Origin of the sequence: Exiguobacterium sp. s78, from assembly GCF_018618985.1 — a bacterium.
GTDB lineage: Bacteria > Bacillota > Bacilli > Exiguobacteriales > Exiguobacteriaceae > Exiguobacterium_A > Exiguobacterium_A abrahamii.
Genome location: NZ_JACSNB010000008.1, coordinates 1 through 41,565 on the forward strand (window position 1 = coordinate 1; position 41,565 = coordinate 41,565).

Consider the following 41,565-nt stretch of genomic DNA (forward strand, 5'->3'; position numbering starts at 1 on the left):
CGAAAGTAGTTGGGGGCTTCCCCCTGTGAGGATAGGACGTTGCCAGGCACTTGACCGATCTGCAGATTGCAGGTCGGTCTTTTTGTGTAATCATTTTAGAGGAAAAGGAGTTTTTTCATGAAACACGAACTTCCTATTGTACATGCACTTCAACGCCATTTAGATCGAACGCCCATCTCATGGCATGTTCCTGGTCATAAGAATGGAACATTGACACCTCTTCCTGACTTCTTTAAATGGGACGTCACAGAATTACCTGGTCTAGATGATTTTCATCATCCGGAAGAGGCCATTGCAGACGCGATAGCTTTGCTGCAAAAAGTCTACGGTGCAAAAGCGAGTCATTTCCTTGTGAATGGTTCGACCGTTGGGAACTGGGCGATGCTTGCCGCTACAGCAACAAGAGGAGAGCGTGTTTATGTACAGCGTAATTCCCATAAATCGGTGTTCAATGCGTTAGAATGGCTGGGGATCGAACCGATCTTTCTTGAACCAGACATCCATGAGGAAACGGGAATCAGTGGACATGTTTCACGTGAAACATTAAAGGAAGCGTTTACGAAATACCCAGGAGGAGTCGGCGTGTTTATCACTTCACCGACCTATTACGGGGAAGCAGCTGATATCACGTCACTCGTTCAGCTCACAGCGTCGCACGGGCTCTCTTTATTAGTGGATGAAGCACATGGCGCACACTTCGGTGAAGCATTTGGTGTACGCTCTGCATTTGAATTAGGAGCAACTGCTGTTGTCCAGTCTGCCCATAAAACACTTCCAGCACTGACGATGGGAGCATGGATGCATGAGCGATTTTCAGAAAAGATGAGAAGGAAATTACAGCGAGCACTTCAAGCGTTTCAGACTTCGAGTCCTTCATATTTACTGCTAGCTTCATTAGACTACGCCCGTTCCTATCGTGAACAATGGACAGTTAAGGGTATGTCAGAGGTTCAAGCTAGTCATAATGCATTCATCGAAGCACTTCAACGGTTCGATCATATGACGGTTCTGCGATTCGATGATTGGTCACGGATGACATTAACGTATGAGGGATATTCAGGAGATGCGTTGCTGCACGCGTTACGAGCTGTTCAACTCGATGCAGAATTTGCTTTAGGAGATCACGTCGTCTGTATTTTGCCACTTCGTCCGCTCACAAAGTCTGAGCAGAATGACTGGGTCCACCGTGTCGAACGAGCCATTCAAATGATGAAATCAGAAGGAATTCCTTTGAAAAGGTATATCGAGCAACCAATTATGGGTAAAATACAGGTATCTGCTTTAGCTTGTTCTTATGAACAGTTAGAACAAGCAACAGGTACGTTCCGTCAGCTGGATGAGTGTATCGGTCATGTTTCACTCGAAACGATTATTCCGTACCCGCCAGGCATTCCGTTGATTGTCAGAGGCGAACGCATTACGGCGGAACAGGTACTACGTTTACGACATTATCAAACCGTAGCCGTTCATTTGCAAGGGGGCGAACAATTGCAACGAGGAGCGTTACGCGTCATAGAGGAAGGGTTTGAAGGATGAAAGGTACGTTCATTACTGTCGAAGGACCAGATGGTGCCGGTAAAACGACACAACTACAATTGCTTAGTGATGTGTTAAAAGAAAAAGGCTATAACGTCATGACGACCCGTGAGCCAGGTGGCACACGCGTTGGGAACGAAATTCGTTCGTTGATTTTGAATCCTGATTTTGAAGAGATGAAAGAGATGACAGAAATTCTGTTGTATGCAGCGTCTCGTGCCCAGCATGTCGAGGAATTGATTCGACCGGCGTTAGAGGCAGGCACAATTGTTTTATGTGACCGATTCGTTGATGCGTCACTTGCGTATCAAGGGTATGGTCTTGGACATCCGATTGATCTCGTGCGTCAAATCAATGATTCTGCAACAGGTGGGTTAGCGCCAGACCGAACGTATTTATTTGATTTAACGGTAACGGATTCTAAAAAACGAATGATGGACCGGGGAGCACTTGATCGAATCGAGCAACGAGATGATGCGTTTCGTGCCCGCGTCTATGATGGTTTTCAGCAGATTGCGGCGTCGGATCCGGAACGGGTGCAGATCGTACAAGCCAATCGATCGATTGAAGCGATTCATCAGGACTTAGTGGAAGATGTCATTACGTATTTAGAAGAAAAGGAGAGATTCTCATGAAAATGGTCATTACGATCGTTCAAGATAAAGATAGCTTACGTTTGGCGGAAGCACTTGTCGAGCATGATTTCCGAGCAACGAAACTAGCAACGACAGGTGGTTTTCTTAAAGAAGGGAACACGACGTTCATGATTGGTGTACAGAGTGAGCGTCTCGATGATTTGTTGCGATTGATCAAAAAGAACTGTTCAAGCCGCGAACAGATGGTTTCTCCAATCTCACCAATGGGTGGTCATGCCGATTCTTATATCCCGTACCCTGTTGAAGTCCAGGTAGGCGGGGCGACGGTCTTCGTCTTACCAATCGAAGGGTTTCATCAATTCTGATGCAGACGTTTCATGAATTGGAACAGACACAATCGGTCATTTCGACGATTCTTCAAAATTCGTTACGAAACGATCGAATCAATCACGCTTATATCTTCACCGGAGACTATGAGCCGCTTCTACTTGAAGCGGCTCACTTGTTCGCGAAAAGCCTTTTTTGTGAGGCCCCGGTTGATGTAGAGCCATGTGGTGTCTGTCGTAGCTGTCGGCGAATGGAAAGTGGCAATTTGGTCGATTATTATGAAATCGAACCAGATGGCGCGACCATCAAAAAAGAACAGATTCAACAATTGATGCATGATCTCTCACTCCGAGGACTCGAAGGCGATCGTCAGATTTATGTCATTACCCAGTCCCATAAGATGACTCCTCAGGCAGCAAACAGTTTACTGAAGTTCTTTGAGGAACCAGGAGAAGGAAAAGTGGCCTTATTGTTGACGAATCAACCCCAGCTCCTTTTACCGACGATTCGATCGCGGGGACAGTTATTAAGTTTTCGTCCGGCGGATCGTCAAATGATTGGCGAGGTTTTATCTGAAAAAACGGGACGGGACCACGAGTTGACGCAATTGGCAGCGCGTGTCTATCCAAAAGTCGAGGATGCAGAAGAAGCATTACTCGAAGACTGGTTTGTAAATGCGCGAGCGTCAGTGTTACAATTGATGGAGGAATTAGCGAATCGTCCGGCTGATTTACCACTGTTCGTACAAGAGAAATGGATGGGACAATTCAAGAACCGTCAGGATGTCCGAATCGGTCTTGAACTCGTCACCTGTTTCTTTGAGGATGTCTTACGTCTGAAACTGAATCCGGCGTGGGAAGGTATGACCTATACGAATAGTAAACCCCAACTTGAACAGATGGGGTCCAAGAGCCAGACGACGATCACCCGCTGGTTGCAAGCTGTGCTTGCCGCAGTAAGACGGGTCGAAGCGAATGTTAATCCCCAATTAACAGTTGAGCGTCTCATGTTTGACTTACAGAAAGGGTAGAGCGACATGCTAGAAGTAGTAGGCGTTCGCTTTAAAGAAGCGGGCAAAATTTATTATTTTGCACCTGGACAAGAGTCATTATCACGAGGACAAGCAGTCATCGTTGAGACGGTACGGGGCATTGAATATGGCGAAGTGGTCATCGCCGATAAACAAATGGACGAAGAAGATGTGGTGTTGCCACTGAAATCCATTCTTCGGATTGCTGACGATAAGGATGCAATGATCGTCCGCGAAAATAAAGTCGCAGCGCTTGATGCGCATGCGGTATGTGTCGAAAAAATCCGTGAACATAAACTCGATATGAAATTGGTCGATGTCGAGTACACGTTTGATCGCAATAAGGTCATCTTCTACTTCACGGCAGAAGGACGTGTTGATTTCCGTGAGCTCGTCAAAGATTTAGCGGCGGTCTTCCGGACGCGTATCGAACTCCGTCAAATCGGTGTTCGGGATGAAGCGAAGTTACTGGGAGGCATCGGTCCGTGTGGTCGTGTCTTATGTTGTTCATCTTTCCTCGGTGAGTTCGAACCGGTTTCGATCAAGATGGCAAAAGATCAAAACCTGTCGTTGAATCCGACGAAGATTTCAGGAGTATGTGGTCGTTTGATGTGCTGCCTGAAATACGAGAACGATACGTATGAAGAAATGCGCCGTGATTTGCCGGACTACGGAAAACGTTTGACAGTACCTGAAGGCGAAGGACGCGTCGTTGGTTTGAACATCCTCGATCAAGTCGTTCAAATCGAACTGAAGGATCGTTCCCGCGTCTTGACGTATTCAATGGAAGAACTATTATCCGTTGGTGCCGTAAAACCAAAACGACCAAAAGAATAACGGGGTGCATACGCGTGGAGAGAGTCGATAAAAAAGAAATCATTACGCGTGTCGATGCGATTGAGCAACAGATTCATTTGCTGACTGAGCATCTGAGCGTGTTAAAGGATCAGCTGGCTTACATGATGGAAGAGAACCAACATCTGTATCTGGAGAATCATCATCTTCGGGAAAAAGTCGAACGCGATGAACAACAGCCGGTCACGGAAGCGGAAGAAGCGGAAGCGGGCGTCGGTGCGGGCTACGATAATCTCGGACGATTGTACCAGGAAGGGTTCCACATCTGTAACTTGCATTATGGACAAGTAAGAAAAGACGGCGATTGTCTCTTTTGCTTATCCATGTTAACGAAACATTGAGAGGCTGACTTCTACATGAGTCAGTCTTTTTTTCGGAAAGGAAGGCACGACATGTTTGAACTATTACCAGACGAACGACTTGATTATCTCTTAGGACAGGAAGGGAAAATCATTCAAAGTCCATCCGTCTTCTCGTATTCACTCGACGCGGCACTGCTCGCACGATTTGCGTGGGTCCCGATTCAACAAGGACGGATTGCCGATCTCTGTTCAGGAAACGGTGCAATTCCACTCTTTTTATCTTACCGGACGAAAGGGCAGATCACGGGTCTTGAAATCCAGCCGCGACTAGCGGAGATGGCACGACGGAGCGTCACCTTGAATGAACTGAACGACCGGATTGAGATGATTGAAGGGGACGTCAAAGAGGCGGGTACGCGTCTTGGATACGGCATCTATGATGCTGTCACCTGTAATCCCCCTTATTTTTTAGCAAACGAGACATCGAACCAAAACCAAAGTGAACATTATACGATTGCAAGACATGAAGTCCTCTGTACACTCGAAGACTGTATTCGTGGTGCATCTGATTTGTTGAAACAAGGCGGGAAAGCAGCGTTCGTCCATCGACCGGAACGACTGCTTGATATCGTTACCTTGATGCGGGCGTATCGCTTGGAACCGAAACGGATGCAGCTGATTTATCCGAAAGCAGGGAAGGAAGCGAACATGCTGTTGATCGAGGGGATCAAGGATGCAAAACCTGGACTGAAGGTGCTCCCCCCATTCATCGTCTATGAGGCGGACAACTCGTATGCGGCTCAGATGAAGGAACTGTTCGATGTCTGAGCATGCAGTCTATATCGTTCGTTGCCAAGATGATACGTATTATACGGGTTACGCGGTAGACGTCACGCAACGCATCGCGACACATAACGCAGGTAAGGGTGCGAAGTATACACGTGCCCGTCTACCGGTCGTCCTCGTTCATCAGGAAGTTTTTGCGACGAAGTCAGAGGCAATGAAGCGGGAATATGCGATTAAACAATTAACCCGTTCACAAAAAGAACGGTTGATTCAAGGAGGAACCTCATGAAAGCGACGAGTAGCTATCAACAGCAAGGAGCCGGTCTCTATATCGTCCCGACACCAATCGGCAATTTAGAAGACATGACATATCGGGCAGTACGGATCTTACAGGAATCCGATATCGTCGCAGCAGAAGATACCCGGCAGACGATGAAACTGTTTCGGCACTTTTCGATTGAGACGAAGCTTGTCAGTTACCACGAACACAATAAACAAACGAGCGGAGAACGACTCCTCGCTGATTTAGAGGCAGGAAAACAAATCGCTCTCGTCTCCGATGCCGGCATGCCAGGTGTCTCGGACCCGGGAAGTGATTTGATTCGTCAAGTGATTGCAGCAGACATTCCTGTCATCGTTCTTCCGGGTGCAAACGCTGCGTTAACAGCTCTTGTCGCGTCTGGTCTTTCGACAGAACGCTTTTTGTATTACGGCTTTTTGCCACGGAAGAAAAAAGAGCGTCGCGAAGCGTTAGAGCAATTGAAATACGAAACAGGAACGCTCGTCTTTTATGAAGCACCGCATCGTTTGAAAGAGATGTTACAAGGGGTCGAGGAAGTACTTGGTGATCGTCACGTGACGTTAGCTCGGGAACTAACGAAACGGTATGAAGAATACATTCGGGGGAGCGTGAGTGAATTACGCGCTTGGGCAGCAGAAGACGTTCGGGGCGAGTTCGTCGTTCTTGTCGAAGGATCAAACGAAGAACGACCGGATGCTGTCATCCAAGACAGTGATCCGCTCGAGCAAATCCGCCGGTACATCGAAGAAGGCGAAAAGCCGAATGCGGCGTTGAAGCGTGTCGCAAAGGAACGGGGACTGGACCGTCAGGAACTGTACCTCGCGTTTCACGAAGCAGATTAAAAAAAGGAAGCCCCATCAGGAGCTTCCTTTTGTGTTTATTCGTTGCTTGCGTAGTGACGATCGAGGAAATCTTTTAATTCAACGAGAACGCGTTGTGCGCCATCTGGTGAAAGAATCAATTTACCATCAGCCAATTTGAAGTTATCTTCTGAAACTTCTCCTGTGACTTGGCAAGTCATGTTTGGTTTATATTTTTTAAGGATGATCTGTTCGTTATCGACATAGATCTCGAGGGCATCCTTTTCTGCGATTTGAAGTGTACGGCGTAATTCGATTGGAATTACGACACGACCGAGCTCGTCTACTTTACGTACAATACCTGTTGATTTCATTTTGTTGTTCCTCCTTTGATGTCATGGATCTCTTTTTCTTTTGAAAAATCGTCAAAATTCGACATCGTTTCTATAGAATGTAGAATACTAGACTTTCCAAAAGTAGTCAACCAATCTGAATAGCTTGAAATCAAAATGTCATTTATTTCTCAAAAAAACCATATTTGAAACGATTTATTAATGCATTTTCCCTTTTTAAAGGAAATGAAACTATAGAGTGTGTTTTTTTGTAATTTGATGTCTGATGTCAAAAAATGTTTCGATTCGACAAAAAGTGAGTTTCGACATCAGTCCCGTAACAGCGTATAATAGCCTATAATGAAGATGGAAATCAGAGAACGGAGGAATAACATGGCAAAGACATTTTATATCACGACCCCGATTTATTATCCAAGTGCAAAACTACATATCGGTCACGCGTACACGACGGTGGCTGGAGATGCGATGGCACGATACAAACGACTTCAAGGATTCGACGTCCGGTATTTGACAGGTAGCGATGAGCACGGTCAAAAGATCCAGGAAAAAGCAGCAGAAGCAGGGATCTCGGAACAGGCATTCGTCGACGGTGTCGTCGAGCAGATTAAAGTCTTATGGGATCGTCTCGACATCTCGTACGATGATTATATCCGGACGACAGAACCACGTCACAAGAAAGTCGTCGAAAAAGTGTTCGAAACACTTCTTGAATCAGGCGATATCTATTTAGGTGAATACGAAGGTTGGTATTCGATTCCGGATGAGACGTACTATACGGAATCACAACTCGTCGACGGGAAGAGCCCTGACAGTGGACACCCGGTCGAACTCGTACGTGAAGAATGTTACTTCTTCCGGATCAGCAAGTACGCGGACCGTTTACTTGAGTACTTTGAAGCGAATCCGTCATTCATCTTGCCAGAATCACGTAAACACGAAATGATCAATAACTTCATTAAACCAGGTCTTCAAGACTTAGCGGTCTCACGGACGACATTCAACTGGGGTGTACAAGTCCCGTCGAATCCGAAGCACGTCGTCTACGTCTGGATCGATGCGTTGACGAACTATATCTCGTCACTCGGTTATGGTACGGATGATCATGGTAACTTCGATAAGTACTGGCCAGCAGATGTTCATCTCGTCGGAAAAGAAATCGTTCGTTTCCACACGATTATCTGGCCGGCACTCTTGATGGCGCTTGACCTCCCATTACCGAAAAAAGTCTTCGCACATGGTTGGTTATTGATGAAAGACGGAAAAATGTCGAAATCAAAAGGAAACGTCGTCGATCCGATTCCGTTGACGGATCGTTACGGTCTCGATGCCCTTCGTTACTACCTCTTACGGGAAGTGCCATTCGGTTCGGACGGTATGTTCACACCTGAAGCATTCGTTGAGCGGATGAACTACGATTTAGCGAACGACCTCGGGAACTTACTCAACCGGACGATCGCGATGGTCACGAAATACTTTGACGGTGAGATCCCAGCCTATACAGGTAATGTGACACCGTTTGATGCGACACTGTCGGATCTTGCAAAAGAAACGGTCACGAAAGTCGAAGCATCGATGGAACACATGGAATTCTCTGTCGTGCTATCGAACATTTGGCAATTGATCAGCCGTGCCAATAAATACATTGATGAGACACAACCATGGGTGCTTGCAAAAGACGAATCCAAAACGGCGGAACTCGGTTCAGTCATGGTGCATCTCGTCGGTGTCTTACGTCACGTGGCGATCATGTTGCAACCGTTCATGACGCGTTCACCAAAAGAGATCTTCGCGCAACTTGGTCTCTCTGGACAAGCGATGGACTGGGCGGCGCTCGAGAAGTTCGCAGACATCACACCAGGAACAAAAGTTGGAACAGCGACACCGATTTTCCCACGTCTCGACGTCAAAGAAGAAGTCGAAGCAATCGTCGACATGATGCGTCAAGCTTCTGCAGCACGTGTTGAGGAAGAGGAAGTCGAAGAGGCGGATGAAGACGTCCGTCCGGAAACGACGATCGATGTTTTTGACCAAATCGAATTACGTGTCGGTGAAGTCGTGACGGCTGAGAAGATCAAGAAGGCGAAAAAACTATTGAAGCTACAAGTCGATATGGGGAATGAAACACGCCAAATCGTCTCAGGTATCGCTCAGTGGTATGAGCCGGAAGATTTAGTCGGACGCAAAGTCATCGTCGTGGCGAACTTAAAACCGGTCACGTTACGTGGCGAACTCTCACAAGGAATGGTCCTTGCTGCTGAGAAAGCAGGAAAACTTGAACTGGCGACGGTCCCGTCAACGATGGCGAACGGCGCAAGCGTAAAATAAAACCGATGCCTGTGGACTTCATGTCACAGGCATTTTTTTAAAGAAGGAGTCGAACAGCTATGTTAATCGATACACACACTCACTTGAATGCAGACCAATTTGCGGACGACGTCCACGAGACGATCGAGCGGGCACGCGCGAACGGCGTCTCACCGATGATCGTCGTCGGATTTGATCATAAGACGATTGATCGTGCGATGGAACTCGTCGAAGCGTACGATGATCTTTATGCGGTCATCGGGTGGCATCCCGTCGACTCGATCGATTTTGATGAGGAAGCCTATCAAAAGGTTGAACGATTGATGGATCACGAAAAAGTCGTTGCGCTTGGAGAAATTGGGCTCGACTATCACTGGGACACGTCACCGAAAGACGTGCAGCAAGAAGCCTTCCGCAAACAGATCCGGCTCGCGAAGCAGAAGAAGAAGCCGATCGTCATCCATAACCGGGAAGCGACAGAAGATACGTTGCGGATTCTTGAAGAAGAAGATGCAAAAGAAGTCGGGGGAATCTTGCATAGCTATAGCATGAGTGCTGAATTATTACCGCGTTGTCTAGCGATGAACTTCTACATTTCACTCGGAGGTCCCGTTACGTTCAAGAATGCGAAGATGCCGAAACGTGTTGCGCAGGAAGTCCCACTCGATCGTCTACTCGTTGAGACGGATTGTCCGTATCTGACACCGACACCGCACCGCGGAAAACGCAACGAACCGGCTTACGTCCGGTTCGTCGCTGAAGAGATTGCGCAGCTCCGTGGCATGATGTACGCTGACGTCGAAGCAGCGACGACTGAAAATGCAAAACGGGTCTTCCGCTTGCCATGATGCGTTCGTTGACGTTTATTACGATCGGGTGCAGCCTGCTACTTGCGGCTGCACTCGTCTATGGGATGATGGATCATCCACAAACCGTGACTGTCTTGATTGATGGCCAAGAACAGCAAATTGAAACGACAGCTGACTCTGTCTATGGAGCACTCGAAGAAGCTGGTATTACGGCGCGTGACAATGATGTGATTGAACCAGCACTCAGTGCCGACCTGCCGAAAAAACGACTAATCGTCATTCAGCGGGCAAAAGAAATCACGCTGATCATGGGATATGGTGAGTCTCGTCGTGTTCGAACGCAAGCACGCCAAGTGAAGGACTTACTTGCAGAACGTGGTATCAAAAAAGCGGATACGGATGATATTTATCCGTCCTCTGACGCTGTGTTGACGAACGGAATGACAGTTCGGTATCGGGAAGCTTTTCCCGTTGATCTTGTCGTCGGTGGAAAAGCCCGACAACTCTACACATATGAGACGTCAGTTCGGGAATTGTTAGCGCGAGAAGGGATCCGCTTGCAAAAAGAAGACCGGGTCGCTCCGGATCCCGACACCCGCGTGACGGAAGGTACGTTGATTACCGTCAACACGACACGTCGTGCGACGTTGACGCAAGAACAGCTCGTTCCGTTTGAAATTGAAGAAGTCGAGGATCCGACCTTACCGGAAGGCGAGCAACTCGTGACGGCATCTGGTCGTCCAGGTGTCCGAACGAAAAAGTATCAATTGACATTAGCTGACGGTCTTAGCAAAGAGAAGAAACTGATTGATGACCAAGTGACACGGACACCGATCAAACAAGTCGTCAAGGTCGGAACAAAACCAATCGAGACGCCTACTGAAGCACCCGTCTTTAACGAAGAGCAGGCGACGAATCCACTAACGGAAACACCGAAAGCCGATGCGGACCTTGATTTTTCGAGTGCGAAGAGTTTGATGGTCGAAGCGACGGCGTATACGAACGACCCAGCTTCGAACGGCAGTCGTTTGTACAACGGACGTGCCTTGACAGCGACCGGGTATGACGTGACGGATACGATCACTTATCAAGGGATGCCGATCATCGCGGTTGATCCGAAAGTCATTCCGCTTGGAACGAAGGTCTACGTCGAAGGAGTGGGTCTTGCGATCGCCCTCGATACAGGTGGAGCCATCAAAGGAAATAAGATCGATGTCTTGGTCGACGGAGAACAAAAAGCGAAGACGTTCGGTCGAAAACAACTGCAAGTCTGGGTCATTCCTAGTGCAACGGAAGCGGACACGTGACGCTTCCTTGTTTTTTTCGTGGAAACAGGTACAATTACGAGAGTGTTTGAAGAAGGTGGAGAGATCATGCGGAAACGCTTAAAAGAAGTCATCGTCGTCGAAGGACGGGATGATACGACACGATTACAAGAAGTCTTTGATGTCGATACAATTGAAACGAACGGTTCAGCCGTTAATGAACAAACGATGCAACGCATCGAGAAGGCACTGGAACGACGCGGTGTCATCATCTTCACGGACCCTGATTTTCCAGGAGATCGTATCCGTGCCCGAATCAATGAACGCGTACCAGGCTGTAAACACGCCTATCTTCCTCGTGCCCAAGCAAAAGATAAGCGAGGGAAAATTGGTGTGGAGCATGCCTCACCTGCCGCAATCGAAGAGGCGCTCGCTGCTGTCTATGAGACGGAAGAAGCACCGGTTGCCGAAGTGACACGTGAGATGATTCTAGCAGCCGATTTGATTGGTGGACCAGCAGCCTCGATCCGTCGTCGTCGTCTCGGTCAGATTCTTGCGATTGGTGAACCGAATGCAAAACAACTCGTCAAACGCGTCGCATCGATCCGAATCACGCGGGCGGAATGGGAAGCGGCATTGAAACAATTAGAGGAGGAAGAAGTTTGAAAGACATTGCTACATTGCACCGGACGAAAGAAATTTTAGCGAAACATGGCTTTTCGTTTAAAAAATCGTTGGGACAAAACTTTTTAATCGATTTAAACGTATTAGGAAACATCGTCGGGGCAGCTGGATTAACGCCTGAAAGCGGCGTACTCGAGATCGGACCAGGAATCGGCTCATTGACGGAACAATCGGCGAAACAGGCGAAAAAAGTCGTCGCTCTTGAAATCGATCAGCGGTTGCTACCGATTCTTGACGATACACTTTCACCGTATCCTCATACGAAGGTCATTCACGGCGATGCTCTTGAACTTGATCTTTCGACGATCGTCGCAGAAGAGTTCACGCAAGAAGGCATCACTGACATTGCCGTCGTCGCGAACCTCCCGTATTACGTCACGACACCGATCATCATGCGGATTCTCGAAGCGAAAGCACCGTTTCGGACGCTCGTCATGATGATTCAAAAGGAAGTCGCTGAACGAATCGGTGCAAAACCGGGCACGAAAGCATACGGTTCTCTATCGATCGCGATTCAGTATTATGCGGAAGCTGAAGTCTGCTTCACGGTTCCAAAACAAGTCTTCATTCCGGCACCAAATGTCGATTCAGCAGTCATCCGTTTGAACATTCGAAAAGAGCCGGCGGTACAGACACAGGATGAGGCATTATTCTTCGAAATCGTCCGAGCAAGTTTTGCACAACGCCGGAAAACGATTTTGAACAACTTGACGACACACTTCGGGAAGACGGAAAAGGCGGCGGTCGAAGCGGCATTGTTGGAAGCTGGAATCGAACCACGTCGTCGCGGAGAAACGCTCAGCCTGCAGGAATTCGCACAGTTAGCGGATGCACTTTTGCCAATTAAAAAACGTTGACGGATACGATTAGAACAGATATAATATTTCCCCTTTCTAATATTTATTTAATATGCTATAATAAATATTAGTGAGGTGAAGCGTATGCCAAAGACGTTGAACGAAATCAGACATGTTTTCGAAACACATGTTGGTGAAAGACTGACGCTAAAAGCAAGCGGCGGTCGTAAAAAGGTCGTAACCCGAATCGGAACGCTCGTTGAGACGTATCCTTCGGTGTTTGTAGTCAAGCTAGACGCAGAGCGCCACAATGTCGAGCGAGTTTCTTATAGCTACGCCGACGTGCTAACAGACTCCGTACAAATCGAATTTGCGAATTCGTAAACTTACCTTCCGAAGCGGACAAAATGTTCGCTTCTTTTTTTGTGGAAAGGTTGATACAATTCCTACAGGAAACGAACTAGAGGAGGAACGGCACGATGACGATTATTGTAAAGGCTCCGGCCAAGATCAACCTAGTCCTGGATGCGACGGCAAAGCGCCCGGACGGCTATCACGATGTACATATGGTGATGACGACAGTCGATTTGGCAGACCGTCTAGAATTGACGGAGCTGCCGTCAGGAGAAATTCGAATGAATGCCCAGCATGCTTACGTTCCGAACGACGAACGTAATCTTGCGTATAAAGCAGCAGCGATCTTAAAAGAAAAATACGACGTCAAGACAGGGGTCGAAATCTTCTTAGAAAAACACATCCCGGTCGCAGCGGGACTTGCAGGTGGTTCTAGTGACGCAGCAGCGACATTACGTGGTTTGAACGAGTTATGGCAACTTGGCTTGACGCTGGAAGAGTTGGCGGAAGTCGGGGCAGCGGTTGGCTCTGACGTCCCATTTTGTGTCATGGGAGGAACGGCGATTGCAACGGGTCGCGGAGAGAAGCTAGAAAAACTTGTCTCACCACCCCCATGCTGGGTCGTTCTTGCTAAACCGACGATTGGTGTCTCGACGGCTGACGTCTATGGTGCTCTTGACTTGAACACGGCAAAACGTCCGAACGTCGAAGCGATGATCGATGCGGTGAAGGCGCAAGATTTCCAAGGCATTTGCCAGTCACTCGGTAATGTTCTCGAATCGGTCACGTTGCCGATGCACCCGGAAGTCGAGCAGATCAAGGAATTCATGGCGAGTTGTGGCGCAGAAGGCGTCTTGATGAGCGGAAGTGGTCCGACGGTCTTTGCGTTGACGGAACACGAGAATCGGGCACAACGTCTCTATAATGGATTACGCGGCTTTTGTAACGAAGTCTACGTCGTTCGTCTTTTAGGCGAAAACCATTGATAATATCCGTATGAAAATGATATATTCACTATTGAATATTCGGAATTACGGAGAGGTGGAACAAAACAAATGAAAATTCGGAGAAGTGGTCGATTGGTCGACATGACGCGGTACTTGCTTGACCATCCCCATCATCTCGTCTCATTGACGATTTTTGCAGAACGCTATAAATCGGCGAAATCGTCGATCAGTGAGGATTTAGATATCGTCAGCGAGATGTTAGAGCATGAGGGAACGGGTCGTCTCGTCACGGTACCAGGTGCTGCGGGTGGCGTCATGTTCATCCCAACGTGGAGCAGTAAGAAGGCGTTACCGTTCATCGACGATCTATGTGAACGTGTCGCACGTCCAGATCGACTGTTGCCAGGGGGATACCTTTATTTGACGGACTTACTCGGGGATCCGAAGATGGTCAAACAAATGGGGCAAGTGTTTGCATCTGTCTTTAGCCAAAAGAAAGTCGATGTCGTCATGACAATCGCGACGAAAGGGATTCCACTTGCTTATGCGGTCGCTGAGCAACTTGGTGTGCCGTTCGTCATCGTGCGTTCGGATAGTCGCGTGACAGAAGGTTCAACGGTCAGTATCAACTATGTCTCAGGGTCTTCAAAAGCGATTCGGACGATGGCACTTGCGCGTCGGAGTTTACCACGCGGGGCGAACGTCTTATTGATCGATGACTTCATGAAAGCCGGCGGAACGATTCGCGGAATGATGAGTCTCTTGAGCGAGTTCGAAGCAAAGGTCGCAGGTGTGGGTGTCTTGATCGAGGCAGAGGGTGCCGAGAAGAAGATGGTCAACGAATACGTCAGCTTAATGAAATTAGCGGACGTCGACGTCGATCTTGGTCAAATTCAAGTCAAGCGTGGAAACGTCGATCACTATTTCTCGGAAGCAGAGACTACCTGAAATTGACAGCTGCATGGATTGTAACTATACTGTAATTATCAAACTTTTGGAAATTATGCGTAAAAAGATTGGGAAAGACTAAACCTTTGTTTGTTTTAAGCCGTAAGTAGAAGTAGACAACGAAGAGTTGTGACAACGGTTAAAGGGGTGCGGACAAAATGAACGTTACGGACGTTAAAATTCGTCGCGTCGTGGCAGAGGGTCGAATGAAAGCACTTGCCTCTATTACGCTCGACCACGAATTCGTGGTACATGATTTGCGTGTGATCGAAGGGAACAGTGGTCTCTTCGTCGCCATGCCAAGCAAACGAACGCAAGAAGGTATCTTCCGGGATGTCGCTCATCCAATCAATGCATTAATGCGAAAAAAGGTCGAAGATTCAGTACTCGAAGCCTATGCGGCACGTGAGGATCAAGAAGAAGGCCTCGGTTACGAAGTCTCTTCTGCCCAAACGACAGATCAAGCATAAGAAAAAGACAGGTTTTCTCTTCTTGGGAAAACCTGTCTTTTTTCTCGTTTTTTCCTCGATTCCGCTTCGTCCCATCATTGAATAACGATGCCATTTTCGTTATAGTTGGAACGAGTGTACTATTTCAGAACGAAATCAACACTAATTTACGTGGAGGAGCGACAAGGATGAATCATTTCGCGGTAATTCTAGCAGCGGGTAAAGGAACTCGGATGAAATCGAAGCTTTACAAAGTACTTCACCCAGTCGCTGGGAAACCTATGGTACAGCACGTCGTCGATCAATTAGCGACGCTCGGCGTCAAGCGACAGGTCGTCATCGTCGGTCACGGTGCGGAATCCGTCAAAGAAGTGCTTGGCACATCGGTGGAATACGCACTTCAAAGTGAGCAGCTTGGCACAGGTCATGCTGTTCAAATGGCAGAACCCGTACTCGGGAACGAACAGGGAGCAACACTCGTCGTCTGTGGCGATACACCACTCTTGACGAGCGAGACACTGTCTTCATTGTTACAACATCATACGGATACGAACGCAAAAGTGACTGTCTTGACGGCACTCGCTGACGATCCGACAGGTTACGGACGAATCGTGCGTGGCGAAGATGGAAACGTCTCGAAAATCGTCGAGCACAAGGATGCGAATGCAGAAGAGCTTGCACTTCGGGAAATCAATACCGGTACGTATGTATTTGATAACGAGATGTTGTTCGCAACGCTGAAGCAGGTCAAGAACGATAACGCGCAAGGTGAGTATTACTTACCAGACGTGATTGAGATTGCTAAAGCAGCAGGCGAAACGATCGCAGCGTATGCGGCACCTACGTTCGAAGAGACAATCGGTGTCAACGATCGCGTCGCACTTGCGCAAGCGGAAACATCGATGCGTAAGCGGACGAACGAGTACTGGATGCGTCAGGGTGTCACATTCGTTGATCCGTCTTCGACGTATATCGGACCGGACGTCACGATCGGTTCAGATACTGTTCTTTATCCGGGAACGCAATTACTCGGTCGCACGGTCATTGGTTCAGAATGTACGATTGGTCCGAACTCGGATATCCGCAATAGTGAAGTGGCAGATGGTGCCATTGTTCGTCAATCCGTCGTCACGGATAGCAAGATTGGTCCGGCGGCACAAGTCGGTCCATTCGCGCATTTACGTCAGCAAGCGGTTCTCGGTGCGAACACACGCGTCGGAAACTTTGTTGAGATCAAGAAATCAACATTTGGCGAAGGTAGCAAATCAGCACACCTGAGCTATGTCGGAGATGCGACGATCGGAGAGAACGTCAACCTCGGTTGTGGATCAATCACGGTCAACTACGATGGAAAAAATAAATTCCAGACGATCATTGAGGACGATGCTTTCATCGGCTGTAACGTCAACTTGATTGCACCGGTCACGGTCGGCAAGAATGCCCTTGTTGCTGCCGGATCAACCGTCACGGATGATGTGCCGGAAAACGGTCTCGCGATCGCACGGGAACGTCAAACGACGAAACCCGATTATCGTTAATTCATTAATTGTCGCTCTACTCGTCTAAACCCAAACAAATGGAGGCCACCTACACATGTCTACTGTCTTAGAACATGAAATTCGTATTTTCGCACTCAACTCGAACAAACCACTGGCAGAGGAAATCGCTAAAGTCATCGGAATCCCGGTGAGCGAAAGTTCAGTCAAACACTTCAGTGATGGCGAAATTTCGATGAACATCGAAGAAAGTGTCCGAGGGGATGATATTTACATCATTCAATCGACAAGCCAACCAGTCAACGAAAACCTGATGGAACTTCTCATCATGATCGATGCACTGAAACGGGCGTCTGCACGGACAATCAACGTCGTCATTCCATATTACGGTTATGCGCGTCAAGACCGCAAAGCACGTTCACGTGAGCCAATCACGGCGAAACTCGTTGCGAACTTGCTTGAAGTAGCAGGGGCGACACGCGTCGTGACGATGGATCTCCATGCAGCACAAATCCAAGGGTTCTTCGATATTCCAGTAGATCAATTGATGGGTGTACCGCTTCTCGCTTCATACTTCGAGAAAAAGAACATCGATCCAAACGAACTCGTCATTGTTTCTCCAGACCATGGCGGTGTCACACGGGCACGTAAATTAGCAGAACAATTAAAAGCACCGATCGCGATCATCGACAAACGCCGTCCGAAACCGAACGTCGCAGAAGTCATGAACATCGTCGGTCAAGTCGATGGCAAGATTGCCATCATTATCGATGACATCATCGATACAGCGGGTACGATCACACTTGCAGCGAACGCTTTGATCGAAAACGGAGCGAAACAAGTCTATGCATGTTGTACACACCCTGTTCTTTCGGGTCCAGCAATGGAACGGATTGAGAACTCAGCGATCGAAGAACTCGTCGTCTTGAACACGATCGACTTGACACAACGCGAATGTGCAAGCAAAATCAAACAAATCTCTGTGGCACGCTTGCTTGCAGAAGCAATCATCCGTGTACACGAACAGAAATCAATCAGCCCGCTCTTCAGCTGATTGCTTGATGCATACGAACGACGTGGTCCGGTTTATTGAAATCGGACCCTTGTTCGTTTACTTTTTTTAATAGAAATGAGGAATCGATATGAAATGTATCGTCGGATTAGGGAATCCTGGAGCGAAGTATGCGAATACGCGCCACAACATCGGTTTTCTTGCGATTGATGCCTTAGCGGAGAAGCACGGGATCAAGCTTTCAGAATCGAAGTTTAAAGCCCTCTTCGGAACGGGAATGATAAACGGAGAACGTGTCGTGCTCGTCAAGCCATTGACGTATATGAACTTATCAGGTGAAGCGGTGCGACCGTTACTTGATTTCTATAAAATCGCGGTCGAAGATGTGCTCGTCATCTATGACGATCTGGACTTGCCGCTTGAGAAACTACGGTTGCGTTCAAAAGGCAGTGCAGGCGGTCATAACGGCGTCAAGTCGTTGATCCAGCACCTCGGTACGCAGGAGATCAAGCGCCTTAAGCTCGGCGTCGGTCGACCACCGGCACCCATCCAAGTCATTGACTGGGTGTTAATGAATTTTTCGAAGGCGGAGCAAGGAAGTCTGCAACATGTACTCAATGCGTCTGTCGATGTAGCGACGGACTTCATAGACACACCGTTTCTCGCTTTGATGAATCGGTATAACTGAACGCAACGCTTTGGGGTTCCAAAGCGTTTTTGCTGTCGTGTTTTAGGAGGAAGAAGATGAAACAATTACAAGAACTCTTACTAGCGATTCCTGAAATCAAGACGGTTCGGGAACGTTTCCGGGACGGTGTCAACGCTCAGTTGATCACCGGTCTGATGAACAGTGGGAAAGCATTGTTCGTCGCCGGGATTTATCAGGAGACGAAACGTCGATTCGTACTCGTGACACATAATATGTTCCAAGCACAAAAACTGTACGATGATTTGATTGAACTCGTACCGGAAGAAGACGTCATGCTCTATCCGGTCGATGAGACGTTAGCAGCAGAACTTTCTTATGGCGCAAGTCCAGAACTGCGGGCGACGCGGATTGAGACCCGTCATCGTTTACTGACGACGGACGACGGAATTTTGATCATTCCGCTCGTCGGTTTACGTCGATATGTTCCGGATGCACAGACGTTCCTGTCACACGTCAAACAAGTGAAGCCGGGCGACATCTTATCGATTCCGGACTTCGTCCAGGATTTAGTCGATGCGGGGTACGAACGGACAGCGACGGTGACGACACCAGGTGAGTTTGCTGTTCGCGGAAGTATCATCGATATTTATCCGCTTACGGTCGAACGCCCATACCGGCTCGATCTATTCGACGAGGAAGTCGACTCAATCTATACATTCGATGCGGAGACACAACGTTCGCTCGGTGTCGTCGCAGAAGCATGTTTGATGCCAGCGGCGGAACACTTCGCGACGAAGGATCAGTTGAAGGATGCGGGTGAAAAAGTCCGTCGTCTTTATGAGGCGACGAAAGAGCGCGTCCAAAGTACGGAAGTCCTCGCGGCACTTGAAGAGGGCATTGCTTATGACGTCGAGTTGTTAGAAAACGGCGATCGTCCGAAACAGTTCGCGAAGTATGCACCGATCCTCTACACGTCGACGCTACGTCAAGACGTGACGGGAAGTGTCTTGATCGTTGATGAAGTCGCACGGGTCGAAGAAGCGGCGGAAGTCCAGGATGCAGAGGAAGCAGAATGGATGGCGTCTCTCATTGAACGCGGACAAAGCGTCAGTGATTACGTCCTGTCCGTTCCGATGGCACATGTCTTTGAAGGACAGCCCTTGTTGTACCTATCGCTCTTACCGACTCGCCGGAGTGGAGTACCAGAAAGTGCGGCAATCCATTTCAGCATCAAACCGATTGCACCGTTCCATGGTCAGATGGAACGCCTGAAGCAAGAAGTCGAGCGATATCGTCGCGCGGACATGTGGATGGTCTTCTTAGCGAGTAACCGAGAACGTGCCGAGCGGATGCGTCAGACGTTGTCCGACTATGGGGTCGAAGCGTCGATCGTAACAAAAGAAGGCATCACTCGTGGTCAACCCGCGATCCTGATTGGGGGAATTCATGGTGGATTCGAGATGACGAATGCGCGTCTCGTCGTCATCACGGAAGAAGAAGTCTTCAAGCAACCAGCGCGTCGCCGGAAGCAAACGACGAAGCTGACGAACGCTGAACGGATCAAGAGCTACCAAGAATTGAAGACAGGCGATTACGTCGTTCATATTCATCATGGGATTGGACGATACCACGGCATCAAGACGATTGATGTAGCCGGTAATCATCAGGATTATCTCCATCTCGTTTACGCGGGAGAGGACTCGTTGTATGTTCCTGTCGATCAAATCGACTTGATTCAAAAGTATGTCGGGGCTGAAGGAAAAGAGCCGAAGATCTATAAACTCGGTGGAACGGAATGGAAAAAGGTCAAAGCGAAGGTCCAGAAATCGGTCGAGGATATTGCTGATGAGTTGATCAAGCTCTATGCGGCTCGTGAAGCTGCCGTCGGTTTTGCGTTCCCAGAGGACGACGATAACATGCAAGCATTCGAGGCTTCGTTCCCGTATGAGGAAACGGTCGATCAATTGCGATCGATTGCTGAAATCAAGAAGGATATGGAACGTCCGCGTCCGATGGATCGTCTATTATGTGGCGACGTCGGGTATGGGAAAACGGAAGTTGCGATTCGAGCGGCGTTCAAAGCGGTCATGTCTGGAAAACAAGTCGCGTTACTCGTACCGACGACCGTCCTTGCGCAACAACACTACGAAACGATGCTTGAGCGATTCAGTGAATGGCCGATTCGTGTGTCGGTCATGAGCCGGTTCCGTTCGCCAGCAGAATTAAAGGCGACGAAACAAGGATTGAAAGAGGGAACGATCGATGTCGTCGTCGGGACACACCGTGTGCTGTCGAAAGACGTTCAGTTCGCTGATATCGGATTGTTGATCATTGATGAAGAGCAACGATTCGGCGTGAAACACAAAGAGCGTCTGAAACAGTTGAAGACGAACGTCGACGTCTTGACGTTGACAGCGACACCGATTCCACGGACATTGCACATGTCGATGATCGGGATCCGCGATCTCTCGGTCCTTGAGACACCACCTGAAAACCGTTATCCGGTCCAGACGTATGTCATGGAATACGACGGAATCGTCATGCGGGAAGCACTCGAGCGGGAACTCGGTCGGGGGGGACAAGCGTTCTTCCTGTATAACCGGGTCGAAGGCATCGAGCGAAAGGCAGAAGAGATTCGCGCGCTCGTACCGGAAGCACGGATTGTCACGGCGCACGGTCGGATGACGGAAACCGAACTCGAGAGTCAGTTGATCGCGTTCTTCGAAGGGGACGCGGATGTTCTTGTCAGTACGACGATCATCGAGACAGGAATCGACATTCCGAACGTCAATACGTTGATCGTTCATGACGCGGATCAAATGGGCTTATCGCAGCTGTATCAATTGCGCGGTCGTGTTGGTCGATCAAGTCGCGTTGCTTATTCGTACTTTACGTACCGTCCGCAAAAACGATTGACGGAAGTAGCAGAAAGTCGTCTACAGGCAATCAAGGAATTTACGGAGCTCGGTAGTGGCTTTAAGATCGCGATGCGTGACTTATCGATTCGTGGTGCTGGGAACTTACTCGGCTCCCAACAATCGGGCTTCATCGACTCCGTCGGTTTCGATCTTTATTCGCAGATGCTGGCAGAAGCGGTTGAAGAACGCAAAGAACGAATGAAAGGTAAAAAACGCGTCCAGAAATTCGTACCCGAGTTCACGTTCAGTCTTGATGCGTATATTCCATCGCACTACATGACGGACTCCGAGCTGAAAATCGAGTTTTATAAACGCTTGAAATATGTCGATACCGTCGATAGTCTCGAACAACTTGAAACAGAGATGCTCGAACGATTCGGTGAGTTCCCAGATGAGGTTGCTCGTTTAATCCAATTGACGCGGATGCGGATTTTCGCCGAGCGGGCGCGTGTCGAGCGCGTCAAACAAACCGATCCGAAAATCGAGATCGTCTTGTCGCTTCAATCAACGCAACAACTCGATGTGGCGGATTTCGTCAAATGGACCGTTCCGCTTGGACGTGGTCTAGGGATGGGACAACAAGAACAGAAACTCGTCTTGACCCTGAACCGGAATAAACAGTCGACGCAACAGATGACGATGCAGGCAGAACAGTTGCTAGCAGAGCTTGATCGTCGGCTCGTCGCGCGATGAATAGACGAACGATTGCGCAAGGCGCAGCACTGCTTGCGATCTCTAGTTATATCTCGAAACTGCTCAGCTTCTTTTACCGAATTCCGTATCAGAACCTCGCCGGTGATTTCGGATTGTACGTCTATCAGACGGTCTATCCATTATTCGCGATAGCGGCAGCGCTTGGGATTTATGCGCTGCCCGTCATCGTGGCGAAGTTGACGCTACATCATCCAGATGAAAAACGGGAAGTTTTGTGGTCGATTTTTTATGTCTTGCTTGCGATGACGGTTTTCTTTGGTCTGCTCGGATGGTGGATTGCTCCGACACTGGCGGGGTGGTTCGGCGATGCAAAACTGGTCGTGCCCCTGCGTGCGGTGACGTGTACGTTTTATTTACTACCCGTGATTGCTGTTCTGCGAGGCATGTTTCAAGCGGATCTTGAGATGCGACCAACAGCTGTATCCCAAGTCTCTGAAAATGCCGTCCGTGTCGGACTTTTGTTGCTCGTGACGTATATCGGCGTCTCGATGCAGGCTGACCCCTACTGGATTGGTGCAAGTGCCCATCTGACAGCAATCGGTGGCAGCATCGTTTCGTTATTCGTCCTGTTACGTTTTGCGAAAGGAAAGATCGGTCGCCCTGTGTTTTCAAGTATTCACGTACGACGAGTCGGGAAAGTGCTCGTGACAAGCGGGGTGGCGGTCAGTATCGCCTCACTTGCTTTATTGCTGATGCAATTGATCGATGGATTGACGTTCGTTAACCTACTTGGCAATACGACGGAGACAAAAATTGAAAAAGGGGTGCTCGACCGTGGGTATCCGTTACTCCAATTCGCGATTCTGTTTGCGACATCGATGAGTCTTGCGAGCGTTCCGTCCTTATCGACCGCATACCGTAAACACGATCCGCAGATGATGCGTCAACAACTCGAGACATTACTCCGTTCCGGTCTATTGATTGCCGCTGCAGCGACAATCGGACTAATGGGTGTGATGCGTCCGCTCAATATTGCGTTATATCAAGATGACCAGGGAACAGCAGGGTTGATTTGGCTCGCGGCGACGGCATTTGCCGCTTCGATTGCGATGATGATCATCTCTTGTCTCCAGTCGGTCGATGCTGAAAAATATGCGCTCGTTGGTGTTCTTGTCGGATTAGGGGCGAAGCTCGTTCTGAATCTCTATTTCATTCCCCGATATGGTATGATCGGGGCGGGTATGGCGACATTTGGCGGTTTTGCCGTCATGGCGGCAGCACAATGGATTTTATTGAACCGGAAGTTCGGTCGCGTATCGGCAGGAAACGCGTTCTACCGACGACTGGTCTTACCTGTGCTCGCCATGAGTGTGTTTCTGTATCTGATCGAAACGTTCTTCCAGCTGTTTAAGCTTGAGACACGAATCGGTGCGGCACTCGAAGTCGGCGTCCTTGTCATCGGTGGTGCCATCATTTATGGCAGTATGGCATTACGCGTCCGTGCATTAACAGAACAAGAGTGGGCCCTATTGCCTTTAGGAGATAAGTTATATCAGATGTACCAACGTAGGAGGAGTATATGACACACCGAATCACGATCGTCGGCCTTGGCGTCGGCGAACTCGAACAATTGCCGTTTGGCATCTATCGATTATTAAAAAACACGACACAGCCTGTCTATTTACGGACAATGGATCATCCAGTCGTTTCAGAACTCGCAGTAGAGGGAATGAACTTTACATCATTTGACTCGGTTTACGAACGACATAGTCGGTTTGAAGACGTATACACAGAAATCGTTGAGGAATTGCTTCGCCTCTCAAAGACGACGGACATCATCTATGCCGTCCCAGGTCATCCACTGGTCGCTGAGAGTACCGTCCAACAGTTATTAGAGCGGACGGACGCGGTCGACGTTGTAGGCGGACAAAGTTTTCTTGATCCGATGTTCGCGGCGCTTGGTGTGGATCCGATTGAAGGGTTCCAGTTGCTTGATGCGACGGCGTTTGCCGTCGATGAAGCACAGATCCGTCAACATTTGTTGATTGGACAAGTCTATGATGCGCTCGTCGCCGGTGACTTAAAGGTTCAGCTGATGGAACGTTATCCGGACGAACACCTTGTCACTTTGGTCACGGCAGCGGGTACAAGCAAACAAACTGTCCAAAGCGTGCCGTTATATGAACTCGATCATGTGACGACGCTCAGTAACCTGACGACAGTCTACGTGCCACCAGTCACGGATGAGCAGACGTTGAACCGTGACTTCGCGACATTAAAAGAGATCATCGCGCGATTACGTGGTGAAGGTGGTTGCCCATGGGATCAAGAGCAGACACATGAGTCCTTAAAACGTCATTTAATCGAAGAATCTTACGAATTACTGGAAGCAATCGACCTTCAGGACGATAACTTAATGATAGAAGAGCTAGGAGACGTCCTTTTACAGGTCATGCTCCACGCACAAATTGGTCTAGATGAAGGGTATTTCGACATTCGAGATGTCATCGGAAGCGTCAGTGATAAGATGATTCGTCGTCATCCACACGTCTTCGGAGAAACGATTGTCGATTCTTCAGCAGACGTCGTTTCGAACTGGCAAGACATCAAAGCACAAGAAAAACCGGAGCGAACTTCCTTGCTCGATGGCGTAACAAAAGGGGCACCTGCCTTGATGCGCGCAGAAGATATTCAAAAGAAAGTGGCGAAAGTCGGTTTTGAATGGAGTGACGTCGAGGGTGCACTTGAAAAAGTAGTCGAAGAGTTACGTGAATTGAAGGAAGCCGCACCAGAAGAACGACTAGGTGAATTCGGAGACGTTCTGTTTTCGATGACACTCGTTGGGAAATACCTTGGTCTCTCGGCAGAAGAGGGGCTACAACAGACGAATGATAAATTCATCCGTCGCTTTACGCGAATGGAACAGCTAGCGGATCGACCGCTCGTTGAGATGACGCTTGAAGAGCAAGATTCACTCTGGCATCAAGCGAAGCAGGAGGAACAGTCATGAGACTTGATAAATTTTTAAAAGTATCGCGTCTGATCAAACGACGGACGCTTGCAAAAGAAGTAGCGGATCAAGGTCGGATTACGATCAATGGTAATGTGGCGAAAGCAAGTAGCACGGTAGCAGCGGGTGACGAGATGACGATCCGGTTCGGAAACAAGATTGTCACGGTTGCGATTTCGAGCATTAAAGAACATGCTAAAAAAGAAGAAGCGTCTGATATGTATGAGATCATCCGTGAAGAAAAGGTGAATTCCGAAGAATCGATGTAATTTACCGGAAAAAGGAAGTATACTAAAGAGTGTCAGGGATGACCACTCAGAAAGAGGAGGGATGATATGCCAACACCGCTCGAATCAGGGCGTCCAGCGCCAAAGATCAAGCCGCTCAATGACCGTAAGAAGCAGTTGAGTCAGAATGCCATCGAAAACCGTCGACGCCTCAAAAATCGCTTTTTCCTGTGTCTGACCGTCTTTTTGCTCATCTTTTCCCTCATGGGGTGGTCATACATGGAAAAACGGCAATTGATCGCTGAACAAAAGCAGTCGTTTCAAGTCGCTGAACAAGAGCAGACGAAAGCGAAAAAAGAGACCGCCCGTCTGAAGGAAGAAATCAATCGTCTCAATGATAAAGAGTATGTAGCGAACTTAGCTCGGAGCGAGTTGCTCTATTCGAAAAAAGGGGAAACGATCTTCTACTTTTCACCGGAAGACTAATTGAAGGTTGCCGATTGATTGAAAAAAGAATGAATCACTCGTATAATAAGAAACGAATCAACTAAAAAGGAGCAATACAATTTATGTCGATTGAAGTAGGCAGCAAAGTGCAAGGGAAAGTAACAGGCATCACGAATTTCGGAGCGTTCGTTGAGTTACCAACAGGGAAAACTGGTCTTGTTCACATCAGTGAAGTGGCAGATTCTTACGTTAAAGACATCAATGATGTGTTGACGGTTGGTCAAGAAATCACCGTCAAAGTCTTAAGTGTTGAAAACGATGGTAAGATCGGTCTTTCCATCAAAAAAGCCGTCGATCGTCCAGAAGGCGAACGTCCTCGTCCTGCACGTCAGTTCGACCGTGGACCACGTCCAGCAGGACAAGATCGTGGACCACGTTCGTTCGATAACAAAGGACCACGTGGAGGCGGTAACCGTGGAGGCTTCAACAAAGGCGGCCGTGGTACACCACCACCGCGCAAAGAACAATCGTTCGATACGCTGATGTCTAGTTTCCTGAAAGATAGTGAAGATCGTCTTGCTACATTGAAACGTCAAACGGATTCAAAACGTGGCGGACGCGGCGCAAAACGTCAATAACTTGCTGACCTGTTCTTTATAAGAATAGAGATGGAATGACGCCGTTCATTCCATCTTTTATTTTTTTGAAATTATTTTTAGAAAAAGCGTTGACTTTCATTTGACCTGCCCGTATTATAGAAAATGTGCTTAAGACGCACGAGTTAAAAATATGGCGGTGTAGCTCAGCTGGCTAGAGCGTACGGTTCATACCCGTGAGGTCGTGGGTTCGACTCCCTCCGCCGCTACCATATTTTTTTGGCCCGTTGGTCAAGCGGTTAAGACACCGCCCTTTCACGGCGGTAACACGGGTTCGAATCCCGTACGGGTCATTCTCAAAAGCTATCTCTATTATATAGAGATAGCTTTTTTTAGGTTTTAACGGAAAGGGGGAAATCGTTATGGAAGGTGTGCCGTTCGAACCACTTTTAGTAGGTGTTTCGGGAGGTTGTGATTCGATGGTACTCGTCGATCGGTTGTATAAAGAAGGTTACGATATCGCGATTGCGCATGTGCATCATGGATTACGAGAGGCGTCCGACGAAGAAGCGTGCTTTATTAAGAAGTGGGCAACGGCCCGAAAGATATCTTTTTTCATGACGCGTTTAGAATGGACAGGACGTACGAGCTCTCAAGCAGCTTGTCGCGAAGAGAGATATGCGTTTTTTGAACGAATCATGGAAGAGACCGGGCGCTCGCGTCTGATTCTCGCCCATCATCAAGACGATCAAATTGAGACGCTACTCATTCAGCTCATTCGTGGAGAAGCGCAGGTTGATGGTATTCCCGTCGTTCGTCCGTTTGGTAACGGTTGGTTGCATCGACCGTTGCTACATGAATCGAAGCAAACATTACGCGAGTATGCATTGCAACATGAAGTTCCGTGGCGAGAAGATGCGTCAAATGCAGAAACTACTTATTTGCGTAATCAAATCCGGCATACGATTGTGCCGCCACTTCGAGAAATTCGGCCAGAGTTTGAACAAGCAACAGCAGCGGCAGCACATGCGCGACAGCAAATCATGCGTGAGCAGGCGACATTCGTCGCGACCTATCTCGACCGGTGTAAGGAAGCGAACGGAATTCCGGTAGCACGTATTTTAGAATTACCGACGGATTTACAGCGGCTTGTCTTGCCGACACTAACGGGAGAAACATTTTCTTCAGAAACGATTCGTCACTTCATCATGTGGCTTCGGGTGGATAAGGGCTCGGACGAAGTGTATTATGGAAACTGGAGGATGCGACGTGCATATGGCTTTTTGATGCAGGATCGTGTGATACGGTCAATGAATGACGATTTACCGTTTCAAGTAGGGGAGAATTTGGGAACGTATCATTATGGTGAACAAATGGTTCGCTTCTCAATCGGAAACCAAGGTATCCCGCTGGACGCGATTGCGTTCCCGTTGACGGTGCGTCCGCCACGTCCAGGAGATCGGATTCAGCTTGCTGTGGGTTCGAAAAAAGTCAGTCGAATTCTGATTGATGCTAAGGTTCCACGTTATCTCCGAGAACAGGTTCCGGTCGTCGTCGATGCAAATGGAGTGATTTTAGCCGTCATTGGACATCGAATTGCAATATTCGGGTCATTTGAACTCCTCGCAAAATCTTATTTAATGATAGAATGGTAATGTAGTGTTTATTATGGAGGAGGAATACCTAGCATGACCTTGATGAACGATATGGAAAAAGTACTGATTTCAGAAGAAGAGATCCAAAATAAAGTGGGCGAACTCGCCGGCGAATTGACAGCGGATTATCACGATCGTTTTCCGTTGCTTGTGTGTGTCTTAAAAGGCGCAATGCCTTTCATGTCTGATCTTGTGAAAAAGATGGATATGCACCTTGAAATGGACTTCATGGACGTTTCAACGTATCACGGTGGGACAACATCAACAGGTGAAGTCAAGATTGAAAAAGATTTGAACACATCGGTAGAAGGACGCGACATCTTGATTGTCGAAGATATCATCGACAGCGGATTGACGCTTGGCTACCTCGTCGACCTCTTCAAGTACCGGAAAGCGAAGTCCGTTAAGATCGTGACGTTGCTCGACAAACCAACAGGACGGAAGAATGACTTGCACGCAGATTACAGTGGCTTCGTCATTCCACACGAATTCGTCGTCGGTTATGGTCTGGATTACGAAGAGAAATACCGTAACCTTCCGTATGTAGGTGTCTTGAAACCTGCAGTCTACGGCGGCTAATTATTTTTAATCTCGTCTGTCCCATGATAAGATGAAACCAATTACAAAGCGCGCCCTGTCGCGCCAGGATTCGTATTCATCCACTAGAAAAACGAGATGGATGCGGAGAGGAGGCATAAGATGAACCGAGCAGTGAAGAATACCCTCGTGTTTGGGGTCATTTTTCTAGCTTTGATCTTGTTTCTGCAATACTTGCAGAGTCCAGTGAACAAAAGCAAAGAAATCAATTACACACAGTTTGTCGAGTCTGTTGAAAAAGGTGAAATCAAGACGGCTACCTTCCAATATGAAGGGCAGACGTATAATGTGACAGGAGATTTGCGTGAAAAAGATTCGACGTATGAGACGGTCGTACCGGCTGTTGATACGGAACTAACGGATCTCTATACGCAACTCAGAAGCCAAGGAGTCAAATTGGACTTCAAGGCAGCAGAAACGAATGGTGGTTGGATCGCGTTACTGACGACGATCGTTCCATTCATCATCATCTTCATCCTCTTCTTCTTCTTGATTAATCAAGCACAAGGTGGCGGTGGTGGCGGTCGCGTCATGAACTTCGGGAAATCGAAGGCACGCCTCTATGATACAGAGAAGAAAAAGATCACGTTTGATGATGTAGCCGGCGCAGACGAAGAGAAACAAGAACTCGTCGAAGTCGTCGAATTCTTGAAAGATCCGCGTAAATTCGCAAAACTCGGTGCCCGTATTCCGAAAGGGGTCCTCCTCGTAGGTCCTCCAGGTACAGGTAAGACGTTGCTCGCGCGTGCTGCAGCTGGTGAAGCTGGCGTACCATTCTTCTCGATTTCAGGTTCTGACTTCGTTGAGATGTTCGTCGGTGTCGGGGCATCACGTGTCCGTGACTTGTTCGAAAACGCGAAGAAAAACGCACCATGTATCATCTTCATCGATGAAATCGATGCTGTCGGTCGTCAACGGGGCGCAGGTCTCGGTGGTGGACATGATGAGCGTGAGCAGACATTGAACCAACTTCTCGTCGAGATGGATGGATTCAGTGAAAACGAAGGTATCATCATGATCGCAGCAACGAACCGTGCTGATATTCTTGACCCAGCCTTACTCCGTCCAGGTCGTTTTGACCGTCAAATCACGGTTGATCGTCCAGATGTCGTCGGTCGTGAAGCAGTCTTGAAAGTTCACGCACGGAACAAACCGCTCGATTCGACGGTTGATTTGAAAGCTATCGCACAGCGGACACCTGGATTCTCAGGTGCGGATCTTGAGAACCTTCTGAATGAAGCAGCACTTGTTGCAGCACGTTCAGACCGTGATAAAGTCTCGATCGTTGATCTCGAAGAAGCGATTGACCGTGTCATCGCAGGACCAGCGAAGAAGAGCCGGATCATCTCGCCGAAAGAGAAAAAGATTGTCGCATGGCACGAAGCAGGACATACGATCATTGGTGTCACGCTCGACGATGCGGATGAAGTACACAAAGTAACGATTGTTCCTCGCGGTAACGCGGGTGGATATGTCGTCATGTTGCCAAAAGAAGATCGTTACTTCATGACGAAGCCGGAACTCGAAGATAAGATTACTGGATTGCTCGGTGGTCGTGTCGCAGAGGATATCGTCTTCGGAGAAGTCTCGACTGGTGCAAGCAATGACTTCCAGCGTGCGACAGGTCTTGCACGGAAAATGGTCATGGAGTTCGGGATGAGTGAAAAACTCGGACCACTTCAATTTGGATCAGCTCAAAGTGGCAACGTCTTCCTCGGACGTGATTTCCAAAACGAACAGAATTACTCGGATGCAATCGCACACGAGATCGATACGGAAATCCAAGCGATCATCAACCGCTGTTACCAAAAAGCGAAAGATATTCTGACTGAGAAGCGCGATCAGCTCGACTTGATTGCAACGACGTTGCTTGAAGTCGAAACACTTGATCAAAAACAAATTCACCATCTCCTAGAGACGGGCGAATACAAAAAACATGAACCAGAAGCAACGACTCCAAAAGCAGAAGAGAAAGCACCGGAATCGACAGATGCAACTGTTGATCAACCGACGCAGTCTCCAACGCAAATGGGTTCAGTCGTTGACGAAGGGAAAAATGTAGATACGGATACACCAGATACGCCGCGTCGCGACGATCAAGTGTAAACGGATGGAACGGATTCGATTGATATCGAATCCGTTCTTTTTTGTGGCAGACCGAGCGAATACACATCGGTAGGTGTGACCATACGAGCATGGTATAATCACAACGTATATAGTTCCGATCGTGAAACAACGGAATACAATAGAAGCATGAAAATTGAGAAGAAGCGGGGAAATAAGCAAATGATTTTAGTCATCGATGTCGGAAATACGAATATCGTCTTAGGTGTCTATCAAGGACAAGAGTTGATTGAGCATTGGCGGATTGCGACAGACCGAACACGGACGACGGACGAATACGGTATGCTCGTCAAAGCGTTGTTCCGTGACGCAGAGCTAAACGTGGAAGAAATCGAGGGAATCGTGTTATCATCTGTCGTACCCCCCGTCGTGTTTCCGCTAGAAAATATGTGTGTGCGTTACTTTAAACGCCGTCCGTTCTTGATTGGACCAGGAATCAAGACAGGACTCGATTTAAAAGTCGATAATCCACGGGAAGTGGGAGCCGATCGAATCGTCAACGCAGTAGCGGCGACAGCGAAGTACGAGGGACCGATGATCATCGTCGATTTCGGAACAGCGACGACGTATTGTTACATCGATGCACAAAAACGGTATTACGGCGGCATCATCTCACCCGGTGTGATGGTTGCAACCGAGGCACTCTATAATAAGGCAGCAAAATTGCCACGAATCGAAATCGCGAAACCGCAGTCAGCCATCGGACGGAATACGATCCATGCGATGCAGTCGGGGACCTATTTCGGATATGTGGCACAGGTGGACGGACTCGTTCACCGGATGAAAGAAGAAATGGGAGAAGCGAAGGTCATTGCGACCGGCGGCTTAGCCCGATTAATCAGCGAGGAATCCACGATGATTGAGGTCGTCGATCCATTCTTGACGTTAGATGGATTACGGATTATCTACGAACGAAATAAGTGAGGGAATCAAGATGAAACGTGAAGAATTATTAGCACAATTAAAAGATGACTATTTAGTACGGGCGTTAGGCTTCAATGGAGAAGTCCGTGCGTTTGCAATCCGTTCGACGAAGACGGTCTATGAAGCACAACTGCGCCACCAGACGACACCTGTCGTCACAGCAGCGCTCGGTCGAACACTGACAATCGGCGCAATGATGGGTACGATGCAAAAAGGCGATACACGTGTCACATTAAAAGTCGAAGGCGATGGACCGATCGGGAAAATCATCGTCGATGCCGACGCAAAAGGTGTCGTGCGTGGATATGTGAGTCGTCCCCGCGTCGAGATGGATACGTATGTCAATGCAGATGGTCTGACGAAACTAAAAGTCGGTGAAGCGGTCGGTCGCGGAAACATCTCTGTCATCAAGGATCTCGGACTACGCGACTTCGTCGGTGGTCAATCGCCGATTCAAACAGGTGAGATCAGTGAAGACTTCACGTATTACTTTGCTGTATCGGAACAAAGCCCATCGGTCGTTGGAGCTGGCGTTCTCGTCTATCCAGAAGACGAATCAGTTATCGCAGCAGGTGGATTGATCGTTCAATTGATGCCAGGTGCATCGGAAGAGACGATTGCAGCACTCGAAAAACGTGTTGGAGCTCTAAAACCGATCTCGATTCTTGTCGGTGAGGAAAAAACACCAGAAGAAATGTTAGAACTCGTTCTCGGTGACTACGAACATCTTGATACGATTCCGGTATCATTTGAATGTACGTGTGATCGTGACAAATTAGCGACAGCGATCATTGCCCTTGGACCAGATGAGATTCAAGCGATGATTGATGAAGATGGCGGTGCGGAAGCCGTTTGTCACTTCTGTTCAGAGCATTATCACTATGATGTTCCAGAATTAGAGGAACTTCGTGAAAAATCACTCGAAAGAGCATAAGAGGGATCTAATATGGGGAATGTACAACCTAAGTACTTGTGGATGTTGATCTTCATCTTAATGTTGACGAATTTCATGACCGGTGCTTACGCCTTCATGGGTGAGCTCCCAAAGGTCGATTCTCCTAAAATCGTTCAAGACAGCATCGGTGGTCCGCTCGAGGATGTCGTCGCCAAAGTCGGTGATGAGAAAATCACGCGCGCGATGGTCTATCAGACGATGCGAACGGAACAGGAAAAACAGACGATTGATCGTTTGATTCAAGAAGCGGTCGAACGCCAGACGAAGGATGGAAAAAAGCCGGAAGTCAAACGCTTTGATTGACAGATTTCATCCAATCCGCTGATAATTAGTTTATCGGATTACTTGGAATTCAAGCGGTTCACTAATGAGGAGGAATGGTCATGCGTATTGCGAATTCAGTATTAGATTTAGTCGGTCGGACCCCGATCGTCAAGTTACATCATCTAACGGGTCCTGAGGATGCAGATGTGTATCTGAAATTGGAGTACATGAACCCTGGATCAAGCGTAAAAGACCGGATCGCGTTATCCATGATTGAGGCAGCGGAAGAAGCGGGTCAACTTAAAGAAGGAGACACGATCATCGAGCCGACGAGTGGAAACACAGGGATCGGACTAGCGATAGTCGCTTCGGCGAAAGGATACCGCGCCATCCTCGTCATGCCAGAAACGATGAGCATGGAGCGCCGGACGTTGCTTCGCGCCTATGGTGCGGAATTGATTCTGACTCCGGGTCCTGAAGGGATGAAGGGTGCGATCGCTCGCGCGACAGCGGAAGCGGAAGAACACGGTTACTTCATGCCGCAACAATTCAATAACGGTGCTAATCCAGTCGTCCATGAAAAAACGACAGGTCCTGAAATCGTCGAAGCGTTCGAAGGCATGCAACTCGATGCGTTCATCGCGGGAATTGGAACGGGTGGAACGATCACCGGTGCTGGTAAAGTGTTACGCGATGCTTTCCAAGGTATTGAAATCATTGCCGTCGAACCAACGGATTCACCGGTCTTATCAGGTGGTAAACCGGGACCACACAAACTGCAAGGAATCGGTGCTGGATTCGTGCCGTCGATTCTCGATACAGAGATTTATGATGGTGTTGAGCAAATCACGACGGAAGAAGCATTCGATCACGCACGCCGAGCAGCGAAGACGAATGGTGTCTTAGGTGGTATCTCGTCAGGTGCTGCGATTGCAGCGGCGCTCAAGACAGCGAAACGTCTCGGTAAAGGGAAAAACGTTCTCGCGATCATTCCTTCGAATGGGGAGCGGTACTTAAGTACACCGCTGTATCAAGTCGAGGAAGAAGCAGACCAATCGAAGTAATCAATTGGACGTACACGGAAGTCATTCGGCTTCCGTGTACTTTTTTGCGTATAATGAGAGCAGAATAGTGTGAAGTGGGGGACGCGTATGCGACAGACGAAATACAAAGCAGTACCATGGACGAAAGAACAATTCTACAATCGATATGTTGAACAGACGAATGGCACAACGGGACACGTCTGGCTCGAAAGCGGTCGAATCGGCCGGTATACGATGGCGGCGACTCGTCCTGTCGGATACGTCCGGACAAAAGACGGAACGACGATGATTGAGACAGATGGAAAAGTCGAGACATCGACGGCGAATCCGTTTGATGTACTCGAACAGCTCCGCGTCGACCGTGAATCAGTCCGACCGGATGGAATGCCACCGTTCTTTGGTGGATTTGCCGGTTACGTCAGTTATGATGCCGTCCGTTATTTAGAAAAGTTACCGGAGCGAGCGATGGATGATTTGCAAACACCCGAGCTGTCATTTTACTGGTACGATGAAGTCGCCGTGTTTGATGAGGAAACGAAGCAGTTGTTCATTGCCGTGACACGAGACACGGCAGAAGAAGCAGAGCGAGTTCTTGAAACGGAAGTCGCGCGTTGGTGCATCGAGACGACCGCACCTCAATTTACAGCGACTGGTTCATCAGGTGAGCGAGAACGAGCCTTCGGGCAGGAAGCGTTCATGACAGCGGCACACCGGATTAAATCCTATATTGAGGACGGTGACGTTTTCCAAGTTAATTTGTCCGTCCGTCAACAAGAACCGCTTGGGACGACAGCGGAACATTTGTATGATGTATTACGACAAGTCAATCCTTCTCCATACATGGGTTACTTTGCGGATGAAGATTTAACACTCGTGTCCGCCTCACCCGAGTTGCTCGTCGAAAAAATCGGTGATGCGTTAGCGACACGTCCGATTGCCGGAACACGGCCGCGCGGGAAGGATGAAGCGGAGGATTTACGACTTGCGAAAACCTTACTCGATAATGAAAAAGAACGGGCAGAGCATGTGATGCTCGTTGATTTAGAGCGGAATGATTTAGGACGCGTCAGTCGTTATGGTACGGTTCATGTCGATGAGCTGATGGTGATCGAGAAATACTCGCACGTACAACACATCGTCTCAAACGTCAGAGGGGAAGTAGCTCCGGAACACTCGGGGAGTCAGGTGCTCGCTGCGATGTTCCCAGGTGGTACGATCACTGGAGCACCAAAAATCCGGACGATGGAAATCATTGAAGAACTGGAACCGGTCCGGCGCGGTATCTACACTGGGTCGCTTGGCTTCATCAGTTGGGCGGATGATGTCATCTTCAACATCTTGATCCGGACACTTGTTGCAAAAGACGGGATGGCATATGTCCAAGCAGGTGCTGGAGTCGTCACGGACTCGGACGCAGCACGTGAATACGAAGAGTCACTCAGTAAAGCCAAAGCGTTATGGGTGACCAAAGAAACAGCGGAGGGAACGCAATGATTGTATTGATTGATAACTATGATTCCTTTACGTATAACTTAGTCCAGTATTTTGGCGAACTCGGACAAGACATCCGGGTATTTCGCAACGACGCGATTACCCTTGCGGAAATCGAAGCGTTGCAACCGGATCATCTGGTCATCTCGCCGGGTCCTTGTACGCCGAATGAAGCGGGGATCAGTTTAGAAGCGATTGCTTATTTTGCTGGGAAGGTGCCGATACTAGGGGTCTGCTTAGGTCATCAAGCGATTGGGCAAGTATTCGGTGGTAAAGTCGTCCGCGCGAAGGAATTGATGCACGGAAAAGTCTCGCCACTGACGCATGACGGACAAGGTATCTTTGAACGGATCCCACAATCGACACCGGTGACACGTTACCACTCGCTCGTCGTTGAACGCGAGACATTCCCGGAAGTGCTCGAAGTGACGGCGGAAGCCGGTGGAGAGATCATGGCACTCCGTCACCGGACGTTGCCGATTCTCGGTGTCCAGTTCCATCCGGAAGCGATTTTGACGCGAGACGGGAAGCAGATGTTAAAAAATTTCTTGGAGTTGACGCATTATGTATCTCTGGCATGACGGAACCATTAAACGAGAAGAAGAAGTACGCATCTCCCCGCTCGATCACGGATTCGTCTACGGGATGGGTGTATTCGAGACGTTTCGGACCTATAACGGACATCCGTTTTTGTTCGATGATCATATTGAACGCTTACGGATGAGTTGTGTCGCACTCGGAATCCAGCTAGCATATGACCGGGAAACCTTACGGCAAGCGATCCAAGATTTATATGCAGCATATGGGGCGAACGATTTATACATTCGGTTGAACGTCTCTGCCGGTCCACGCGAGATCGGGTTATCAATCGATCCTTACGACACGCCGACCGTGTTGATCTATGCGAAACCAATCGCTCCGCGAAAACGGGCGGAACGTGCACTCGAGACGATTCGTTTACCGCGCAGTACGCCGGAGACGACTTACCGCTTGAAGTCACATCATTACATGAACAATCTAGTGGCGAAACGCCAATTGTTCAATCCGGAAGCAGAAGGGCTGTTTTTAACGAAGGAAGGTCATGTCTGTGAGGGCATTACGTCAAACATCTTTTGGCGTTACGGAAGTACATGGTATACGTCACCGCTTGAAACCGGTGCACTGAACGGGATTACCCGTCAGTTTCTCATGCAATATGTACCGGTCGAAGAACGCTTGGCTTATTTACCGCAGCTCGAAGAAGCAGATGAGATCATCTATACGAATTCCGTTCAGGAAGCGGTCGCGATTTCGTCACTTGACGGACGCCCTTTCCCTGGAATCAACGGAACAGGATATGCACAAATCATGACGCTGTTCGATCAATCCGTCGAACATGTGACGACAAGGAGAGAACAACGATGACCTACATCATGGGTATCTTGAACGTGACACCGGACTCCTTTTCGGACGGTGGACAATATGTCGATGTCGAGCAAGCGATGCGGCAAGCGCGTCAGCTCGTCGCGGATGGAGCAGATGCGATCGATGTCGGTGGAGAGTCGACACGGCCGGGTGCAGCGTTCGTATCAGTCGAAGAAGAACTCGCCCGTGTTTTACCGATCATCAAGCGCATCAAACGAGAGCTGAACGTACTGGTGTCGATCGATACGTACAAACCTGTCGTCGCAGAGGCTGCTATTGAAGCGGGAGCGGACATCATCAACGATGTTTGGGGCTCGAAGTGGGGCGATCGTTCGATGGTCAACGTTGCTGCGCAGTATAAAGTACCAATCATTTTGATGCATAACCGGGAGACGGCGCATGGGACAGATATGCTGGCAGAAGTCCGGGCTGACCTTGAGGAATCCATTCGGTTAGCAAAACAGGCAGGCGTGGCGGAAGAGCACATTTGGCTCGACCCGGGGATTGGATTCATGAAGACGCATGAAGAGAACTTGTACCTGATGCGTCATCTATCGATCGTAACGGACTTCGGGTATCCGGTTTTACTCGGAACATCCCGTAAATCGATGATTGGTCTCGCGCTTGGATTACCGACAGAAGAACGACTCGAAGGAACGATTGCGACGGTTTGCTATGGGATTCAACAAGAATGTGACTGGATGCGTGTGCATGACGTCAAAGAAGTCAAACGGGCAGCGCAGATGATGGACATCATGTTGGCTGCGACGAAGGGGGAATAACGGTGGATCGAATTCATGTAACAGGAATGCGTTTTTATGGGTACCACGGTGTATTCGCAGAAGAGACAAAACTCGGTCAACGCTTCAATGTCGACTTATCGATCGGACTTGCATTGGCAGAAGCCGGTCGGACGGATGATTTGACGAAAAGTGTCAATTACGCCGAATTGTATGAAGCGACGAAACGTGTCGTCGAAGGAGAACCGCTCCAACTCGTCGAAGCCTTGGCGGACCGTATTGCAAAAGCAGTATTTGCGTTAGACGAACGAATTCAAGAAGCGTCGATCAAGGTCATCAAACCGGATCCGCCGATTGCCGGTCATTATGAACATGTGGCGGTCGAGATCAATCGCCTTCGGGAGGACTATGCATGAAGGAAGCTTACATTGCACTCGGCTCGAACATCGGCGATAAGGCGGCTCACTTAAGAGCAGCGATTACTCGCCTGAGAGCGTTACCGTCCGTTCATGATGTGAAGGCCTCTTCCATTTATGAGACGGTACCTGTCGGATATCTCGAGCAGGATTTATTCTATAATATGGTCGTCGCAATCCAAACGACGGATGAGGCATCTGTCTTACTTAGACGACTGCAGGAAATTGAACAGCTAGAAGGACGCGAGCGTCTGTTCAAAAATGGACCACGAACGCTTGACTTAGATATTTTGCTATATGAGGAAGAACGCATTGATCTCGAAGGATTAACCGTTCCGCATCCGCGGATGCAAGAGCGGGCATTCGTCCTCGCACCATTACGTGAACTCGCAGCAACATGCGTCATACCCGGTCTTGGACAAAGTGTCGAGCAGTTGTATCAGCAGTTACCGGAGACAGAACGAAACGGTGTACGACGGTTAGGTGGGCTTTTAGAAGCGGAGGAACAATAATGGAATTTAACATTGGCGATGTCAAACTGAAGAATCAAGTCATCTTGGCACCGATGGCAGGCGTCTGTAATCCGGCGTTTCGGTTAATTGCAAAGGAATTCGGTGCGGGACTCGTCTGTGCGGAGATGGTCAGCGATAAAGGGATCTTGTACGAGAACGAACGAACGCTTCAGATGCTGTACGTAGATGAACGGGAAAAACCGCTCAGCCTTCAAATCTATGGCGGTTCAAAAGAGACACTCGTTCAAGCGGCACGATATGTCGAGGCGAACACGAATGCCGATATCATTGATATCAACATGGGCTGTCCTGTCCCGAAAGTCACGAAAAGCGATGCTGGAGCGAAATGGTTGCTTGATCCGGATAAGGTATATGAGATGGTCCATGCGGTGACGCAAGCGATCGATAAACCCGTTACTGTTAAGATGCGGACCGGCTGGGACAGTCATCACATCTATTGTGTCGATAATGTCAAAGCGGCAGAAGCGGGTGGTGCGAAAGCCGTTGCCATCCACGGGCGGACACGTTCGCAAAAGTATGAAGGGGTCGCAGACTGGAACATCATTGGCGAAGCGAAAAAAGCGGTCAACATTCCGATCATCGGAAATGGAGATGTTCAGACGCCGCAAGATGCAAAACGGATGATTGATGAGATCGGCGTCGACGGTGTCATGATCGGACGGGCAGCTCTCGGGAACCCGTGGATGTTGTATCAGACGATCCAGTATCTCGAATCAGGAACGCTTCCGGCAGAACCGACGGCGCGTGAGAAGATTGATATCTGTCTCTTACACGCCACACGACTAGTCGCGCTAAAGGGAGAAGAACTCGCCGTACGCGAAATGCGGACGCACGTCGCCTGGTATTTGAAAGGAATGAAGGGGAACGGTCGCGTTCGCAATGCGTTATTCAATATCGACACACACGCAGGACTCGTCGAACTGTTACAGCAGTACTTGCAGACACTCGAAGAAGACGTAGCATATGCCTAACAGGTAAAGTATAGTCGGACAGAGTCGTTTTGTGGTACGCTAGTTGCATTGAAGATGAGCGTATCGGTTTTCTAAAAGGGCTGTCGGTCATTCCGACAGCTTTTTATTCGAGAGAATCGTCGTGAACCATTATTAAAAGGAGTGAAGACAGTGAGTCAGGATATGGAAATGAACGATCAAATGCAGGTGCGTCTCGGTAAGATGAACGCCATGCGTGAACAAGGTCTCGATCCATTCGGCGCACGTTTTGAACGTTCGACGGATACTGAGAGCATTCGTGCATCATTTGGTGAACATACAAAAGAAGAATTGGCTGAACTGAAACCGGAAGTTGCCATCGCGGGGCGTGTCATGACGACACGTCGTAAAGGGAAGGTTGGCTTTACGAATGTTCAGGATGTGCAAGGTCAAATTCAGTTGTATGTCCGTAAAGATGACGTCGGCGAAGAGGCGTATGAGATCTATAAGACATGTGACTTAGGCGACATCGTCGGAATTCAAGGATATGTGTTCAAGACGAATGTTGGTGAACTCTCTGTTCACGTCACAGCATTTACGTTATTAACGAAAGCATTACGTCCGCTTCCGGATAAATATCACGGATTAAAAGATATCGAGCAACGCTACCGTCAGCGTTACCTCGACCTCATTACGAACCAAGAATCACGTGAGACATTCATCGCGCGGAGTAAAGTCATTCGTGGAATTCGTCAATATCTCGATAACCTCGGATACTTGGAAGTTGAAACACCAATGTTGCACACGATTGCGGGTGGAGCATCGGCTCGTCCGTTCATCACGCATCATAATGCACTCGACATGACGCTTTACATGCGGATTGCGATCGAGCTCCATTTGAAACGTTTGATCGTCGGTGGACTTGAGAAAGTCTACGAAATCGGTCGCGTGTTCCGTAATGAAGGAATCTCAACACGCCATAACCCAGAGTTTACGATGATCGAACTCTATGAAGCGTATGCGGATTATAAAGACATCATGAACTTAACAGAGAACCTGATCGCTCACGTCGCACAAGAAGTACTCGGTACGACACAAGTCACTTACGGAGAAGACGTCATTGATCTATCTGTCGGTTGGAAACGAGCACACATGGTCGATCTCGTTAAAGAAGCGACAGGTGTTGACTTCTTTGAACAGATTTCAAACGAACGTGCCCTCGAACTAGCACATGAACACGGTGTTGAAGTTCAGTCACACATGACGACGGGGCATATCTTGAATGAGTTCTTCGAACAAAAAGTAGAAGAAACACTCGTTCAACCAACATTCGTCTATGGTCATCCTGTTGAAGTGTCACCGCTTGCGAAGAAAAATCCAGAGGATCCACGCTTTACGGATCGCTTTGAATTATTCATCGTCCGTCGTGAGCATGCGAATGCCTTCACGGAATTGAACGATCCAATCGATCAACGTGAACGCTTCGAAGCACAACTCGTCGAAAAAGAAGCAGGAAACGATGAAGCACATGAAATGGATACAGACTTCATTGAAGCACTCGAGTACGGTATGCCGCCAACGGGTGGTCTTGGGATCGGGATCGATCGTCTCGTCATGTTGTTGACGAATGCGCCATCGATTCGTGATGTATTACTCTTCCCAACGATGCGTCACCAACAAAATTAATGAGTGGAGCTCCGTTCTTTCTATACTGTATAGAAGGAACGGAGCATTCTTTTTGAAGTCAACACAGGGATAAACGAGTCGAAAAACGGGTAATTAAAAGTTTTTAAATGTTTTTCTAATAAAATGCTTGTACGATTCAAAAAGCCATGGTATATTACTTCTTGTGCCGCGAATGGTCGTGACACACAAAAATAAATATCAAAAAAGTTGTTGACAATCGGGTTGATAACTTGTTAAGATATTAAAGTCGCTGAAAACGACACGACGAACTTTGAAAACTGAACGATGAGGCAAAAATCGTATTCTACGGAATACAAAAACGAATGAAGCGCAAGCTTCGTCAATCGTGACT

The 41,565-nt window shown here is 48.5% G+C and carries 43 protein-coding genes and 2 tRNA genes; 44 read left to right on the plus strand and 1 reads right to left on the minus strand.

Going from position 1 to position 41,565, the window contains the following annotated elements:
- The first annotated feature begins 117 nt into the window (after window positions 1-117).
- The 9 genes from KNQ18_RS16775 to rsmI are packed head-to-tail and all read left to right on the plus strand — an operon-like array spanning window position 118 to window position 6,575.
- Window positions 118-1,536, plus strand: coding sequence for an aminotransferase class I/II-fold pyridoxal phosphate-dependent enzyme (locus tag KNQ18_RS16775; RefSeq protein WP_215085676.1), 1,419 nt, complete (start codon window positions 118-120; stop codon window positions 1,534-1,536).
- Window positions 1,533-2,171 (plus strand): dTMP kinase, encoded by a 639-nt coding sequence (tmk, locus tag KNQ18_RS16780; RefSeq protein ID WP_214725618.1) that lies wholly within the window; start codon window positions 1,533-1,535, stop codon window positions 2,169-2,171. Before KNQ18_RS16775 ends, tmk begins: the two co-directional genes overlap by 4 nt.
- Window positions 2,168-2,497 (plus strand): cyclic-di-AMP receptor, encoded by a 330-nt coding sequence (locus KNQ18_RS16785; protein ID WP_023466519.1) that lies wholly within the window; start codon window positions 2,168-2,170, stop codon window positions 2,495-2,497. Before tmk ends, KNQ18_RS16785 begins: the two co-directional genes overlap by 4 nt.
- The gene (locus KNQ18_RS16790) at window positions 2,497-3,489 is read left to right on the plus strand and encodes a DNA polymerase (RefSeq protein WP_050677360.1); all 993 of its coding nucleotides are present in this window, start codon (window positions 2,497-2,499) and stop codon (window positions 3,487-3,489) included. Before KNQ18_RS16785 ends, KNQ18_RS16790 begins: the two co-directional genes overlap by 1 nt.
- Before the next feature lie 6 nt (window positions 3,490-3,495).
- Window positions 3,496-4,326, plus strand: a complete 831-nt coding sequence (locus KNQ18_RS16795; RefSeq protein ID WP_029343044.1) for a PSP1 domain-containing protein — start codon at window positions 3,496-3,498, stop codon at window positions 4,324-4,326.
- Window positions 4,327-4,334: 8 nt separating this feature from the next.
- Complete coding sequence (gene yabA / locus KNQ18_RS16800; RefSeq protein WP_119182633.1) at window positions 4,335-4,685, plus strand: DNA replication initiation control protein YabA; 351 nt, start codon at window positions 4,335-4,337, stop codon at window positions 4,683-4,685.
- Between the two features lie 51 nt (window positions 4,686-4,736).
- A complete protein-coding gene (locus KNQ18_RS16805; protein ID WP_195866261.1) occupies window positions 4,737-5,474 on the plus strand; it encodes a tRNA1(Val) (adenine(37)-N6)-methyltransferase in 738 nt (245 codons plus the stop codon).
- Complete coding sequence (locus KNQ18_RS16810; RefSeq protein WP_023466528.1) at window positions 5,467-5,721, plus strand: GIY-YIG nuclease family protein; 255 nt, start codon at window positions 5,467-5,469, stop codon at window positions 5,719-5,721. Before KNQ18_RS16805 ends, KNQ18_RS16810 begins: the two co-directional genes overlap by 8 nt.
- The gene (gene rsmI, locus KNQ18_RS16815; protein ID WP_215085678.1) at window positions 5,718-6,575 is read left to right on the plus strand and encodes a 16S rRNA (cytidine(1402)-2'-O)-methyltransferase; all 858 of its coding nucleotides are present in this window, start codon (window positions 5,718-5,720) and stop codon (window positions 6,573-6,575) included. Before KNQ18_RS16810 ends, rsmI begins: the two co-directional genes overlap by 4 nt.
- 35 nt (window positions 6,576-6,610) lie before the next feature.
- Here rsmI and KNQ18_RS16820 read toward each other — a convergent pair whose 3' ends face one another.
- The gene (locus KNQ18_RS16820) at window positions 6,611-6,907 is read right to left on the minus strand and encodes a transition state genes transcriptional regulator AbrB (protein WP_023466531.1); all 297 of its coding nucleotides are present in this window, start codon (window positions 6,905-6,907) and stop codon (window positions 6,611-6,613) included.
- Window positions 6,908-7,231: 324 nt separating this feature from the next.
- Here KNQ18_RS16820 and metG point away from each other — a divergent pair, with 324 nt between their 5' ends.
- From metG to lysS, 35 genes are all read left to right on the plus strand, one after another.
- Entirely contained in the window at window positions 7,232-9,211 is a 1,980-nt protein-coding gene (gene metG / locus KNQ18_RS16825) for a methionine--tRNA ligase (RefSeq protein WP_256375370.1), read from the plus strand.
- Window positions 9,212-9,270: 59 nt separating this feature from the next.
- On the plus strand, window positions 9,271-10,038 hold the full coding sequence (locus KNQ18_RS16830) for a TatD family hydrolase (protein WP_023466535.1): 768 nt from the start codon (window positions 9,271-9,273) through the stop codon (window positions 10,036-10,038).
- Entirely contained in the window at window positions 10,035-11,306 is a 1,272-nt protein-coding gene (locus KNQ18_RS17455) for a 3D domain-containing protein (protein ID WP_149426593.1), read from the plus strand. The genes KNQ18_RS16830 and KNQ18_RS17455 overlap by 4 nt, the downstream gene beginning before the upstream one ends.
- Before the next feature lie 66 nt (window positions 11,307-11,372).
- Window positions 11,373-11,930: a ribonuclease M5 gene (gene rnmV / locus KNQ18_RS16840; RefSeq protein WP_023466539.1), complete on the plus strand. Its 558-nt coding sequence runs from the start codon at window positions 11,373-11,375 to the stop codon at window positions 11,928-11,930.
- Entirely contained in the window at window positions 11,927-12,805 is an 879-nt protein-coding gene (rsmA, locus tag KNQ18_RS16845; RefSeq protein ID WP_023466540.1) for a 16S rRNA (adenine(1518)-N(6)/adenine(1519)-N(6))-dimethyltransferase RsmA, read from the plus strand. Before rnmV ends, rsmA begins: the two co-directional genes overlap by 4 nt.
- A gap of 84 nt (window positions 12,806-12,889) precedes the next feature.
- The gene (locus tag KNQ18_RS16850; RefSeq protein ID WP_012368950.1) at window positions 12,890-13,129 is read left to right on the plus strand and encodes a Veg family protein; all 240 of its coding nucleotides are present in this window, start codon (window positions 12,890-12,892) and stop codon (window positions 13,127-13,129) included.
- 95 nt (window positions 13,130-13,224) lie between these two features.
- Window positions 13,225-14,085 carry a 4-(cytidine 5'-diphospho)-2-C-methyl-D-erythritol kinase gene (ispE, locus tag KNQ18_RS16855; RefSeq protein ID WP_023466542.1) on the plus strand — a complete coding sequence of 287 codons (861 nt, stop codon included), beginning with the start codon at window positions 13,225-13,227 and terminating at the stop codon, window positions 14,083-14,085.
- A gap of 69 nt (window positions 14,086-14,154) precedes the next feature.
- Window positions 14,155-14,994: a pur operon repressor gene (gene purR / locus KNQ18_RS16860; protein ID WP_023466544.1), complete on the plus strand. Its 840-nt coding sequence runs from the start codon at window positions 14,155-14,157 to the stop codon at window positions 14,992-14,994.
- Between the two features lie 158 nt (window positions 14,995-15,152).
- Window positions 15,153-15,464: a septation regulator SpoVG gene (spoVG, locus tag KNQ18_RS16865; protein WP_064301046.1), complete on the plus strand. Its 312-nt coding sequence runs from the start codon at window positions 15,153-15,155 to the stop codon at window positions 15,462-15,464.
- A gap of 167 nt (window positions 15,465-15,631) precedes the next feature.
- Window positions 15,632-16,981, plus strand: a complete 1,350-nt coding sequence (gene glmU, locus KNQ18_RS16870; protein WP_047392689.1) for a bifunctional UDP-N-acetylglucosamine diphosphorylase/glucosamine-1-phosphate N-acetyltransferase GlmU — start codon at window positions 15,632-15,634, stop codon at window positions 16,979-16,981.
- Between the two features lie 55 nt (window positions 16,982-17,036).
- Window positions 17,037-17,993 carry a ribose-phosphate diphosphokinase gene (locus KNQ18_RS16875; protein ID WP_012368955.1) on the plus strand — a complete coding sequence of 319 codons (957 nt, stop codon included), beginning with the start codon at window positions 17,037-17,039 and terminating at the stop codon, window positions 17,991-17,993.
- Window positions 17,994-18,081: 88 nt separating this feature from the next.
- Window positions 18,082-18,639 carry an aminoacyl-tRNA hydrolase gene (gene pth / locus KNQ18_RS16880; protein ID WP_023466549.1) on the plus strand — a complete coding sequence of 186 codons (558 nt, stop codon included), beginning with the start codon at window positions 18,082-18,084 and terminating at the stop codon, window positions 18,637-18,639.
- Window positions 18,640-18,695: 56 nt separating this feature from the next.
- The gene (gene mfd / locus KNQ18_RS16885) at window positions 18,696-22,211 is read left to right on the plus strand and encodes a transcription-repair coupling factor (RefSeq protein ID WP_023466550.1); all 3,516 of its coding nucleotides are present in this window, start codon (window positions 18,696-18,698) and stop codon (window positions 22,209-22,211) included.
- Window positions 22,208-23,755, plus strand: coding sequence for a putative polysaccharide biosynthesis protein (locus KNQ18_RS16890; RefSeq protein WP_215085680.1), 1,548 nt, complete (start codon window positions 22,208-22,210; stop codon window positions 23,753-23,755). The genes mfd and KNQ18_RS16890 overlap by 4 nt, the downstream gene beginning before the upstream one ends.
- On the plus strand, window positions 23,752-25,182 hold the full coding sequence (gene yabN, locus KNQ18_RS16895; protein ID WP_149426595.1) for a bifunctional methyltransferase/pyrophosphohydrolase YabN: 1,431 nt from the start codon (window positions 23,752-23,754) through the stop codon (window positions 25,180-25,182). Before KNQ18_RS16890 ends, yabN begins: the two co-directional genes overlap by 4 nt.
- Window positions 25,179-25,451, plus strand: coding sequence for an RNA-binding S4 domain-containing protein (locus tag KNQ18_RS16900; RefSeq protein WP_023466556.1), 273 nt, complete (start codon window positions 25,179-25,181; stop codon window positions 25,449-25,451). The genes yabN and KNQ18_RS16900 overlap by 4 nt, the downstream gene beginning before the upstream one ends.
- A 66-nt stretch (window positions 25,452-25,517) precedes the next feature.
- The gene (locus KNQ18_RS16905; protein ID WP_023466557.1) at window positions 25,518-25,895 is read left to right on the plus strand and encodes an FtsB family cell division protein; all 378 of its coding nucleotides are present in this window, start codon (window positions 25,518-25,520) and stop codon (window positions 25,893-25,895) included.
- Between the two features lie 83 nt (window positions 25,896-25,978).
- Complete coding sequence (locus KNQ18_RS16910) at window positions 25,979-26,494, plus strand: S1 domain-containing RNA-binding protein (protein WP_023466558.1); 516 nt, start codon at window positions 25,979-25,981, stop codon at window positions 26,492-26,494.
- 153 nt (window positions 26,495-26,647) lie between these two features.
- Window positions 26,648-26,724 (plus strand) — tRNA-Met (locus KNQ18_RS16915).
- 9 nt (window positions 26,725-26,733) lie between these two features.
- A tRNA-Glu gene (locus tag KNQ18_RS16920) sits at window positions 26,734-26,805 on the plus strand.
- Between the two features lie 69 nt (window positions 26,806-26,874).
- Complete coding sequence (gene tilS, locus KNQ18_RS16925) at window positions 26,875-28,107, plus strand: tRNA lysidine(34) synthetase TilS (protein ID WP_215085682.1); 1,233 nt, start codon at window positions 26,875-26,877, stop codon at window positions 28,105-28,107.
- 33 nt (window positions 28,108-28,140) lie between these two features.
- Window positions 28,141-28,686, plus strand: coding sequence for a hypoxanthine phosphoribosyltransferase (hpt, locus tag KNQ18_RS16930; protein ID WP_023466560.1), 546 nt, complete (start codon window positions 28,141-28,143; stop codon window positions 28,684-28,686).
- 120 nt (window positions 28,687-28,806) lie between these two features.
- The gene (gene ftsH, locus KNQ18_RS16935; RefSeq protein WP_215085684.1) at window positions 28,807-30,810 is read left to right on the plus strand and encodes an ATP-dependent zinc metalloprotease FtsH; all 2,004 of its coding nucleotides are present in this window, start codon (window positions 28,807-28,809) and stop codon (window positions 30,808-30,810) included.
- Between the two features lie 180 nt (window positions 30,811-30,990).
- A complete protein-coding gene (locus KNQ18_RS16940) occupies window positions 30,991-31,752 on the plus strand; it encodes a type III pantothenate kinase (protein WP_029343061.1) in 762 nt (253 codons plus the stop codon).
- Window positions 31,753-31,762: 10 nt separating this feature from the next.
- On the plus strand, window positions 31,763-32,686 hold the full coding sequence (hslO, locus tag KNQ18_RS16945) for an Hsp33 family molecular chaperone HslO (protein WP_023466563.1): 924 nt from the start codon (window positions 31,763-31,765) through the stop codon (window positions 32,684-32,686).
- 12 nt (window positions 32,687-32,698) lie between these two features.
- A complete protein-coding gene (locus KNQ18_RS16950; RefSeq protein WP_215085686.1) occupies window positions 32,699-33,010 on the plus strand; it encodes a SurA N-terminal domain-containing protein in 312 nt (103 codons plus the stop codon).
- 80 nt (window positions 33,011-33,090) lie between these two features.
- Complete coding sequence (gene cysK, locus KNQ18_RS16955; protein ID WP_215085688.1) at window positions 33,091-34,035, plus strand: cysteine synthase A; 945 nt, start codon at window positions 33,091-33,093, stop codon at window positions 34,033-34,035.
- 87 nt (window positions 34,036-34,122) lie between these two features.
- Window positions 34,123-35,508, plus strand: a complete 1,386-nt coding sequence (locus KNQ18_RS16960) for an anthranilate synthase component I family protein (protein WP_215085690.1) — start codon at window positions 34,123-34,125, stop codon at window positions 35,506-35,508.
- Window positions 35,505-36,086 carry an anthranilate synthase component II gene (locus KNQ18_RS16965; protein ID WP_214806319.1) on the plus strand — a complete coding sequence of 194 codons (582 nt, stop codon included), beginning with the start codon at window positions 35,505-35,507 and terminating at the stop codon, window positions 36,084-36,086. Before KNQ18_RS16960 ends, KNQ18_RS16965 begins: the two co-directional genes overlap by 4 nt.
- The gene (locus tag KNQ18_RS16970; RefSeq protein WP_215085692.1) at window positions 36,070-36,909 is read left to right on the plus strand and encodes an aminotransferase class IV; all 840 of its coding nucleotides are present in this window, start codon (window positions 36,070-36,072) and stop codon (window positions 36,907-36,909) included. Before KNQ18_RS16965 ends, KNQ18_RS16970 begins: the two co-directional genes overlap by 17 nt.
- A complete protein-coding gene (gene folP / locus KNQ18_RS16975; RefSeq protein ID WP_215085693.1) occupies window positions 36,906-37,691 on the plus strand; it encodes a dihydropteroate synthase in 786 nt (261 codons plus the stop codon). Before KNQ18_RS16970 ends, folP begins: the two co-directional genes overlap by 4 nt.
- Before the next feature lie 2 nt (window positions 37,692-37,693).
- Entirely contained in the window at window positions 37,694-38,065 is a 372-nt protein-coding gene (folB, locus tag KNQ18_RS16980; RefSeq protein WP_023466572.1) for a dihydroneopterin aldolase, read from the plus strand.
- Window positions 38,062-38,577, plus strand: a complete 516-nt coding sequence (gene folK / locus KNQ18_RS16985; RefSeq protein ID WP_215085695.1) for a 2-amino-4-hydroxy-6-hydroxymethyldihydropteridine diphosphokinase — start codon at window positions 38,062-38,064, stop codon at window positions 38,575-38,577. Before folB ends, folK begins: the two co-directional genes overlap by 4 nt.
- A complete protein-coding gene (gene dusB / locus KNQ18_RS16990; RefSeq protein WP_023466575.1) occupies window positions 38,577-39,569 on the plus strand; it encodes a tRNA dihydrouridine synthase DusB in 993 nt (330 codons plus the stop codon). Before folK ends, dusB begins: the two co-directional genes overlap by 1 nt.
- 162 nt (window positions 39,570-39,731) lie before the next feature.
- Entirely contained in the window at window positions 39,732-41,213 is a 1,482-nt protein-coding gene (gene lysS, locus KNQ18_RS16995; RefSeq protein WP_214772669.1) for a lysine--tRNA ligase, read from the plus strand.
- Window positions 41,214-41,565 lie beyond the last annotated feature (352 nt).

What these genes read in the sequence shown, in the direction of transcription:
- KNQ18_RS16785 (WP_023466519.1), top strand. Translation starts at nt 2,168, where the DNA reads ATGAAAATGGTCATTACGATCGTTCAAGATAAAGATAGCTTACGTTTG.
- KNQ18_RS16795 (WP_029343044.1), top strand. Translation starts at nt 3,496, where the DNA reads ATGCTAGAAGTAGTAGGCGTTCGCTTTAAAGAAGCGGGCAAAATTTAT.
- KNQ18_RS16940 (WP_029343061.1), top strand. Translation starts at nt 30,991, where the DNA reads ATGATTTTAGTCATCGATGTCGGAAATACGAATATCGTCTTAGGTGTC.
- rnmV (WP_023466539.1), top strand. Translation starts at nt 11,373, where the DNA reads ATGCGGAAACGCTTAAAAGAAGTCATCGTCGTCGAAGGACGGGATGAT.
- spoVG (WP_064301046.1), top strand. Translation starts at nt 15,153, where the DNA reads ATGAACGTTACGGACGTTAAAATTCGTCGCGTCGTGGCAGAGGGTCGA.
- KNQ18_RS16830 (WP_023466535.1), top strand. Translation starts at nt 9,271, where the DNA reads ATGTTAATCGATACACACACTCACTTGAATGCAGACCAATTTGCGGAC.
- purR (WP_023466544.1), top strand. Translation starts at nt 14,155, where the DNA reads ATGAAAATTCGGAGAAGTGGTCGATTGGTCGACATGACGCGGTACTTG.
- cysK (WP_215085688.1), top strand. Translation starts at nt 33,091, where the DNA reads ATGCGTATTGCGAATTCAGTATTAGATTTAGTCGGTCGGACCCCGATC.
- KNQ18_RS16810 (WP_023466528.1), top strand. Translation starts at nt 5,467, where the DNA reads ATGTCTGAGCATGCAGTCTATATCGTTCGTTGCCAAGATGATACGTAT.
- ispE (WP_023466542.1), top strand. Translation starts at nt 13,225, where the DNA reads ATGACGATTATTGTAAAGGCTCCGGCCAAGATCAACCTAGTCCTGGAT.
- KNQ18_RS16850 (WP_012368950.1), top strand. Translation starts at nt 12,890, where the DNA reads ATGCCAAAGACGTTGAACGAAATCAGACATGTTTTCGAAACACATGTT.
- mfd (WP_023466550.1), top strand. Translation starts at nt 18,696, where the DNA reads ATGAAACAATTACAAGAACTCTTACTAGCGATTCCTGAAATCAAGACG.
- KNQ18_RS16970 (WP_215085692.1), top strand. Translation starts at nt 36,070, where the DNA reads ATGTATCTCTGGCATGACGGAACCATTAAACGAGAAGAAGAAGTACGC.
- KNQ18_RS16950 (WP_215085686.1), top strand. Translation starts at nt 32,699, where the DNA reads ATGGGGAATGTACAACCTAAGTACTTGTGGATGTTGATCTTCATCTTA.
- KNQ18_RS16965 (WP_214806319.1), top strand. Translation starts at nt 35,505, where the DNA reads ATGATTGTATTGATTGATAACTATGATTCCTTTACGTATAACTTAGTC.
- folP (WP_215085693.1), top strand. Translation starts at nt 36,906, where the DNA reads ATGACCTACATCATGGGTATCTTGAACGTGACACCGGACTCCTTTTCG.
- tilS (WP_215085682.1), top strand. Translation starts at nt 26,875, where the DNA reads ATGGAAGGTGTGCCGTTCGAACCACTTTTAGTAGGTGTTTCGGGAGGT.
- KNQ18_RS16790 (WP_050677360.1), top strand. Translation starts at nt 2,497, where the DNA reads ATGCAGACGTTTCATGAATTGGAACAGACACAATCGGTCATTTCGACG.
- lysS (WP_214772669.1), top strand. Translation starts at nt 39,732, where the DNA reads ATGGAAATGAACGATCAAATGCAGGTGCGTCTCGGTAAGATGAACGCC.
- KNQ18_RS16910 (WP_023466558.1), top strand. Translation starts at nt 25,979, where the DNA reads ATGTCGATTGAAGTAGGCAGCAAAGTGCAAGGGAAAGTAACAGGCATC.
- rsmI (WP_215085678.1), top strand. Translation starts at nt 5,718, where the DNA reads ATGAAAGCGACGAGTAGCTATCAACAGCAAGGAGCCGGTCTCTATATC.
- glmU (WP_047392689.1), top strand. Translation starts at nt 15,632, where the DNA reads ATGAATCATTTCGCGGTAATTCTAGCAGCGGGTAAAGGAACTCGGATG.
- dusB (WP_023466575.1), top strand. Translation starts at nt 38,577, where the DNA reads ATGGAATTTAACATTGGCGATGTCAAACTGAAGAATCAAGTCATCTTG.
- pth (WP_023466549.1), top strand. Translation starts at nt 18,082, where the DNA reads ATGAAATGTATCGTCGGATTAGGGAATCCTGGAGCGAAGTATGCGAAT.
- KNQ18_RS16775 (WP_215085676.1), top strand. Translation starts at nt 118, where the DNA reads ATGAAACACGAACTTCCTATTGTACATGCACTTCAACGCCATTTAGAT.
- ftsH (WP_215085684.1), top strand. Translation starts at nt 28,807, where the DNA reads ATGAACCGAGCAGTGAAGAATACCCTCGTGTTTGGGGTCATTTTTCTA.
- yabN (WP_149426595.1), top strand. Translation starts at nt 23,752, where the DNA reads ATGACACACCGAATCACGATCGTCGGCCTTGGCGTCGGCGAACTCGAA.
- KNQ18_RS16875 (WP_012368955.1), top strand. Translation starts at nt 17,037, where the DNA reads ATGTCTACTGTCTTAGAACATGAAATTCGTATTTTCGCACTCAACTCG.
- tmk (WP_214725618.1), top strand. Translation starts at nt 1,533, where the DNA reads ATGAAAGGTACGTTCATTACTGTCGAAGGACCAGATGGTGCCGGTAAA.
- KNQ18_RS16805 (WP_195866261.1), top strand. Translation starts at nt 4,737, where the DNA reads ATGTTTGAACTATTACCAGACGAACGACTTGATTATCTCTTAGGACAG.
- metG (WP_256375370.1), top strand. Translation starts at nt 7,232, where the DNA reads ATGGAAATCAGAGAACGGAGGAATAACATGGCAAAGACATTTTATATC.
- KNQ18_RS16820 (WP_023466531.1), bottom strand. Translation starts at nt 6,907, where the DNA reads ATGAAATCAACAGGTATTGTACGTAAAGTAGACGAGCTCGGTCGTGTC.
- folK (WP_215085695.1), top strand. Translation starts at nt 38,062, where the DNA reads ATGAAGGAAGCTTACATTGCACTCGGCTCGAACATCGGCGATAAGGCG.
- hpt (WP_023466560.1), top strand. Translation starts at nt 28,141, where the DNA reads ATGACCTTGATGAACGATATGGAAAAAGTACTGATTTCAGAAGAAGAG.
- KNQ18_RS17455 (WP_149426593.1), top strand. Translation starts at nt 10,035, where the DNA reads ATGATGCGTTCGTTGACGTTTATTACGATCGGGTGCAGCCTGCTACTT.
- hslO (WP_023466563.1), top strand. Translation starts at nt 31,763, where the DNA reads ATGAAACGTGAAGAATTATTAGCACAATTAAAAGATGACTATTTAGTA.
- KNQ18_RS16900 (WP_023466556.1), top strand. Translation starts at nt 25,179, where the DNA reads ATGAGACTTGATAAATTTTTAAAAGTATCGCGTCTGATCAAACGACGG.
- KNQ18_RS16960 (WP_215085690.1), top strand. Translation starts at nt 34,123, where the DNA reads ATGCGACAGACGAAATACAAAGCAGTACCATGGACGAAAGAACAATTC.
- KNQ18_RS16905 (WP_023466557.1), top strand. Translation starts at nt 25,518, where the DNA reads ATGCCAACACCGCTCGAATCAGGGCGTCCAGCGCCAAAGATCAAGCCG.
- KNQ18_RS16890 (WP_215085680.1), top strand. Translation starts at nt 22,208, where the DNA reads ATGAATAGACGAACGATTGCGCAAGGCGCAGCACTGCTTGCGATCTCT.